Origin of the sequence: Mesorhizobium vachelliae (genome assembly GCF_033977325.1) — a bacterium.
Taxonomy (GTDB): Bacteria; Pseudomonadota; Alphaproteobacteria; order Rhizobiales; family Rhizobiaceae; genus Mesorhizobium; species Mesorhizobium vachelliae.
In genome coordinates, this window is record NZ_JAVIIR010000008.1 from 164889 (window position 1) to 222559 (window position 57671).

49 protein-coding genes (1 of these 49 only partly in view) are annotated in these 57671 nt (G+C 64.1%); 25 read left to right on the plus strand and 24 right to left on the minus strand.

Going from position 1 to position 57671, the window contains the following annotated elements:
* The 7 genes from RFM41_RS18520 to RFM41_RS18550 all read right to left on the minus strand — a co-directional run.
* On the minus strand, positions 1–120 hold the beginning of the coding sequence (locus RFM41_RS18520) for an HdeD family acid-resistance protein (RefSeq protein WP_320244973.1). It extends 468 nt beyond the left edge of the window; the window shows 120 of its 588 coding nt (coding positions 1–120); its start codon is at positions 118–120; the stop codon falls past the left edge of the window.
* A 177-nt stretch (positions 121–297) separates the two neighbouring features.
* The gene (locus RFM41_RS18525) at positions 298–1668 is read right to left on the minus strand and encodes an amidohydrolase (protein ID WP_320244974.1); all 1371 of its coding nucleotides are present in this window, start codon (positions 1666–1668) and stop codon (positions 298–300) included.
* An 81-nt stretch (positions 1669–1749) separates the two neighbouring features.
* On the minus strand, positions 1750–2085 hold the full coding sequence (locus tag RFM41_RS18530; RefSeq protein ID WP_320319285.1) for a transporter family protein: 336 nt from the start codon (positions 2083–2085) through the stop codon (positions 1750–1752).
* Positions 2086–2498: 413 nt separating this feature from the next.
* The gene (locus RFM41_RS18535; RefSeq protein WP_320244975.1) at positions 2499–2870 is read right to left on the minus strand and encodes a VOC family protein; all 372 of its coding nucleotides are present in this window, start codon (positions 2868–2870) and stop codon (positions 2499–2501) included.
* 68 nt (positions 2871–2938) lie between these two features.
* Complete coding sequence (locus RFM41_RS18540) at positions 2939–3145, minus strand: type II toxin-antitoxin system HicB family antitoxin (protein WP_320244976.1); 207 nt, start codon at positions 3143–3145, stop codon at positions 2939–2941.
* A 4-nt stretch (positions 3146–3149) separates the two neighbouring features.
* Positions 3150–3353: a type II toxin-antitoxin system HicA family toxin gene (locus tag RFM41_RS18545; RefSeq protein ID WP_430691475.1), complete on the minus strand. Its 204-nt coding sequence runs from the start codon at positions 3351–3353 to the stop codon at positions 3150–3152.
* A 6-nt stretch (positions 3354–3359) separates the two neighbouring features.
* Positions 3360–7136: a vitamin B12-dependent ribonucleotide reductase gene (locus RFM41_RS18550; protein WP_320244977.1), complete on the minus strand. Its 3777-nt coding sequence runs from the start codon at positions 7134–7136 to the stop codon at positions 3360–3362.
* Between the two features lie 712 nt (positions 7137–7848).
* Here RFM41_RS18550 and gltX point away from each other — a divergent pair.
* Positions 7849–9222, plus strand: a complete 1374-nt coding sequence (gene gltX, locus RFM41_RS18555; protein ID WP_320244978.1) for a glutamate--tRNA ligase — start codon at positions 7849–7851, stop codon at positions 9220–9222.
* Here the strand turns inward: gltX and RFM41_RS18560 are convergent.
* From RFM41_RS18560 to RFM41_RS18570, 3 genes are all read right to left on the minus strand, one after another.
* The gene (locus RFM41_RS18560) at positions 9140–10363 is read right to left on the minus strand and encodes a DUF2865 domain-containing protein (protein WP_320244979.1); all 1224 of its coding nucleotides are present in this window, start codon (positions 10361–10363) and stop codon (positions 9140–9142) included. The genes gltX and RFM41_RS18560 overlap by 83 nt on opposite strands.
* Before the next feature lie 59 nt (positions 10364–10422).
* A complete protein-coding gene (locus RFM41_RS18565) occupies positions 10423–12747 on the minus strand; it encodes an NADP-dependent malic enzyme (RefSeq protein ID WP_320244980.1) in 2325 nt (774 codons plus the stop codon).
* A 163-nt stretch (positions 12748–12910) separates the two neighbouring features.
* Entirely contained in the window at positions 12911–13690 is a 780-nt protein-coding gene (locus tag RFM41_RS18570; RefSeq protein ID WP_320244981.1) for an SDR family oxidoreductase, read from the minus strand.
* Between the two features lie 155 nt (positions 13691–13845).
* Here RFM41_RS18570 and RFM41_RS18575 point away from each other — a divergent pair, with 155 nt between their 5' ends.
* Entirely contained in the window at positions 13846–14643 is a 798-nt protein-coding gene (locus RFM41_RS18575; RefSeq protein WP_320244982.1) for a UDP-2,3-diacylglucosamine diphosphatase, read from the plus strand.
* Positions 14644–14845: 202 nt separating this feature from the next.
* The gene (locus RFM41_RS18580) at positions 14846–16060 is read left to right on the plus strand and encodes an MFS transporter (RefSeq protein WP_320244983.1); all 1215 of its coding nucleotides are present in this window, start codon (positions 14846–14848) and stop codon (positions 16058–16060) included.
* Here the strand turns inward: RFM41_RS18580 and dgcA are convergent.
* Positions 16031–17014, minus strand: a complete 984-nt coding sequence (gene dgcA / locus RFM41_RS18585; protein ID WP_320244984.1) for an N-acetyl-D-Glu racemase DgcA — start codon at positions 17012–17014, stop codon at positions 16031–16033. The genes RFM41_RS18580 and dgcA overlap by 30 nt on opposite strands.
* A gap of 77 nt (positions 17015–17091) precedes the next feature.
* Between dgcA and RFM41_RS18590 the strand changes: the two genes are divergently transcribed.
* The 5 genes from RFM41_RS18590 to RFM41_RS18610 all read left to right on the plus strand — a co-directional run bounded on the left by RFM41_RS18590 (position 17092) and on the right by RFM41_RS18610 (position 22510).
* On the plus strand, positions 17092–18279 hold the full coding sequence (locus tag RFM41_RS18590; RefSeq protein WP_320244985.1) for an ABC transporter permease: 1188 nt from the start codon (positions 17092–17094) through the stop codon (positions 18277–18279).
* Position 18280: 1 nt separating this feature from the next.
* The gene (locus RFM41_RS18595) at positions 18281–19093 is read left to right on the plus strand and encodes an ABC transporter ATP-binding protein (RefSeq protein ID WP_320319286.1); all 813 of its coding nucleotides are present in this window, start codon (positions 18281–18283) and stop codon (positions 19091–19093) included.
* A 14-nt stretch (positions 19094–19107) separates the two neighbouring features.
* Positions 19108–20481 (plus strand): MlaD family protein, encoded by a 1374-nt coding sequence (locus RFM41_RS18600; protein WP_320244987.1) that lies wholly within the window; start codon positions 19108–19110, stop codon positions 20479–20481.
* Between the two features lie 37 nt (positions 20482–20518).
* Complete coding sequence (locus tag RFM41_RS18605; RefSeq protein ID WP_430691476.1) at positions 20519–21172, plus strand: ABC-type transport auxiliary lipoprotein family protein; 654 nt, start codon at positions 20519–20521, stop codon at positions 21170–21172.
* 564 nt (positions 21173–21736) lie between these two features.
* Positions 21737–22510, plus strand: a complete 774-nt coding sequence (locus RFM41_RS18610; protein WP_320244989.1) for a DUF1828 domain-containing protein — start codon at positions 21737–21739, stop codon at positions 22508–22510.
* Between the two features lie 158 nt (positions 22511–22668).
* On the opposite strand, the gene RFM41_RS18615 is transcribed toward RFM41_RS18610, so the two are convergent.
* A complete protein-coding gene (locus RFM41_RS18615; RefSeq protein ID WP_320244990.1) occupies positions 22669–29076 on the minus strand; it encodes a coiled-coil domain-containing protein in 6408 nt (2135 codons plus the stop codon).
* A gap of 301 nt (positions 29077–29377) precedes the next feature.
* On the opposite strand from RFM41_RS18615, the gene RFM41_RS18620 reads away from it, so the two are divergent.
* From RFM41_RS18620 to RFM41_RS18630, 3 genes are all read left to right on the plus strand, one after another.
* Positions 29378–29746 carry an Hpt domain-containing protein gene (locus RFM41_RS18620; RefSeq protein ID WP_320244991.1) on the plus strand — a complete coding sequence of 123 codons (369 nt, stop codon included), beginning with the start codon at positions 29378–29380 and terminating at the stop codon, positions 29744–29746.
* Positions 29747–29845: 99 nt separating this feature from the next.
* Positions 29846–30166 carry a 2Fe-2S iron-sulfur cluster-binding protein gene (locus tag RFM41_RS18625; protein WP_041000712.1) on the plus strand — a complete coding sequence of 107 codons (321 nt, stop codon included), beginning with the start codon at positions 29846–29848 and terminating at the stop codon, positions 30164–30166.
* A gap of 92 nt (positions 30167–30258) precedes the next feature.
* Positions 30259–31290, plus strand: coding sequence for an NAD(P)/FAD-dependent oxidoreductase (locus RFM41_RS18630; protein WP_320244992.1), 1032 nt, complete (start codon positions 30259–30261; stop codon positions 31288–31290).
* Between the two features lie 6 nt (positions 31291–31296).
* On the opposite strand, the gene RFM41_RS18635 is transcribed toward RFM41_RS18630, so the two are convergent.
* Entirely contained in the window at positions 31297–32781 is a 1485-nt protein-coding gene (locus tag RFM41_RS18635; RefSeq protein ID WP_320244993.1) for an MDR family MFS transporter, read from the minus strand.
* Positions 32782–32982: 201 nt separating this feature from the next.
* Positions 32983–33603, minus strand: a complete 621-nt coding sequence (locus RFM41_RS18640; RefSeq protein ID WP_320244994.1) for a DUF922 domain-containing Zn-dependent protease — start codon at positions 33601–33603, stop codon at positions 32983–32985.
* An 84-nt stretch (positions 33604–33687) separates the two neighbouring features.
* Here RFM41_RS18640 and folP point away from each other — a divergent pair, with 84 nt between their 5' ends.
* Genes folP through folK form a run of 3 tightly spaced genes read left to right on the plus strand, consistent with a single transcriptional unit; the run spans position 33688 to position 35400 of the window.
* Positions 33688–34542: a dihydropteroate synthase gene (gene folP, locus RFM41_RS18645; protein ID WP_320244995.1), complete on the plus strand. Its 855-nt coding sequence runs from the start codon at positions 33688–33690 to the stop codon at positions 34540–34542.
* 2 nt (positions 34543–34544) lie between these two features.
* Positions 34545–34904 carry a dihydroneopterin aldolase gene (gene folB / locus RFM41_RS18650; RefSeq protein ID WP_320244996.1) on the plus strand — a complete coding sequence of 120 codons (360 nt, stop codon included), beginning with the start codon at positions 34545–34547 and terminating at the stop codon, positions 34902–34904.
* Complete coding sequence (gene folK, locus RFM41_RS18655) at positions 34888–35400, plus strand: 2-amino-4-hydroxy-6-hydroxymethyldihydropteridine diphosphokinase (RefSeq protein WP_320244997.1); 513 nt, start codon at positions 34888–34890, stop codon at positions 35398–35400. The genes folB and folK overlap by 17 nt, the downstream gene beginning before the upstream one ends.
* Positions 35401–35406: 6 nt before the next feature.
* Here folK and RFM41_RS18660 read toward each other — a convergent pair whose 3' ends face one another.
* From RFM41_RS18660 to RFM41_RS18670, 3 genes are read right to left on the minus strand one after another with little or no spacing between them, the layout of a single operon-like run.
* Entirely contained in the window at positions 35407–35709 is a 303-nt protein-coding gene (locus RFM41_RS18660) for a hypothetical protein (RefSeq protein ID WP_320244998.1), read from the minus strand.
* Positions 35710–35740: 31 nt separating this feature from the next.
* Positions 35741–36289 (minus strand): DUF924 family protein, encoded by a 549-nt coding sequence (locus tag RFM41_RS18665; RefSeq protein ID WP_320244999.1) that lies wholly within the window; start codon positions 36287–36289, stop codon positions 35741–35743.
* Between the two features lie 10 nt (positions 36290–36299).
* Positions 36300–38135: a monovalent cation:proton antiporter-2 (CPA2) family protein gene (locus RFM41_RS18670; RefSeq protein WP_320245000.1), complete on the minus strand. Its 1836-nt coding sequence runs from the start codon at positions 38133–38135 to the stop codon at positions 36300–36302.
* A 364-nt stretch (positions 38136–38499) separates the two neighbouring features.
* Between RFM41_RS18670 and RFM41_RS18675 the strand changes: the two genes are divergently transcribed.
* Entirely contained in the window at positions 38500–38766 is a 267-nt protein-coding gene (locus RFM41_RS18675; RefSeq protein ID WP_040982305.1) for a hypothetical protein, read from the plus strand.
* Between the two features lie 90 nt (positions 38767–38856).
* Here RFM41_RS18675 and RFM41_RS18680 read toward each other — a convergent pair whose 3' ends face one another.
* On the minus strand, positions 38857–39753 hold the full coding sequence (locus RFM41_RS18680) for a LysR substrate-binding domain-containing protein (RefSeq protein WP_320245001.1): 897 nt from the start codon (positions 39751–39753) through the stop codon (positions 38857–38859).
* 258 nt (positions 39754–40011) lie between these two features.
* Between RFM41_RS18680 and RFM41_RS18685 the strand changes: the two genes are divergently transcribed.
* From RFM41_RS18685 to RFM41_RS18715, 7 genes are read left to right on the plus strand one after another with little or no spacing between them, the layout of a single operon-like run.
* Entirely contained in the window at positions 40012–41526 is a 1515-nt protein-coding gene (locus tag RFM41_RS18685) for a leucyl aminopeptidase (protein WP_320245002.1), read from the plus strand.
* 35 nt (positions 41527–41561) lie between these two features.
* Positions 41562–42467: a proline iminopeptidase-family hydrolase gene (locus RFM41_RS18690; protein ID WP_320245003.1), complete on the plus strand. Its 906-nt coding sequence runs from the start codon at positions 41562–41564 to the stop codon at positions 42465–42467.
* Between the two features lie 18 nt (positions 42468–42485).
* Positions 42486–44147, plus strand: coding sequence for an ABC transporter substrate-binding protein (locus RFM41_RS18695; protein WP_320245004.1), 1662 nt, complete (start codon positions 42486–42488; stop codon positions 44145–44147).
* A 60-nt stretch (positions 44148–44207) separates the two neighbouring features.
* The gene (locus tag RFM41_RS18700; protein ID WP_430691480.1) at positions 44208–45203 is read left to right on the plus strand and encodes an ABC transporter permease; all 996 of its coding nucleotides are present in this window, start codon (positions 44208–44210) and stop codon (positions 45201–45203) included.
* Entirely contained in the window at positions 45203–46174 is a 972-nt protein-coding gene (locus RFM41_RS18705; protein ID WP_320245006.1) for an ABC transporter permease, read from the plus strand. Before RFM41_RS18700 ends, RFM41_RS18705 begins: the two co-directional genes overlap by 1 nt.
* Positions 46171–47124, plus strand: coding sequence for an ABC transporter ATP-binding protein (locus RFM41_RS18710; protein ID WP_320245007.1), 954 nt, complete (start codon positions 46171–46173; stop codon positions 47122–47124). Before RFM41_RS18705 ends, RFM41_RS18710 begins: the two co-directional genes overlap by 4 nt.
* Positions 47125–47138: 14 nt before the next feature.
* On the plus strand, positions 47139–48128 hold the full coding sequence (locus RFM41_RS18715) for an ABC transporter ATP-binding protein (protein ID WP_320245479.1): 990 nt from the start codon (positions 47139–47141) through the stop codon (positions 48126–48128).
* A gap of 47 nt (positions 48129–48175) precedes the next feature.
* On the opposite strand, the gene RFM41_RS18720 is transcribed toward RFM41_RS18715, so the two are convergent.
* The 4 genes from RFM41_RS18720 to RFM41_RS18735 all read right to left on the minus strand — a co-directional run bounded on the left by RFM41_RS18720 (position 48176) and on the right by RFM41_RS18735 (position 51939).
* Positions 48176–48730, minus strand: coding sequence for a hypothetical protein (locus tag RFM41_RS18720; protein ID WP_320245008.1), 555 nt, complete (start codon positions 48728–48730; stop codon positions 48176–48178).
* A gap of 99 nt (positions 48731–48829) precedes the next feature.
* Entirely contained in the window at positions 48830–49906 is a 1077-nt protein-coding gene (locus RFM41_RS18725) for a YcjF family protein (protein ID WP_320245009.1), read from the minus strand.
* On the minus strand, positions 49903–51372 hold the full coding sequence (locus RFM41_RS18730; protein WP_320245010.1) for a YcjX family GTP-binding protein: 1470 nt from the start codon (positions 51370–51372) through the stop codon (positions 49903–49905). Before RFM41_RS18730 ends, RFM41_RS18725 begins: the two co-directional genes overlap by 4 nt.
* Positions 51373–51435: 63 nt before the next feature.
* Positions 51436–51939 (minus strand): SixA phosphatase family protein, encoded by a 504-nt coding sequence (locus RFM41_RS18735; RefSeq protein ID WP_320245011.1) that lies wholly within the window; start codon positions 51937–51939, stop codon positions 51436–51438.
* A 250-nt stretch (positions 51940–52189) separates the two neighbouring features.
* Between RFM41_RS18735 and dksA the strand changes: the two genes are divergently transcribed.
* Positions 52190–52606: an RNA polymerase-binding protein DksA gene (gene dksA / locus RFM41_RS18740; RefSeq protein ID WP_040972254.1), complete on the plus strand. Its 417-nt coding sequence runs from the start codon at positions 52190–52192 to the stop codon at positions 52604–52606.
* A 106-nt stretch (positions 52607–52712) separates the two neighbouring features.
* Here dksA and RFM41_RS18745 read toward each other — a convergent pair whose 3' ends face one another.
* Positions 52713–53444, minus strand: a complete 732-nt coding sequence (locus RFM41_RS18745; protein WP_320245012.1) for a flagellar biosynthetic protein FliO — start codon at positions 53442–53444, stop codon at positions 52713–52715.
* Between the two features lie 208 nt (positions 53445–53652).
* Between RFM41_RS18745 and cckA the strand changes: the two genes are divergently transcribed.
* Both cckA and RFM41_RS18755 read left to right on the plus strand, forming a co-directional pair.
* Positions 53653–56238 carry a cell cycle histidine kinase CckA gene (gene cckA, locus RFM41_RS18750; protein WP_320245013.1) on the plus strand — a complete coding sequence of 862 codons (2586 nt, stop codon included), beginning with the start codon at positions 53653–53655 and terminating at the stop codon, positions 56236–56238.
* Between the two features lie 108 nt (positions 56239–56346).
* Complete coding sequence (locus RFM41_RS18755) at positions 56347–57054, plus strand: purine-nucleoside phosphorylase (RefSeq protein ID WP_320245014.1); 708 nt, start codon at positions 56347–56349, stop codon at positions 57052–57054.
* Here the strand turns inward: RFM41_RS18755 and RFM41_RS18760 are convergent.
* Positions 57051–57356: a ribbon-helix-helix domain-containing protein gene (locus RFM41_RS18760; protein WP_320245015.1), complete on the minus strand. Its 306-nt coding sequence runs from the start codon at positions 57354–57356 to the stop codon at positions 57051–57053. The genes RFM41_RS18755 and RFM41_RS18760 overlap by 4 nt on opposite strands.
* Positions 57357–57671: the final 315 nt, after the last annotated feature.

The following is a 57671-nucleotide window of genomic DNA, read 5'->3' on the forward strand; positions in this document are numbered from 1 at the left end:
CAAAATGCCGGCCGCGACAAGAATAGTTCCTTGAAGTAGATAAAAAAGGGAGTGGCGCTTGACGGCCTCTCGAACAGCTTCCCGGAAAACAGCGGCAGCCTCGTCCATCGAAATTGCCATTTCTTGCTCCTGCGTAGTCTCGTTCGAAAATCCCTAACTGGAAAATAAATCCCTCAGAACTGATGCCGAATCGGATCTTCCCCTTAAAAGCATTTCCCCGCAACTCAAAAGGCTGCGGGGAAACAAGCTACGAAGCTTTCGGCTGATTTTGGTGACAGGCTGGTAAATGACCTCTGGTCAATTTGCCGGCTTGCCCAGAAGATCGAGCATGGCAACTGTCGCTATCTTGGTTCCGAATGGAATAGCCTTCAAATCGACGACGAAATTCGGATTGTGCGCCGAATACGGAAACTGCAGCCCTTTCGCCACCGCATCCGCATAGACTTTGGGGTCCGCGACGCCGACGATCATGTAGTCGAAGGGAACATCCTGATAGGGGCCGAGAAGCAGGTGCACGTCTTCCGAGCCTGTTGCAGGCGGGAATTCGGTCACGACGTTCTTGTCGCCGATCACGCCCTTCATCGTCGCTGCCAAGCGCTCGGCAAGCGCCTTGTCGTTGACGAGCGGAGTCGATCCGCCCTTCATGGTGATGACCGGAAGCTGATCCTCAGGCATGCCATAGGTGCGGGCAATGCCGTTGCTGACGGCCTTGATGCCGGCGATCATCTGTTCGCGGACCTGGGGATTGTACCAGCGCAGATTTGCCTTGAGCAGAGCGGTCGCGGGAATGACGTTGTTGTCGGCTCCGGCCTGAACCGACCCCACCGTCAGGACAGCGGTCTCCTGCGGGGTTACCGTGCGGCTGACGATCGCCTGGTATTCGAGAACGGCGAGCGAGGCCATCACCACAGGGTCCTTGGTCATCTGCGGCATCGAGCCGTGACCGCCGACGCCCCTGAACAGGATGTCGATCTGGTCGGTGCCGGCCATCTTGGGACCGGCCGAGCTCATCATCATACCGACCGGGCCAGGCGCGGTGTGGATGCCGATGAAAAAGTCTGGCTTCGGCACCCCGTATTTATCGTACATGCCCGCGTCGATCATCGCCTGCGCGCCGGTGATCGGTTCCTCGGCCGGCTGGCCGACAAGCACCATCGTTCCGCTCCAGGCGTCTTTCATCGCGACCATGGTCTTGGCCATGCCGAGCATCCACGTCACATGGGCGTCGTGGCCGCACATGTGGGCGACAGGAACTTCGGTGCCGTCGTCGCGCAGCACCCTCACCTTGCTGGCGTAGGGCAGTCCCGTCGCCTCCTCGACCGCATTCGCGTCCATGTCGGCGCGATACATGACGGTGGGACCATCGCCGTTCTTCAGGATGCCGACCACGCCGGTGCCGCCGATGCCTGTCTTCACCTCGAAGCCGAGCGCTTCGAGTTCCTTCGCCACGATCGCGGAAGTCCTCTTTTCCATGAAGCCGAGCTCAGGGTTCTGATGGATATCCTTGTACATCTCGATCAGACGGCCGGTATCCGCCTCAATCGCCTTGGAGCTACGCTCGACGGCTTCAGCCAAAGGTGCGGCCGTCGCCATGTGCAATGACATGCCGGCGATCATCGCTGTCGCTGCCGCTGTAAGGAACCACTTGTTCAAAGTCCGCCTTGCCATACGCCTCTCCTGTGGCTTGATGTAAACGGGTAGTGCCGGCTTCAGAAACGGGTGGTGATACTGGCTGTCGTCACCTGGCCGTCAAAACGGTTCTCGACGTCGAATTCCCAATAATGCAGTGCGGCAAAGCGGGACGGTCGGCCGCCGATAGGTGTGCTGTAGGACAGCGCCGGACCAAGGCGCTGTCATCTTCTGGGCGTTCAGGTCGAGGCTGCCACCTTCGAGCGAGGCGGCGGCATGACCTTCATGCATGAGTGCTTGCGTGAAATAGAGGCCGGCGGGCGGGGTCACCCTCGCCCCGAATGCGGTCGAACCCGAAACGTATAGGCCGGGACCGCTCTCGCCAGCGACCGCGTCAACGTTTCCCGTTGCCGGCAGCATGGCGACAGCAAAGAGCCCTTTTTCGGGTCTGATCAAGCCTGCCCCTCGTCACAAACAGCATCGAGCCAAACTGCTGTTGTTCAGGTCTTAGGTCTCAGCTTGGAAGGGGTGGCGCTATCCAGATCGCGCAGGTTTTTCGGTTTATTGACTGCGGTTCCACACGGCCGACCGTTAGGCTAGAAAACGGTCCGGCCGACTGCGCCAGGCGCGCCCGATCGACCTTTTCCCACAAGGGGAGCAGGAGGGGGCGCTCACGCCTCTCCCTTCGCGGTCGTCATCCTCGGGCTTGACCCGAGGATCCATTCCGTGACCTGAGCCGTGGAGTGTGGCGATGCAGAATTCTGCACCGTCGGGGAGCGCCGAGGTAACGGCATGGATTCCAGGGTCTGCGCGCGTCGCTTCGCTCCTTGCTCCGCCCTGGAATGACGAAGCAGGACGGCGTCGTCCCACTATGCCTCGTTGATCATCGCCTCGATGTTGTAGCCGTCAGGATCGAGCACGAAACAGGCGTAGTAATACTCCGCATAGTCCGGGCGCGGCCCAGGCGCGCCATTGTCCGCCGCGCCAGCTTTGAGCGCTGCGTGATGGAACGCATCGACCTCGGCCTTGCTCTTTGCCCGGAAGGCGACATGCAGATGGGTGAGCGGCGGCTTCTCGCCCGTGCTCTGGATTTCGAACAGGCAGCCATTGCCGACGTCGAAGGCCCAGAACACGCCTTCCTTGCCGAAGGCGAGGCTGTAGTCCAAAGGCGCGAAGGCCTTTTCGTAAAAAAGCTTGCTCTTGGCGAGGTCGCTCACTTCGATGGTGATGTGATCGATCATGGAATGTCTTGGAAGATCGCGACCAAGCCAGCGCAGTCATTTGCGATGGAAGGCATGATCGGCGACAGCTATGCCTCCACATACTCCGCCAAACTGACGCCTTTCGGCACGTCCAACCCGTCAGCACGCAAGCCTTCTATATGGAAGCGGATTGCATCGCGGATTTCGGTTTCCACCTCAGCGACCGTAGCGCCGGTCGCGATGCAGCCAGGCAGATCCGGCACATAAGCGGAGAAATTGTCTCCCGCTTTCTCAATGACTACAGCATAACGCATGCCATCACTCCTTCAGGCCGGACTGCTTGAGGATGCTGTTCAATGTCCCTGGTGCAACCTCTTCAGACGGCTTGCCGGCCACGGTGACGCGGCCGGCTTTGATGTTGTGCTTATATTGGCGATGGCTGCCTTTGGTTGCAACCAGATACCAGCCATCGGCTTCCAGCATGCGAATGACTTCGCGGACTGTCAGCCGTGGCGGCGGCATTGGCTCTCAGCTGCAGCCGCTCGTCGAACCACACGTGTCGCACTTCTCGCAGGTGCCGTTCCGCACCATGGTGAAGTTGTGGCACTCGGAGCATTCGTTGCCGGTGTAACCCTGGAGCAGCGACTGCTGGCGCCTTGTCGCGGCGAGCTTCTTCGCTTCTGCCGCCTCGTTGGCCGCGGCGTCGGTGAATAAGGCCTCAGTGCCGCCGGCGGCTTCGGCTTCTTCTTCCACCATATCCTCGGCCAGTTCCCGGGCGCGCTCCTCATAGTCGCGCTTGTAGGCAAGCGCCTCGTCGCTGGCCGGCTTCAGCGCCAGCACGTTGGAGCCGGCGAAGGCGGTGGGCGCTGCGCGGGCAGGGGCTGTGGTCGACGTTGAGCCGCCAAAGCCCTTGGGCTCGCTACCGATGCCCGAAACCAGCTTCACCGGCGAGGCGCCGCGATAGAGGCCCTTGGAGAAGGGCGTCGCCTTGCCTTCGGTGATGCCGCGGCCGAGCGCCGTCTTGTCGAAGTCCGACTGGTCGACATGGGCGAGGTCGTGGCGGCCGAGATAGGAGACGGCGAGCTCGCGGAACACGTAGTCGAGGATCGACGTGGCGTTCTTGATGGCGTCGTTGCCCTGCACCATGCCGGCCGGCTCGAACTTGGTGAAGGTGAAGGCCTCGACATATTCATCGAGCGGCACGCCATATTGCAGGCCAAGCGAGATCGCGATGGCGAAGTTGTTCATCATCGCGCGGAAGGCAGCACCTTCCTTGTGCATGTCGATGAAGATCTCGCCGAGACGGCCATCGTCGAACTCGCCGGTGCGCAGATACACCTTGTGACCGCCGACGACGGCCTTCTGCGTGTAGCCCTTGCGGCGGTTCGGCAGTTTTTCACGATCGCGGTAGAGGCGTTCGATGACGCGCTCGACGATCTTTTCCGTCACCTGGACGGCGCGCTGCGCGGCGGGCGCGGCAATCAGCTGCTCGACCGCCTCGTCCTCATCCTCGTCGTCATCGGCGAGCAGGGAGGCGTTGAGCGGCTGCGACAGCTTCGAGCCGTCGCGATAGAGCGCGTTCGCCTTCAGCGCCAGCTTCCAGGACAGCATGTAGGCGTTCTTGGCGTCCTCGACCGTCGCCTCGTTCGGCATGTTGATGGTCTTGGAGATGGCGCCCGAGATGAAGGGCTGGGCCGCGGCCATCATCAGGATGTGGCTCTGGATCGAGAGCGAGCGCTTGCCGATCTTGCCGCAGGGGCTGGCGCAGTCGAACACCGGCAGGTGCTCGGCCTTGAGGAAGGGCGCGCCTTCGAGCGTCATGGCGCCGCAGACATGGATGTTGGCGGCATCGATGTCCTTCTTCGAGAAGCCGAGCGCCGGCAGCATCTCGAAGGAGAAGTCGCCGAGCTGCTCGTCGGTGAAGCCGAGCGTTTCCTTCACCCAGTCGGTGCCGAGCGTCCACTGGTTGAACACGAACTTGATGTCGAAGGCCGACTTCAGCGCAGCGTTAAGCGCTGCGATCTTCTCGTCGGTGAAGCCCTTGGCCTTCAGCGAGCCGGGGTTGATGCCGGGCGCCTGGTTGAGGTTGCCGTGGCCGACGGCATAGGCCTCGATCTCGGCGATCTGGCTTTCGGAATAGCCCAGCGTGCGCAGCGCTTCCGGCACGGCGCGGTTGATGATCTTGAAGTAGCCGCCGCCGGCGAGCTTCTTGAACTTCACCAGGGCGAAGTCGGGTTCGATGCCGGTGGTATCGCAATCCATGACGAGGCCGATCGTGCCGGTTGGCGCGATCACCGTCGCCTGCGCGTTGCGGTAGCCGTGCTCCTCGCCGAGCTCGATGGCGCGGTCCCAGGCGGCGCGGGCATGCTCGGCCAAAGCCTGCTGCTTGAGGTCGGCGGCGACGAGCGGCACCGGATTGACGGCGAGCTTCTCGTAGCCGTCCTTGTCGCCGTAAGCGGCGCGGCGGTGGTTGCGCATGACGCGCAGCATGTTCTGGGCGTTGCGGTCATAGTCCGGGAAGGCGCCGAGCTCGGCGGCCATCTCGGCCGAGGTCGAGTAGGCGACGCCGGTCATGATCGCGGTAAGTGCTGCACAGATCGCGCGGCCCTCGTCGGAGTCGTAAGGAATGCCCGAAGTCATCAGCAGGCCGCCGATATTGGCGTAGCCGAGGCCGAGCGTGCGGTAGTCGTAGGAGAGCTTGGCGATCTCCTTGGACGGGAACTGCGCCATCATCATCGAGACTTCGAGCACGATGGTCCACAGGCGAACGGTGTGCTCGTAAGCGGCGATGTCGATCGTGCCGTCTTCCCTGCGATAGGGCAAAAGGTTGATCGAGGCGAGGTTGCAGGCCGTGTCGTCGAGGAACATGTATTCCGAGCACGGGTTGGAGGCCCGGATCGCGCCGGCGGAGGCGCAGGTGTGCCAGTCGTTCATCGTCGTGTTGAAGTGCAGACCCGGATCAGCCGACGCCCAGGCGGCGTAGCCGATCTTTTCCCAGAGGTCCTTGGCCTTCAGCGTCTTCAGCACCTTGCCGTCCTTGCGGGCGGTGAGCTGCCAGTCGCCATCGGCCTCGACGGCGCGCAGGAAATTGTCCTTCAGCGACACCGAGTTGTTGGAGTTCTGGCCGGAGACGGTGAGGTAGGCGTCCGAATCCCAGTCGGTGTCGTATGTGTTGAACGCCATCGAGGTGTAGCCCTGGCGGGCGAACTGGATGACGCGGTAGATGTAGTTCTCCGGCACGGCATCCTTCTTGGCCGCCTTGATCTCGCGCTTCAGCGCGGTGTTCAGCGCCGGGTCGAAGCAGTCGTCGCCATCGCCTTCGCAATTGACGCAGGCCTTCATGATGGCTTCGAGGTGCTTCTTGACGATCTTGGAGCCGGTCACCAGCGAGGCGACCTTCTGCTCCTCATTGACCTTCCAGTCGATGAATTGCTCGATGTCGGGATGGTCGGCGTCGACGATGACCATTTTTGCCGCGCGTCGCGTCGTGCCGCCCGACTTGATGGCGCCAGCCGCGCGGTCGCCGATCTTGAGGAAGCTCATCAGGCCGGACGAGCGGCCGCCGCCGGACAGCTTCTCGCCTTCGCCGCGCAGCATCGAGAAGTTCGAGCCGGTGCCGGAACCGTATTTGAACAGGCGCGCCTCACGCACCCACAGGTCCATGATGCCGCCCTCGTTGACAAGGTCGTCCTGCACGCTCTGGATGAAGCAGGCATGCGGCTGCGGATGCTCATAGGCCGACTTCGACTTGGTCAGCTTGCCGGTGAAGGGATCGACATAGAAGTGGCCCTGGCTCGGGCCGTCGATGCCATAGGCCCAGTGCAGGCCGGTGTTGAACCATTGCGGCGAGTTCGGCGCGACGCGCTGGGTGGCCAGCATATAGGCAAGCTCGTCGCGGAAGGCGCGCGCGTCTTCTTCCGACTTGAAGTAGCCGCCTTTCCAGCCCCAATAGGTCCAAGTTCCGGACAGCCGGTCGAAGACCTGGCGGGCATCGGTCTCCGAACCATAGCGCTCCGCCTCGGGCAGCTTGGCGAGCTCGGCCTCGTCGGCAACCGAACGCCACAGGAAGGAGGGGACGTCATTCTCCTCGACCTTCTTCAGCCGCGCCGGCACGCCGGCCTTGCGGAAATACTTCTGGGCCAGGATGTCGGCCGCGACCTGGCTGAACTGCGCCGGCACATCGATGTTGTCGAGGCGGAACACCACCGAGCCGTCGGGATTCTTGATCTCCGACAAGGCCTTGCGGAATTCGATCTCCGCATAGGCTGATTGCTCTGGCTTGGTGAAGCGACGCTCGATGCGCATTGGTCCGGTCCCTTTGTGTCTATATATAGCGCTTTTCCCCAGGGATTTCTGCCCCGTATGGCGAAAAGCGCAGTCCGCCGTTTGCCGGCACCGCAGGCGACGCCGGCATTCTCCTCGTCGCGGGCGCCGCCATGCGGACAGCAAAACGCCTTGCCGGACATTTGCCCGGGCTGCAGGCCGACCCCCGCGGGTCCCTCAAACTGAAACTTTGGTCGATTCCCTCGGAAGAGGGAGGTTCACACTATCTAGGGTCCAGCCTGCCTGCAAACACTAAATATAGTGTTAACAGATCATTTTTTCCAGGCCGACAATTCTCCCTTTCGCCCACCCAAGCCCTAATAATCCCAACGCTTCCGCCGGCCTCGTGAACGGGCGGAAATGTGGGCAAAACGCACAAAATCCGGGAAAAAAGACCGGCCTCTGAACTCTCCGGTCACGCCCGCAACAGGAGCGCATGGCCCATAAAAAGCGACTCGTTCGGACCCGTCAAGGATTCGTTTTTGTAGCTTTTGTGACCCCAACATCTTGTGTGTCACACATGTGGATAACGGGGACATAAGAAGCCCGGGTTTGCAGGCACTTGACGCGGTTTTTCAGGTCGCCGCCAAGCGTGTCGGGCAGCGGCTTTTCATTTTAGCTGGCTTGCACTATCTGTTGCGTTCGCGCGGGGGCGCGCCTTGTCAACACCAAAAGCATCCGCTACGCCCCGCTCATGACAGTTACCGTACGTTTCGCCCCATCGCCGACCGGCCGCATTCATATCGGCAATGCGCGCACCGCGCTGTTCAACTGGCTTTTCGCCATGAACAACAAGGGCCGTTTCATCCAGCGCTTCGACGACACCGATATTGCCCGCTCGAAGCAGGAATATGCCGATTCCATTCTCTACGACCTGCATTGGCTGGGCATCTTCCCGGACGTCACCGAGTACCAGTCGCGCCGCTTCGATATCTATGACGCGGCGGTCGAGCGGCTGAAGGCGGCGCGCGTGCTCTATGCCTGCTACGAGACGCCGGAAGAGCTCGACCTACGCCGCAAGGTGCGCCGCACGCGCGGTCTGCCGCCTGTCTATGGCCGCGAGGCGCTGACGCTGACGCCGGAACAGGTCGCCGAATACCAGTCGGACGGACGCAAGCCGCATTGGCGCTTCCTGCTGCCCAACTTCACCAGCGATCCGCTGCAGCCGGAGCGCACCGAAGTGCATTGGAACGACCTGGTGCGCGGCGAGGAGACGGTCGATCTCGCCTCGCTGTCGGACCCCGTCCTGGTGCGCGAGGACGGCACCTATCTCTACACGCTGCCCTCGGTGGTTGACGATATCGAGATGGGTGTCAGCCACGTCATTCGTGGCGACGACCATGTCACCAACACCGGGGTGCAGATCGCCATCTTCAAGGCGCTGGGCTCCGAGCCGCCGGTCTTCGGCCATCACAATCTGCTCACCACCGTGTCGGGCGAGGGGCTGTCGAAGCGCACGGGCGCGCTGTCGATCGAAAGCCTGCGCGAGGACGGCATCGAGCCGATGGCGGTGGCGTCGCTGGCCGTGCTCGTCGGCACGTCGGAGAATGTCACCGCCGCGCATGACCTCAATGAGCTTGCCGGCCATTTCGACCCGGCGGCGACGTCCAAGTCCGCCTCAAAATTCGACCCGGACGAGCTCTTCGTGCTCAATCGCACGCTGATGCATCACATGCCGTTTGAGGAAGCGCGCGACCGGCTGATCGTGCTTGGCGTTTCCGGCGACAAGGCCGAGCCGTTCTGGCTGGCGGTGCGCGGCAATCTCGACCGCCTGTCGGACGCGGTCGCCTGGTGGCGCATCCTGAACGAAGGTCCGCAAGAGCCGGCCGACTTCTCCGGCGAGGACCGCGATTTTCTCGATCAGGCGTTTGACGTCCTTCCCGAGGAGCCCTGGAACGGCACGGTCTGGAAGGACTGGACCGGCAAGATCAGGGAAGCGACCGGGCGCAAGGGCAAGTCGCTGTTCATGCCGCTCAGGCTCGCGCTTACCGGGCGGACTTCGGGGCCGGAGCTTTCAGATCTATTGCCGCTGATGGGTCGGGAAGGAACGCTGGCCCGACGACCCTGACCCTGCGCTGATCCGGCGGCAGCGCCGAGACCGGCGACACCGGCGCCTTGGCGGTCAGCCGCTTGATCGCGTCCAGGTCGAGCCCGCCTTCGGCATTGGCGAGCGTTTCGGGATCGGCGCCCGGATCCGGCTTCACCGCCGGCACGGGGATGAAGGGCACCATTCTACTCTCCGGCTGCGACTGTTCGGGATTGGGCGGGTTGCCGCCGATGATCGTGAAATTGCCGTTGCCAGCCTGCGGGTTGCAGCCGCAACTCGGCGGGCGTGAGTAATTGGCCTGCTTGTAGAGATAGGCGGTCGGCAGCGCGCTGTAGGGTTGCCCGGTGACCGAGGAGGTCATCGACCCTGAATCGTCGTCCATTCCGCGGGAATAGAAGACCTGCATCTCGGTGCCGGGGCAGCTCGATTCGCAATTCTTCTGGTCGCGCTCGAAATCGCCGACGGAAGCGGCGTTGGACATCGGGAAGAAATAGCCGTCGCAGGTGCGCACGCACATCGTGTGGAACTCGCCGCCCGGACTTGGCAGGTCCATGCCGTCCGGCTGGTTAATGACGCGGCGGATGTTGCGCACGCTCGGATCGTCAAGCGGCACCTCCGCGGTGTCCGGGCCGTCGGCAGCCTCTGGCGTTTCCAATTGCTGGTCCTGGCGGCCGAAAAGCTGCTCGAACAGATTGCCGGCGCCATTGTCGCGGGAAGCCTCCTGAAGCGGCGCATGGCTGGGCGGAGTCTCGTCGCCGCGGCAGTTATTGGCATCGAGCGCCGCGAGGATGCGGCCGCGGTCGCGCCGCGTGCCGCCGGCGGCCAGCCGCTCGCGCTTGGCCTGCAACGTGTCGAGATTGGCGTTCATGCGCGCTATCGAGGCATTGATCGCGGCGCATTGGCTGACATTGCGCGAAAACAGCGTGAAGCCGCAACCGGCGTCGCTTGCCCGGCCGCGGGCCTTGGCAAGCTGTTCGCGCTGCCTGTCGATCGCGTCGTCATATTTGCGCACGATGCCCGGTCCGCCGCCGCCACCGCGCGTCGCGGCGAGTTCGGCTTCGAGCTGCCGGCATATGCGAGAGGCCGCCTGGGATTCGGTGACAGCTGAACCTGCAAGCGCAGCAAGCAGCGCCGCAAGATGCATCAGCCTCAACCCCTTCATCCGCCTGGAATCCCGATTGCCTTGGCCGGAAGGCTACCGCGTTCGTGGTTAACTGTTCCCTAGTTCAGGTCGACAAGCGCCTGTGCCTTGTGCGCGGCCTCGACCACGGCAAGCGCGGTCATGTTGACGACGCCGCGCGAGGTCACCGACGGCGTCAATATGTGCGCGGGCTTGTCGGTGCCGAGCAGGATCGGTCCGACATGCAGCGCATCCATCATGGTGCCCAGCGCCGTCAGCGTGATGTTGGCCGAATCGAGGTTCGGGAACACCAGAAGATTGGCTTCGCCCTTCAACCTGGAATGCGGATAGACGCGCTGGCGCAGATGTTCCGAAAGCGCTGTATCGGCATGCATCTCGCCGTCGCATTCAAGATCGGGCGCGATGCGCGCCAGGATCGCCGCGGCCTGCCGCATCTTGAATGCGGTCGGCGCGTCACGCGAGCCGAAATCCGAGAACGAGAGCAAGGCGGCCTTGGGTTCCATGCCGAAACGCCTGATCTCCTCCGCCGCCAGAACGGTCATCTCGGCGATCTCCTCGGCCGTCGGATCGATGGAGACATAGGTGTCGGTGAGAAAGATGATGCCTCGCTGCGAAATCAGCATGGAGAGCGTCGACAGATCGCGGTCCTTGACGCCGGCGCGCGGCCCGATGATCAGCGAGACATTGCGCAGATGCCGCTCGAAGCGGCCTTCGAGCCCGCATATCATGGCATCCGCATCGCCACGCCTCAGCGCGAGCGCCGCGATTACCGTATTGTTGGTGCGCACCATGGTGCGGGCGGCTTCCGTCGTCACGCCGCGCCGGCCGGCGAGCTCGATCAAAAGGTCGACATAGTGGCGGTAGCGCGGATCGTCTTCCGGATTGATCAAGGCGAAATCGACGCCCGGCCGGATGCGCAGGCCATAGCGCTTCAGGCGGACCTCCACCACATGCGGGCGGCCGATCAGGGTCGGTTCGGCGATGCCTTCCTCCAGCACCACCTGCGCGGCGCGCAGCACGCGCTCGTCCTCGCCGTCGGCATAGATGACGCGCTTGGCGCTCGATGTCTTGGCCGAGGAGAACACCGGCTTCATCACCAGGCCGGAGCGGAAGACGAAGCGGTTCAGCTTGTCGATATAGGCGGCGAAGTCGGCGATCGGTCGCGTCGCGACGCCGGTGTCGCAGGCAGCCTTCGCCACCGCCGGCGCGATGCGCAGGATCAGGCGCGGATCGAAGGGCGAGGGGATCAGGAAATCGGGACCGAACATCGGCGTCTCGCCGGAATAGGCGCGCGCCGCGACATCCGACGGCTCCTCGCGGGCAAGGGCGGCGATCGCCCGCACGGCCGCCATCTTCATTTCCTCATTGATGGCGCTGGCGACGCAGTCGAGCGCGCCGCGAAAGATGTAAGGAAAGCACAGCACGTTGTTGACTTGATTGGGAAAATCCGAGCGGCCGGTGCAGATCATGGCGTCCGGCCGGGCGGCACGCGCCACTTCCGGCATGATCTCGGGATTGGGATTGGCCAAAGCCAGGATCAGCGGTTTCGGCGCCATGTGCTGCAGGAGCTCCGGCTTCAGCACGCCCGCGGCGGACAGGCCGAGGAAGACGTCGGCGCCCGGAATGACATCTGCAAGCGTGCGCGCCTCGGTGTCCTTGACGTAGGGGTCCTTCCAGCGGTCCATTTCCTCGATGCGGCCCTTATGCGCGACCCCGAAACGGTCTGTGACCCAGATGTTCTCCACCCTGGCGCCGAGCGAGACCAAAAGATTGAGGCAGGCAAGTGCGGCCGCGCCCGCGCCGGAGGTGACGATCTTGATGTCGGAAATCGTCTTGCCGGCCAGTTCCAGTCCGTTGAGCACCGCGGCGGCGACGATGATCGCGGTGCCATGCTGGTCGTCGTGGAAGACCGGAATGCCCATGCGGGCCTTGAGCCGCTCCTCGACCTCGAAACATTCCGGCGCCTTGATGTCCTCGAGGTTGATGCCGCCGAAGGTCGGCTCGAGCGCGGCAATGGTCTCGACCATGCGCTCGATCTCCGGCGCGTCGATCTCGATGTCGAAGACGTCGATGCCTGCGAATTTCTTGAACAGCACCGCCTTGCCTTCCATCACCGGCTTGGAGGCGAGCGGGCCGATATTGCCGAGCCCAAGCACGGCGGAGCCGTTGGAGACGACCCCGACGAGATTGGCGCGGGCGGTGTAGTCGGCGGCGGTCGCCGGATCATCGCGGATCTCGAGGCAGGGCGCGGCCACGCCCGGCGAATAGGCAAGGGCCAGGTCGCGCTGGTTGCCGAGCGGCTTCGTCGCCTGGATCTCGAGCTTTCCCGGTTTCGGATGCTTGTGGAAAAAGAGGGCGGCCTCATCGAGGTCCGACTTGGCCGTTTTCTTGTTCTCGCCGTCCATTCCGGCCCTCCCTCTGTTCCTGATCTGGAGCCTTTTAGCATGCGCCGGAGAATTTTCGCGACGGCAAATAGCGAGCTCCGGCCTTCACAATGCCGGAGCGAAAATAACCGATCGATTCCAGATGGTTGGCTGGAGAGCCTCAGACGCGTTGGAGCGGTGACGGTCAGAACGCGCTGACGTAGAGGCCACCGTCGACCGGGATGTTCTGGCCGGTGAGATAGCCGGCATGGACCGAACAGAGGAAGGCGCAGATCTGGCCGAATTCCTCCGGCGTGCCGAGGCGTTTTGCCGGCACGTCGGCGCTGATGCGGGCCTTGCGCGCTGCGGCCGCGGCAGGGTCTTCCGGAGTGCCGGCCTCGTGTGGACCGCGCAGACGGTCGGTATCGAGCTTGCCGGGCAGCAGGCTGTTGATGGTGACGTTGTGGTCGATGACCGTGCGCGCTACGCCCGCGAGGAAGGACGTCAGGCCGGCGCGCGCGCCGGACGACAGGTCGAGGCCGGGGATCGGTACATAGACCGACAGCGAGGTGATGTTGACGATGCGGCCGAAGCCGCGCTTGGCCATGCCGTCGATCACCGCCTGGATCAGCTCGATCGGCGTGACCATGTTCTGCGTCACGCCCTCAAGGATCTTGGCGCGGTCGAGCTCGCGGAAATCGCGCAGCGGTGGACCTCCATTGTTGTTGACCAGGATGTCGGGGTCCGGGCAGGCGGCGAGTATCGCTTTCTGCACCTCGGGCTTCGACACATCGCCGGCGACTTCGATCACCTTGACGCTGAATTTTTCGCGGATTTCGGCGGCGGTCTTGGCCAGAAGCCCGGCGTTGCGGCCGTTGACGACGAGGTCGACGCCGGCTTCGGCCAGCGCCATCGCGCAACCTTTTCCAAGTCCCTTGCTCGAGGCGCAAACGATGGCCTTCTTGCCGCGAATGCCGAGATCCATGGTGATTTTCTCCTGATGCTTTGGTCGCGCAAGCTAGCGCCTGGGCTGGACCAACCGCAACCGTCATACGGTTGTTGCATGAATCGGGGCATAGGCACGCGAAAGCAAAGGGTAAAATCGTGATGTCGGACCCAGAGCCCCGCACTTTTCGCGCAATGTTCATTTCCGATGTGCATCTCGGCTCGAAAGCGGCCAAGGCCGATTTCCTGATCGATTTCCTGCGTTATCACGACGCCGAAATCATCTATCTGGTCGGCGATATCGTCGATGGCTGGCGGCTGCGGCGCAGCTGGCACTGGCCGCAGAGCCACAACGACGTGGTGCAGAAGCTGCTGCGCAAGGCGCGCAAGGGCGCTTCGATCACCTATATCGCCGGCAATCACGACGAGTTCGCGCGCCAGTTCCAGGGCGTGCATTTCGGCGGCATCGTCGTCGCCGACCGCGCGATCCACGAGACCGCGGACGGCCGGCGCCTGCTGGTCATCCATGGCGACCAGTTCGACACGGTGGTGCACAATCAGCGCTGGCTCGCCTATCTCGGCGACTATGCCTATGACACGGCGATGCTGATCAACCGGGTGGTGACGAAGCTGCGTCACCTGCTCGGCCTGCCTTACTGGTCGTTCTCGTCCTGGGCCAAGGTCAAGGTGAAGAAGGCGGTGAACTTCATCGGCTCGTTCCAGACGGTGCTTTCGGAAGAAGCGCGGCGCTCGCATGTCGATGGTGTGATCTGCGGCCACATCCACCATGCCGCGATCGAAAGCTATGGCGATGTGCAGTACATCAACACCGGCGACTGGGTGGAAAGCTGCACAGCGGTGGTCGAACACTTCGACGGCCGCATGGAGATACTGACCTGGGCGCATGTTCTGCCCGAATCTTCGGCCGGCAAGGACGTGTTGGTGCCGGTCGACATCATCGACCTCAAGGGCAGGGCTGCTCAGGCGGCCTGAACGCCGCCACCCGTCCCGGTTCAGCCTGCCGCCTTCGTTGCGCTGACACAGAGAGAGCGCGCGCCGCGCTCGCTCCCAAGCGGCGCGTCTTCAACAGCTTTGCTCTTGTTCGATTGGTCCAGACAGTTCCGCCGCGCTTTGCCGCATGTTAGGGATCGAGACGCGTTGCAGGCTGTCGATTGCAGCGTAATTGGATCGATTCATGTCGCTGCCGCCCCTGTCGCCCGAGCAACTCGTCAAGCCCAGCCATTTCGAACTGCGCATGAGCCTGATCTTCGCAACCTTGTTCGTCTCGCAGGGCACGCATCTGCCTTATTTTCCGCTCTGGCTGCAGGCGAAAGGTTTTCATGCCGAGCAGATCGCGGTCATCCTGGCTGCGCCGATGTTCCTGCGCGTGATGACGACGCCGATGCTGACGGCGCTTGCCGACCGGGCGAAGGACCGCGCCAATGTCTACATCGTTCTGGTCGCGGCCTCGATGGTTGTCTCTGCCGGCTATTTCCTGCCGGCCACCTATGTGATCGTGCTTGCCGTATCGCTTTTGCTGACGATCGTCTGGACGCCGCATTCGCCGATGGCCGATTCGCTGGCGCTGTCGGGCGTGCGCCGCTTCGGCTCGAACTACACGGCGATGCGCAAATGGGGCTCGATCTCCTATCTCGGCGCCAATGTCGCGGGTGGCTTCATCCTGGCGGCCGCGGGTCCGCAGGCAGTCCCGGCGATCATCGTCATTTCGCTCGGCGCGGCGCTGGTCGCGGCAGTGGCGGCGCCGCGCATGGGACGGCCTCGCAAGGCCTCGCCGCTGTCGGCCACCGAGATCCAGCATAAGGCGCCGAGCCTCTTCAACGCCTATTTCCTCTATTTCACGCTCGGCGTCGGCATCATCACCGCAAGCCACGCCTTTCTGTACGGCTTTGTGTCGATCTACTGGAAATCGATCGGCATCGGCGATTCCGTCGTCGGCCTGCTGTGGGCCTGGGGCGTGGTCTCCGAAGTTTGCATGTTCCTGTTTTTCAATCGTATTTTTGCTTCGGTCTCGGTCGTCAGGGTGATGGTGATCGCCGGTATCGGCTCGATCGTGCGCTGGGTCGCCTTTCCGCTCGTGTGGCCGCTTGGTCTTGGCGTCGCCGGCTTCTTCCTTGTCCAGTCGCTGCATTCGGTTTCGGTCGCCATGGTGTTGATCGGCCTGCAGAAGATGATCGGCGAGACGGTTTCCGAAGAGCGCACGGGTGCGGCGCAGGGCATCGCCTATTTCTTCAACGGCTTCTTCATGGCGGCAGTGACGCTCGTGTCCGGCCCGCTCTACGACCGCCTGGGCGTCGACGGTTTCTGGGCGATGATCCCGATCGCGATCATCGGCGTGGTGCTGATAGGCCTCGCTTCCCGCTCAGCCCCAAAGCAACCTGTCAGGCGGTGAGACGAGCGACCCCTGGTAGACGAGGCCAGGCTCGCGATCACGCGCAAGCAGCAGCGGACCGTCGAGGTCGACGAAGTCGGCATCCTGGGCCAGGAGCACCGCCGGCGCCATGGCGAGCGAGGTGCCGACCATACAGCCAACCATGATGCCGAAGCCGAGATCGCGCGCGCGGTCGCGCAATTTCAACGCCTCGGTCAGGCCGCCGGATTTGTCGAGCTTGATGTTGACGGCGTCGTAGAGGCCGACCAGCGCGCCGAGGTCCTTCGCCGCATGCACGCTTTCGTCGGCGCAGACCGGCACCGGATGCGCGATCCGGCGCAGGATGTCGTCCTTGCCCGCCGGTAGCGGCTGCTCGACGAGCGCGATGCCATGCTGCGCGGCGAAGGCAAGGTTCGCCTCTACATTTTCGTCCGTCCAGCCCTCATTGGCATCGAGGATGATGCGGCTTTGGGGAGCGGCCTCGGTCACCGCGCGAATCCTCGCCATGTCGTTGTCGCCGCCGATCTTGACCTTGAGCAAAGGCCGCGTGGCATTGGCGCGCGCCTGCGCCGCCATGGTCTCCGGCTCGGCGAGCGACAGCGTGTAGGCGGTTTCCAGCGGCCTGGTCGGAAGAACGCCGATCGCCTCCGCCACCGGCGTGCCGGTCAGCTTGGCTTCCAGGTCCCAAAGGGCGCAGTCGATGGCGTTTCTCGCGGCGCCGGCGGGCATGGCGGCGAGCAGGGCGATCCGGTCGATGCCGGCGATCACCGGTTCGCGCATGGCTTCGATGGCCGCGCGCACCCCTTCCATGGTCTCGCCGTAGCGCTTGTAGGGCACGCATTCGCCGCGCCCGGAACGTCCTCCGTCAGCGATCGTTACGGTGATGACTTCGGCCTCGGTTTTGGATCCGCGTGAGATGGTGAAGGTGCCGGCGATCGGGAATCGCTCCATTTCGACCGAAATGACACGCGCCATAATTTTCTTCTCCGGCTGTGCGACACCAGTCTGCCGGCAAATCGACACGCCAGTCCCGTCACGCTAAACAGGACGCCATGTTGACCATCCGCAGACGCGACGCAAGCGGCGAGGCCGCCAAGGACGCCGAGCACCGGCCGCGCGTTGCGGTAGGCGAGGAAGGCGGCGTGCTCGGCTGCGCCTTTTCAGGCGTGTGGACGACGCGCACTGTCGCGGCGGTCGATGCCGACATGCGCAAGATCGAGCAGAGAAGCGGCGCCAAACAGCTGATGCTCGACCTTTCCCACATCGAAAAGATGGACACGGCCGGCGCCTGGCTGATCGATCGGCTGGCCAGCGCCTTCGAGAAGAAAGGCGTGGAGGTCCATTTGCAGGGTCAGAGCGAGATCGCCTCTATCCTGCTCGGCGCCGTCGGCGACGCGGTGCGGCGCGAGCCCGAATCGGGACCGGCCGGTCCGCCCAACATCATCCTGCGTGCCTTGGAGCTGGTTGGCCGGCGTGTCTATGAGATGCGCGACGACTTCCTCGCCTCGATGAATATCCTCGGCGCCACGATCCGCGGCGCGCAGATGAAGCTCGGGCGCGGTCACGCGGTCAATCCAGCCGCGATCTTCAACCAGATCGATCGCATGGGCGTTGGCGCCATACCGGTGGTGGTGCTGATGTCGGCCATCGTCGGCGCCATCGTCGCCCAGCAGGGGGCCTATCAGCTCAGCTATTTCGGCGCCAACATCTTCGTCGTCGACCTGGTCGGCGTGCTCATCCTGCGCGAGCTCGGCGTGCTGATGACGGCGATCATGCTCGCGGGACGTTCGGGCAGCGCCATCACTGCCGAGATCGGCTCGATGAAGATGCGCGAGGAGGTCGACGCGCTGAAGGTGATCGGCCTCAATCCGATCGGCGTGCTGGTCTTTCCTCGGCTCGTCGCGCTGGTGATCGGGCTGCCTTGCCTCACCATCATCGCCAATTTTGCAGCCCTTGCCGGCGGTATCGTCGCCGCCTGGCTTTATTCCGACATTCCGCCGGCCGCGTTCATCGACAGGCTGCGCGTCGCCATCGACCTCAGCACCATCTTTGCCGGCTTGATCAAGGCGCCGTTCATGGCCCTGATCATCGGCATCATCGCATCGGTCGAAGGCATGAAGGTCGGCGGCAGCGCCGAATCGCTCGGCCTGCACGTCACCGCGTCGGTGGTGAAGTCGATCTTCATCGTCATCATCCTCGACGGGCTTTTCGCCATGTTCTACGCAGCGATCGGGTTCTGAGATGGCAAATGGCAACGGCGCCATGGCAGCGCAGGCCACGAACGACGACGAAATCGTGCTTTCGGTGCGTGACGTCACCGTCGCCATCGAACACAAGGTGATCCTCGACAAGCTTTCGCTCAACATCAAGCGCGGGGAAATCCTCGGCTTCGTCGGCGCTTCGGGCGCCGGCAAATCCGTGCTGTTGCGAACAATATTGGGGCTGATGCCGAAGCAATCGGGGACGATCAGCCTGTTCGGTGTCGACGTCGACAAGGCAAGCGACGCCGATCGGCTGCGCATCGACATGCGGCTCGGCGTCCTTTTCCAGCATGGCGCGCTGTTTTCGGCGCTGACGGTGCTGGAGAACGTGCAGGTGCCGATGCGCGAATATCTCGACTTGCCGAAGGCGCTGATGGACGAACTTGCCATGCTCAAGATCGAGCTGGTCGGATTGCCAGCCGACGCCGCACAGAAATTTCCCTCCGAGTTGTCCGGCGGCATGATCAAGCGCGCGGCGCTCGCCCGCGCGCTCGCGCTCGACCCCGACATCGTCTTTCTCGACGAGCCGACTTCCGGGCTCGATCCGATCAGTGCCGCCGAATTCGACGAACTGGTCGTCAAGCTGCGCGACACGATGGACCTGACCGTCTACATGGTCACGCACGATCTCGACACGCTGTTCACCGCTTGCGACCACGTCGCGGTGCTCGGCAAGAAGAGGGTGCTGGTGGAAGGCACGATCGACGACATGCTGAAGAGCGAGGAGCCGTGGGTGAAATCCTATTTCCGCGGAAAACGCGCCCGGCAACTTGATCTTGCGGCGCGCGCATAGCCATAAGTGGAGCGATGGAAACAAGAGCCAACTACGTAATTGTCGGCATCTTCACGCTGGGTGCGATCCTGGCGGCCTTCGCCTTCGTTTATTGGACCGCGGCGATCGGCGACAGAGGCGAAACGACAATGCTGCGCGTGCGCATTCCAGGTTCCGCTTCAGGCCTGGGCCGCGGCAGCTTCGTGCTGTTCAACGGTGTCAAGGTCGGTGACGTCAAACGGGTTTACATCGACGTCGACAATCCGACGGTGGCCATCGCCGACACCGAGATCGACCGCATGACGCCGATCACCAAGTCGACACAGGCCGATATCGGCCTGGCCGGGTTGACCGGCCAAGCCAATATCGAGCTCCGGGGCGCCGACCCCAAGGAAGCGAAGCTGCTCGACGAGGCGGAGAAAGAGGGCAGGATCCCCGAGATAACCGCCAATCCGTCGGCGGTCACCAATCTCCTGCAGACGGCGCAGAACATTTTCACGCGCGCCGACAAGGTGCTGAGCGAGCTCGAAGGCTTCACCAGGGACGTTCGCGGCCCGCTGACGCAGACGGTCAAGAATGTCGAGACCTTCTCGGACGCGCTGGCCAAGAATTCCGACGGCATCGACAAGTTCCTGACGGCGGTGAGCTCGCTTTCGGATCAGCTGAAGAATGTCTCGGGCCGGCTCGACAGCACGTTGAAGGCCGCCGAAGGCCTGCTCAATTCCGTCGACAAGGACCAGATCAAGAGCATCGTGGCCAATGTCGACACGGTGACGGCGAACCTGAAGGAGACCTCGAAGCAGTTCGATACGGTCATCGGCAACGTCAACACGGCGGTCGGCTCGATCAACGATTTCGCCAAGCAGACGCAGGGGACGCTGGCCAAGGTCAACGGCGTGCTCGACGGCATCGATCCGGCCGACGTCAAGGCTGCTTTGGCCAACATCCAGAAGGCCAGCGCCAACGCCGACAAGGCGGCCTCGGACATCGCCCAGGTCACCAACAAGATCGCCAACCGCTCCGACGACATCGACCAGACCATCAAGGACGCCCGGCAGCTTGCGCAACGGCTCAACGACGCCTCGGTGCGCGTGGACGGCATCCTGGCCAAGGTCGACAACCTCCTCGGCTCCGGTGAGGCCAACGGCGTGATGGCCGATGCCAGGGCGACGCTGAAATCCTTCAAGCAGGTGGCCGATACGCTGAACTCCCGCCTCGGCACCATCGTCGACAACCTATCGCGCTTCTCCGGCCAGGGCCTGCAGAATGTCCAGGCGCTGGTGCAGGACAGCCGGCGCTCGATCAACCGCATCGAGGAGGCGGTGACCGATCTCAGCCGCAACCCGCAGCGCATCCTGTCGGGCGGCGACGGCGAGGTCAGACAGTTCGATGGAAGGGCACGGCGTTGACTTCGGCCGCCGCGACCGCCAAAAAAATGAACCGCGAATGCGGGTTGATCGTAAGATCCGGGGACAACGGGGATCACGTGTGAAGTCGGTCAGGGTGGTAGCGGGGAGTTTCAGATCGTCCGCGGCAGCGTTGCTGGTGCTTGCGCTTGCCGGCTGCGCGGCCCTGGGTGGCAAGCCGGCGCCGCTCGACACGTTCGAATTGTCCGCGCCGTCGGTCGACGTGCGTGCCCACAGCCGCCGCCAGATCCTGATCGCACAGCCCTCGGCGCTCAAGGCGCTGGATAGCCAGAACATCGTCATCAGGCCATCCGACCGGTCGATCCAGTTCCTCAAGGGCGCGCAATGGGCCGACCGGCTGCCGCTGATCGTGCAGGCGAGGCTGGCCGAAACCTTCCAGCGCTCCGGCAGCTTTGCCGGCGTCGGCAAGCCGGGCGAGGGGCTGGCGATCGACTACCAGATCATCGTCGAGGTGCGGTCCTTCGAGGTGCGCGTCGATGGCGGCGAGCATGCCGATGTCAATCTGTTCGTGCGCATCCTCAACGACCGCAACGGCGAGGTGCGCGCCTCGAAGAGCTTCACCGCCAGCGCGCCGGTCTCCGGCAGCGGCAATGCCGCCTATGTCAGCGCGCTGGACAGCGCCTTCGGGCAGGCGGCCAAGGATATCGTCCGCTGGACGGATTCGACGATCTGATAGCGGTTGCCAGGCCGCTGGGAAACCAAAGCATGAGTGATTCCTTAGCCATTTTGCGCTAAGAGGATCGCCCATGAATCTTAGGGGGATCATAGCGGCGGATAAGTCCGCCGTAGACACGGGGGATTGGAAGCGAGGCGAGATACCTCGCCCCAAATGGCCGTCACGTCGAGCAAAAGCAAAGGCGTATAAATATGGCCAGCAATACCAGTGGCGCATTATCTCATTTGTGGCGGACGGCCACGATTGCCGCGTTTTGTTGCTCTTCAACGAATCAAAGCGAATATTCCGCGCCAGCCTTGGCGTGGTCAGAGGCGGCGAAACTCTCGTGATCTGCGATTACGAATACCACGCCAGTGAACCTGGTTGGCATTGCCATGCCCGTTGCGCGGACTTGACCCACCTTAATCCGGGCCACAATCGCTTTGGTGGAGTTCGTCTACCCAAGGCAAACGCGTATCATAGGCGAGTCGAATTCAGGCACTTAAGGCAGCCACTTTCTGCACAGACCGCCTTTAATTGCGCAATATCGATCTTCAGAATCGACAAGGCCGAGGGAATGGTATGAAAGCCGAACTCTGCCAAGCGTTTTGCAACGACATCACTGTAACGGAAGTGCCTGCTGGCCTTGCCGTATCCACGGCATTTTTGCGCGACGACGGCGACCGCGTTGCGTTCTACGTCACAAGGACAGAGGACGGCGCTTTCAAGCTTGAGGACGACGGCGCGACAATCCAACAGCTCGAGGCTGCCGGCGTCGATTTTGACACCGATACGCGCCGACGCGGCTTGGAACAGCTCTTGTCTTCGGTTCATGCTCACTTCGATCCTGATGACGGGACGATAAAGACCGCCTCGTTTCCTGAGACAGAGCTGCCTGCTAGGGCGTTGGCCTTCGTCGGCGTCATGATCCGAATGAACGACTTCCTTTTGCTCACGCAAGAGAAGGTCGCGTCGACCTTCAAGGAAGATGCGGCTGAACGCATAAAGTCAGCAATCGGTGACCGTGCCAAAGTCAGGGAGAATGAGAAGGTCAACTCGCGTTTGAGCGAAGTCACACCCGACATGGTCTTGGAGGCGGCTGGCCGCCCGCCGGTTGCGGTTTTTTTTGGGAACACTCCAACACGAGTAAATGACGCTATCTTTCTTCACTTCGCAGCCCTGCATGAGGTGAAGCAAGATCTATCCGTCGTCGCTCTTTTGGAAGACGATCACGCCGTATCCAACGATCTTCGCCGTAGGGCAAGCAACCGTCTCGCGACCGTTCCAGTTTACAAAGACGATGAGGACGCGGCCATTGCGCGGATTACGCGCGAAGCATTAGGCAAGGCGGCATGAGCGATACCAAGGCGAAAAGCTTTTCAACGAAACGCTGAAACGAATGTTGAAGACGCCCGCGCTTTCTCATGTATTTTAGGAAAATAATTCCTATTCTCAGTGGATAAAGACAAAAAGGCGGGCTGAAGCCCGCCTTTTTTATCAGACTTTTCGACCGCTCAGTGCAACCGGCCGCTAGCATGGGCCAGCATGGTGTAGACCTTGCCGGTGTCGGACGTCAGATAGGTCTGCGCCATGATGTTGTCGCGGTCGTTGCGCGAGACATCCTTGAGCAGCTTCTCGAAATCCTCGCAGTAGCGGTCGACCGCGGCGCGGAATTCCGCCTCGGCCTGATACTTGCGGCGGATCTCGTCGAAAGTCTGCTGGCCCTTGAGCGTATAGAGGCGGCGCGTGAACACGTCGCGCTCGCCGCGCCGGTAACGGTTCCAGAGCTCGATCGAGGCGTCATGGTCGATGGCGCGGGCGATGTCGACGGAGAGCGAGTTGAGCGACTCCATGACATGCAGCGGCGAACGCTGGGCAGGCGTCGCGCGCGGCGCCTCTACCGGCGCTGCCGGCCGCAGCTCTTCCTCGCGGGAGGCATTGGTGAGCAGGTCGCGCACCCAGCCGCCCTGCGGCGTCTTGCCGTTCTCGCGGCGCGGCGCTTCGGCGGGACGTTCGAGGTCGAGCGTGCCGCGCAACGTGGTCTCGGCAAGCGGCGCCTGCGGCGCGCGAGGCGTTGGTTGCGGCTGCGGCTGCGGTTGCGGAGCCGGGCGGCGCAGCGGCGGCTCGGCGGCGCGGGCCGGTGCCTGCGGAGCAGGGCGCAGACCGCGCGGCTCGCCCTGTTCGCTTGAACCGCTGCGGCCGGATTTCGCAACGATATCCGACAGTTCCTTGAGCGCGTTGATCTGCTCTGCGACGGCGCGACGGATGGCGGAGGTCGATTCCTTGGCCTCCTCCGGCATCTCGATGACACCCTTCTTCAGCTCGGCCCGGGTCAGATCGAGCTCGCTCTTGATGGAGCCCGCGGTGCGGCGCATCTCCTCGGTCGCGTCGGCGAAGCGGCGCGTCGCCGAATCGACGACCTCGGCGATGGCGGTGCGGATCTTTTCCGCCGACTCCATCGTGCGGCCTTCCGCGGTCTGCATCGTCTGGCCGACGAGATTCTCGAAGGAACGCATCACCTTCTCGAGGTCTTCCGACTTCTTGACCAAGCCGACGGCGAGGTCTTCCAGCGAGGACTGACGCTCCAGCGTGTGCTCGAGATTGCTCTGCGCCGAGCTGAGCAGGTTCGAGGCGCTGGAGAGCAGGCGGCTGTGCTCGTCGAACTTGGTCGCGATCGAGGCCACCTCGCGCAGCGTCGCCGAGGACAGGTCGGTGAGCCGCGTCGTGTTGGAATCGACCAGGCGCGCCGAGCTGGCGAAGGTCTGGGCGGCCTTCTCCGTGGTCGTGGCGAAGCTCTGCGTGCTGCCCGAGAGCCGCTCCTCGACCTGGCCGAGGTTGACGGCCGCCTGCTCGATGAGCTGGCCGAGCTGCGCGCTGGAGGTCGTCATGCGGCCGATGAGGTCGGCCACGCTGTCGGCAAGCGACGAGCGGGCGCCTTCGACGGCCGACAGCGTCTCGGCTGTGCGGCTGGCGAGAGCGTTGACGAGGTTCGTGTTCTCGCTGCGCAGCTTCTCGGCCGCCCGTTCGGTGACCTCTTCCATGCTGCGCTGCAGCTCGGAGCCGCCCTGGGCGAAGCGCTCGACCAGCGGCTTGGCCGTCTCGTCGAGGATTTTCGCCATCTCGGCCGAACGCGCCGCGAGCATGGTGTTGAGCTCGCGGGTGTTGGCGCCGATCGTGCGCGCGGCCTCGTTGGTGCTCTGGCCGATATGCTGGCCGACCGCCGTGAAGGTCTCGGCGATGACGTTGGCGCGCGAGATCAGCTGCGCCTCGGCGCTGGAGACCTGCTCGTTGAGCTTCTGGCCCATGGTCTCGGCGCTGTAGGCGAGGCGGTTCTCCACGCTCGCGACCTGGTCCTCGACGCGGGCGGCCGCGGCAGAGGCGCTTGCGGCAAGCCGCTCGTCGGCGCCGGCCAGCGCCTGCTCGATCTCGCGGGCATGGACGGCAAGCTCCTGGCCGGTCTGGCGGGCGCGGTCGGCGACACGCTGCTCGGTGGCGGCGAAGGCGCCGACGATGGTGTCGGCATGCTCGCCGATGGTCGAGCTGGTCGAAGCGATGCGCGACACCAGGCGGTTGTCGGCGTCGTCGAAGATGCGGCCGATTTCGCCGGCACGGGCGGAAAGCGCTTCCGAACCTTCGGCAATGCGCGCCATCAGCTGCTGGTCGGCGCCGTCGAAGATGCGGCCGAGATCGGCGGCGCGAGCGGCCAGCGCTTCGGCCGATTCGGAGATGCGCATCGAGAGCCGCTCGTCGGCGCCCTCGAAGTTGCGCAGGATGTCGCCGGCGCGTGCGGCCAGCGACTGCGCCGTCTCGACGGCGCGGGCAACCAGCTTCTGGTCGGCCGCGTCGAAGGTGTTGGCGATCTCGCCGGCGCGCGTCGTCAGCTTGTCGGCTGTTTCCTCGGCGCGGGCCATGAGCGCGTTGGACGCATCGTCGGCGCGCGCCATCAGCATGTTGGACGTGTCCTGGGCGCGTTCGTGCAGACGGCGGTCGGCCGCCTCGAAGGCCTGGGCAATGTCCTCGGCCCTGGCAAGCAGCGCGGCGGAAGTCTGCTCGGCCCGTTCGGCGATCTTGCGGTCGGCGTCGCTGAAGGCTGCACCGGCCTGCTCATGCAGGGTGCTGGTGACCTCCATGACCCTGTCGCGCAACGCGCCCGCCACGAAGACCGCGGTCTTCTCCAGCACGCCGCGGACATTGTCGACGCCGGTCGATAGCGCACGCTCCATGGTGCCGGCGCGCTCCTCGATGATACCGGTCTGCCGACTGAAGGCCTGCTCGATCTTCTCGACGTCGGCAGCAATCGCCGCCGAGATGTCGCTGCTCCTGGCGGCGATCTGGTCGATATGCCCGGAAACCGAACGATCGACGTCCTTGCGCGCATCGGCGAGCTTGGCGAGATCGTCCTCCAGAGCCTTGGCGAGCATGTCGCGGCCTTCGGACAGCTTGCCGACATGGCCGGCGATGACGTCGTCGATCCCGGATCGGCTTTCGGTCAGCTTCTGAAGGTCCGCTTCAAGGGCGCGCCTCAGGATATCGCGGCCCTCGGCGAGCTTTTCGACCTGGCCGGCCACCAGCCCGTCAATGCTGGCGCGGCTTTCGGCGAGCTTGGCGAGATCGGCTTCAAGGGCGCGGGTGAGCACGTCGCGGCCCTCGGCAAGCTTTTCGACCTGACCGGCGACGAGTCCGTCGATCCCGGCACGGCTTTCGGCCAGCTTGGCGAGGTCGGCTTCAAGAGCGCGCGTGAGGATGTCGCGGCCTTCGGCGAGCTTTTCCACCTGGCCGGAGACGAGACCATCGATCGAGGCGCGGCTCTCGGCCAGCTTGGCAAGGTCGGCTTCCAACGCGCGCTTGAGGATGTCGCGGCCCTCCGCAAGCTTCTCGACCTGGCCGGACACCAGGCCGTCGATGCCGGCGCGGCTCTCGGCGAGCTTGGCGAGATCGTCCTCGAGCGCCTTGGACAGTGTCGCGCGGTTTTGCGACAGCTGGTCGGCATGGGTCTGCATGAGGCCGCTGGCATTGGCCATGTCGGCATCGAGCGCGCGCGAAAGCTCGGCGCGGTGATCGGTGATCTTCTGCGAATGATCAACGATCGCGCCTTGGATGGTGTTGAGGTCGGCTTCCAGCGCACGCTTTAGGATGTCGCGGCCCTCGGCGAGCTTTTCGACCTGACCGGCGACCAGCCCGTCGATGCTGGAGCGGCTCTCCGCCAGCTTGGCGAGATCGTCCTCCAGCGACTTCGACAACACGGAACGGTCCTGAACGAGCCTGTTCTGATGGTCGGCGATGGCGCCGCTTACAGTCTGGAGGTCATCCTGCAGGGACTTCGACAAGGTCGAGCGATCCTGCGCGAGCCTGTTCTGGTGATCGGCGATGGCGCCGCTGACGGCCTGCAGGTCGGCTTCGAGCGCTTTCGACAGGTGGGCGCGGTCTTCCAGCACCCTGTCCGAATGTCCCGCAATGGCACCCTTGATGGTGTTGAGGTCGGCTTCCAGCGCGCGCTTGAGGATGTCGCGGCCCTCGGCAAGCTTCTCGACCTGGCCGGCGACCAGTCCGTCGATCGAGGCGCGGCTGTCGGCGAGCTTGGCGAGGTCGGCTTCCAGCGTCTGCGATAGCAGGCTGCGGTCCTCGGCGAGCTTGCCGGCGTGGCTGTCGATCAGGCCGCGAATGCCGCCCAGATCGCTTTCAAGCGCGCGGCTGAGTTCGCCACGGTCCTCGGCGAGCTTGGTCGAATGGGTCTCGATCAGGTTCCTGATGCCGACGATGTCGTTCTCGAGCGCCTTGGCAAGCACGGCGCGGCCCTCGGCGATCTTCTCGACCTGCCCGGCAACCAGGCCGTCGATCGAGGCGCGGCTGTCCTGCAGCTTGCCGAGATCGGCTTCCAGGGCGCGCGCCAGGATGTTGCGGCCCTCGGCCAGCTTCCCGACATGGCCGGCGACCATTTCGTCAATCATCGTACGGGCTTGGACGAGTCTGCCGGAGTCTTCGTTCAAGGCCTGGGACAGGCGGTTACGGCCTTCCTCGATCTGCTCCAGATGGCTGCCCAGCGAGGCGTCGATTGCGGCGCGGGATTCGTTGACCTTGCGCAGGTCCTCTTCCAGCGCGCGCGAGATCAGGCCACGGCCTTCGGCAAGCTTCTGCACCTGGTTGGTGACGGCGGCATCGATCGCGGCGCGGCCTTCGGCGAATTTCGCCAGGTCTTCCTGCATGGCGGTGGCCATGCGTTCGCGGCTGTCGGAAAGGGCCCGGCTGTGGTTCTCGACGGCTTCCTCGATGCCGGCACGGGCACTGGCCAGCCGCTGGATGTCGGAATCGAAGGAACGCGACACCACGTGGCGGGCCGCTTCCATGCGGCCGGCGAAGTCGGTGGCGCGGGCTTCGAGCATCGAGGAGGTCGACGAGATGATGTCGGCCATATCGGCGCCGATCTGGGTCTTGCCCTGATCGATCATCGCCGACAGCGTGTCCTTGCTCTCGGCGAAGGCGTGGGCGATTTCCTTCGCACGCTCCACCATCGTCTCGTTGATCTGACGGGCGCGGGCTTCGAGGGCGGCGTTGAGCTTCTGCGTGCCGGTGTCGAGCGCCTCGGCGCGAGTCTGGAACTCGCTGATCAGCGCCTGGCCGCGTTCGGCCAGCGTGCGCTCGATGCCGCTGAGGCTCGCTTCGAATTCCGAATTCAGCGTGCGCGCCGCGCCGCCGAGCAGCGAGACCATGCCATTGGTGCGGTCATCGAGCAGGTCGGTCAGCGAGCGGGTGAGGCCGTCCGTGGTGTCGGTCAGCTTGGCGATACGGGTGTCGAGGAGGCTGGCGAAAGCCTCGCCGGAGGTCGAAAGACGGTCGGTGATGCTGTCCAGGCGCGATTCGACGGAATCGAAGATCGACGTCGAGCTTTCATTGATGCGATCGATCAGCGTGTCGCCGGAATTGTTGATCGTCATCGACAGCTTGGTCGAGGCGTTGAGGATCGAGTCGCGGATGATATCGCTGGCCGAGCCGATCTCGTCGCGCAGCGTCTCGTGAGCGCTGGCAATGGAAGCGCGCACGCGCTCGGCGTGGGTGACGACCGCCTCGCGCTCGCTGCCCAGGCCGTCGACCAGCGAACGGATGCGGGCCTCGTTCTCGGAATAGGAGCGTTCGATCTGGCTGACTTCGCCGTGGACGAGCGTTTCGAGCTCGACGGCGCGGGCCAGGGTGCGCTCTATGCCTTCGCCCATGGCCGCCACCTCGCGGCGAACGGCCTGGCCGATCATCATGACGCGGTCCTGGGCGAGGTTTTCGGGCTCCGCCAGGCGGAAGGCGACCTCGGTCATGGATTGCGCGGCGATGCGCATTTCCTGCGCGCGCCGGATCATGGCGGCGAACGCCCAGAACAGGATGACCGGGACGATCGCGGCAACCGCCAGGCCGATCAGCTCGGGGCGGGCGAAGAACTGGTCGAAGGTGCGGATCTTCCAGATACCGGAACCGAACAAGAGGTTGGCCAGGCCGCCGGCGCCGGCGATCCAGGCCAGCGAGATAAAGGCGATCACCCAGTAGACGGTGCTTGAGGCACGCCGGTTGAGGCTGTGCAGCAGCGTCTTGTAATCCTTCTGGCGGTCGTCATTGGCGGGCGTGAAGCCGGCGGGAGGCGTAAAGCCTGCCGGCTGTCCGTTGCGCGGCTCGACCGGGCGCAGCTCGGCCGGCTTGGCCGCGGGCGCCTTGGGAGGCTGGGGGGCGGGCTGAGGGTTGTTTGCCGGCTCCGCTCTCTGGCTACGGCCCTCGCGCGCCAGCTCGTCGGCGGCCGCCGAGATCTGCGCTTCGAGGTCTTCCATCGACGCCGCCATATCGAGGCCGCCTTCGTCGCCGTTAAGGTCAAGGTCAAGCGCCTTTTCCAATTCCGCGGCTACGTCGCTGTCGAGAGACTTGGTCGTCGTTGGTTTCTTAGCCATGCCTTCGCTACCCTGTACTAGCTGCCGCGGGACTTATGATTTTGGCCTGATTCTGGCCCGATTCTGGCTTGTCTATCCCGAGCAGGAGGCTGAAAAGTGGACCTTCGTATCGTAATGACACACAGGGGTAAAGAAAACATGCATTCCGGGCGATACGTAAAACTTTAAATATAAGGTTAACGGAAGCGTGATCCGGCTGCCTCCGTGACAACATTTTTCCCCTGCAACCGTTAACCCGTTGGCGACCGGAGTCGCCTATTTTTATGGGCCCGTCTGCCCGCTTGATGGAGTTGCAGTGCGTATGCGTGGCGAAACTGGTATTGCGTTTTCCATGCCGGGGGGTGATGCCTCCGGAACGGCCGGAGCCCGACCTGTGGATCTCGGTCATCTGGCACGTCAGACAATGGGCGACCGCGACCTCGAACGGGAGGTGTTGGCGCTGTTCGTGCATCAGTCGCTCACCGTCCGCGATCAGCTCGCCGATGCGGACGCAAGGCAGAGAGTGCTTCTGGCGCATGGCCTGAAGGGCTCGGCGCGCGGCATCGGCGCCTTTGCGGTCGCCGAATGCGCGGCGATCATCGAAAAGCAGCCGGAAGATGTGCGGGCGCTCAAGCGGCTCGGCGCGCTGATCGAGGAAGTGCGCGATTTCATCGCCGGCATCAGCCGCTAGCATTAACTTTTTGAAAAACGTCATTTCGTGGCGCTTTCGCGCCGCAGTTGACTTGTCCGGCGGAGTGATTATCTCGGCTGCGACTCCTCAGGTGACTTAATGACCAAGCTGACTTACATCGCCCATGACGGGACCCGATTTGACGTGGACGCCGAAAACGGCTCGACGGTGATGGAAAATGCGATCCGCAACGCGGTGCCCGGCATCGAGGCCGAATGCGGCGGCGCCTGCGCTTGCGCGACCTGCCATGTCTATGTCGACGAGGCATGGACGGCCGAGGTCGGCGAGCCGGAGGCGATGGAAGAGGACATGCTGGACTTCGCTTATGACGTCCGGCCGAATTCGCGCCTGTCCTGCCAGATCAAGGTGCGCGATGCGCTGGACGGGCTGGTGGTGCGCGTGCCCGAACGCCAGGGCTAAAAAGCCGACTTCCAATATTCTTTCGCGCTGGCTCCTTGGCAGCGGGCGATAGCTCATGCAGTCTCGCACCGTTTGCCAACGGGGCGCCGCGCATGACCGATACCATCAAGACAGACGTTCTCATTGTCGGGGCAGGGCCGGTTGGCCTGTTCGCCGTGTTCGAGCTCGGCCTCCTCGACATGAAATGCCACCTCATCGACATTCTCGACCGCCCCGGCGGGCAATGCGCGGAACTCTATCCGGAAAAGCCGATCTACGACATTCCGGGCTGGCCCACGATCTCGGCCCAGGGTCTTGTCGACAAGCTGATGGAGCAGATCCATCCGTTCAAGCCGGAGTTCACCTTCAACCGCATGGTCTCGAGCCTGGAAAAGCTGGAGGACGGCAGCTTCCGGGTCGCCACGGACGAAGGCGAAGTGTTCGAGGCCAAGGTGGTGGTGATCGCCGCCGGCGGCGGCTCGTTCCAGCCCAAGCGTCCGCCCATTCCCGGCATCGAGGCGTATGAAGGCAAGAGCGTCTTCTATTCCGTCCGGCGCATGGAGGAATTTCGCGGGCACGACCTCGTCATCGTCGGCGGCGGCGATTCGGCGCTCGACTGGACGCTCAACCTGCAGTCGATCGCCAAAAGTGTGACGCTGGTCCATCGCCGCCCGGAATTCCGGGCGGCGCCCGACAGCGTCAACAAGATGTATGCCATGCAGGAGCTGAAGCAGCTGCAATTCCTCGTCGGCCAGGTCAGCGGCCTCGCCGGGGCCGGCGGCCAGCTTGCATCGGCGACCATCAAGGGCGGGCCGGATGGCGACGTCGAGGTGCCGTGCACCCGCATGCTGCCGTTCTTCGGCCTCACCATGAAGCTCGGGCCGATCGCCGAATGGGGCCTCAACCTGCATGAGAACCTCATCCCGGTGGACACCGAGAAGTTCCAGACGTCGATCCCAGGCATCTTTGCGGTGGGTGACATCAACTGGTATCCCGGCAAGCTCAAGCTGATCCTGTCAGGCTTCCATGAGGTCGCGCTGATGGCGCAGGCCGCCAAGCGCATCGTCAGCCCCGGCGAGCGCATCGTCTTCCAGTACACGACCTCGTCGACCAGTCTGCAGAAGAAGCTCGGCGTCCACGACTGAAGAAAGTTATTCCGCGAGCACGGGGGCCGCGTGCTCTTCGTGGCCGCGCAGTTCCTTTTCGGGCATCAGGGCCAGCGTGATCAGCGTCAGCACAAGCGTGATGCCGGCGGTGAGGAAGATCATCACGAACGGCGTCGCCGATGTCAGCTGGATGCGCGTCTGCGATCCTTCGGCGGCCAAGGGCAGGCCATAGCCTAGCGCAACGGCGCCGAGCATGGCGACGCCCAGCGCCCCGCCAAGCGTGCGCAGGAAGGTCAGCACGCCCGTCGCGACGCCGAGATGGGCGCGGTCGACCGCGTTCTGGACCGAGACTGTGGCGACCGGAAAGGTCGTGCCGCTGCCCAGGCCGATCAGCGTGGTCAGGATTTCGACTTCGAGCAGCGAGGCGTGTCCCGCAATGGCACTGAGCAGGCCTATGCAGACGATCGCCAGGCTGATGCCGATCATGGCGATGCGCTTGTAGTGGACAAAGCGCGTGATCATGCGGCCACTGAAGGCGGCGCCGGCAACCGTGCCGAGCAGGAGGCCGAGCATCGCCGTGCCGGATTCGCTCACCGAAAGCCCGACGATCGATTGCAGATAGACCGGCAGGTAGACCGATGCGCCGATGTTGGCGGCCTGCAGCAGGAACATCGACAGTGTGCCGGCGAGCACGATGGGGTTGCCCAGCACTTCGAGCGAGACCAAAGGCTCGGCCGCCCTCAGCAGCCTCAGCGCGAAGAAGAACCAGAACACGGCCGAGCAGGCCACCAGCCCGAGGATCTCCGGTGAGAACCACGGATAGGCGCTGCCGCCCCAGCTGAGCGCCAGAAGCAGCAGCGCGGTGGCGATGACCAGCAGCACCGCCCCCAACCCGTCGATGCGGTGATGCTTGGCTGCGATCGGCAGCTTCTTCAGCGGATTGTTGACGATGGCCATGGCCAGGAAGCCGATCGGCAGGTTGATCCAGAAGATCAACGACCAGTGCAGGTGTTCGGCAAAGACGCCGCCGAGCAGCGGACCGGCAATGCTGGCCACCGCCCAGGTGCCGGAGATCCAGGCCGCGTAGCGGGCGCGCTCGCGCGGCGGCACGAGATCGCCGATCACCGTCTGGGCCAGCGCGAAGAGACCGCCGCCGCCGGCGCCCTGGATGGCGCGGCCGACGACCAGCACCAGCATGTTGGGAGCGAGCGCGCTGACCAGCGATCCGAGCAGAAAGATAAGGATGCCGGTGTGGATGACCGGCCGGCGTCCATAGACATCGGAAATCTTCCCGTAGAGCGGCGCCACCGCCGTCGCGGTCAAAAGATAGCCGGTGACAATCCATGGCAGATATTCGGCATGGCCGAGAGCGCGCGCGATCGTCGGCAGGGCGGGGGCAACGATGGTCTGGTCAAGCGCCGCCAGCAGCATCGACAACAGCACGCCGCCGATGATGGTATTCTTCTCGCTCTCGCTTATCACCGGCGCGGCTTTCGGCGCCATCGCCTGTTTCTCGACGGTCTGGTCCATGCGTCATTCTTTCAAAGGCTGATGCTTGGCGCGCCAAGACGGCCCCGGCCGATCGCGCCTGTCATTTCTCATCGTGGATTGCGGCTCGAATGTTTCGAACCAGCTATATGTCGTGCGATATAGGTCGATTTCGACCGCCCTTCGAAAGTTTTCCCGGTCTGGCACCATGCTTGGGCGAAATTGGCCTCGGGCCCTTCCGGGTCAAGGCGGTGGCAACTGGCCGGCTTCGACGCGCTGCATCCGGTAGCGCATCAGGCGAAGGATACGGCTTTCGAAATTGACGCTCTCGACGCGGTCGAAGCGCACCTGATCCTGATCATGCCTGGCGAGCTCTGCGGCCTGGATCGCTGCTGCCTTGGCCTTTGCCTCTTCGCATGTCTTTTGCGGAGGGACGGCTTTCAGCGCGTCCTCGAGCAGGCGCGCATGGTTCTTGGCGATCTCGACATGGCGCTCCTCATGCCGCTTGATGTCGGCCGAGAGCGTGTCCCAGAACAGCCTGACATCGGGATCGGCTTTGCGCGGACGCCGCCATTCGGGGAGGATCACCTTGACCTTCACGGTGACGGCCGCGTCGGCGATGCGGCAGGCCCCGGCGCTCTGCGCGTAGCTGATGCGGGTCGTGAAGGCCATCTGCGTGGCGCCCGGGTGCCGCGAGCCGGTGCTCTTCACCTCGGGACCGTTTCTCGAGAGCTGGTTCTGGATGTCGTCGAGCGTGCGGCCGCCGACGCTGAAATAGCTGTAGGTCTTCACCAGATTGGCCGCGCCCGCCGGCATGGCGGTGAGCGAGAGCATCAAGGCGCAGAGCAGGGATCGGTTCATCATATTGCCTCTTCACGCACCTTGCTTTAGGGCCGTCGCCAGCGCAACGAAATTGATTTCGCGCGGATCACGCATGGTTGATGGACAATGACGACAAGGCGATGGCAGCTGGCGCATGGGCGCTATCTCGACCTCGGTCCGAAGGCGGTCGTCGTCGGCATCCTCAATGTGACGCCCGACAGCTTTTCCGACGGCGGCCTGTTCATCGCGCCTGAAAAGGCGCTGGAGCAGGCGCGCCGCATGGTGAAGGAGGGCGCGGCCGTCATCGATGTCGGCGGGGAATCGACCCGGCCGGGTTTTGCCCCGATCTCGGCCGAGGAAGAGCAGGCGCGCGTGCTGCCCGTGATCGCGGCGCTCGCCGCTTCGGGCGAAGCGCTGATCTCGGTCGACACCTATCGCGAGGAGACGGCGCGGCTTGGGGTCGCCGCCGGCGCGCATATCGTGAACGACGTCTGGGGGCTGCAGCGCGAACCCGGTATCGCGCGCGTCGCCGCGGAGACCGGCGCCGGGCTCGTCATCATGCATACCGGGCGCGAACGGCAGAAGCTGCCCGACGTGATCGAGGACCAGTTCCTGTTCCTGCGCAAATCGCTGGAGATAGCGCGTGCCGGCAAGGTCGCCGACAGCCAGATCGTGCTCGATGCCGGCTTCGGCTTCGCCAAGGAAACGGCGGAGGAAAACCTCGACCTGATGGCGCGGTTTTCCGAGCTTCAGGCGCTCGGCTATCCGCTGATGGCGGGGACCTCGCGCAAGCGCTTCATCGGCAACGCCACCGGGCGCGAGCCCGCCGAACGGGCCGCCGGCACGGCGGCCACCAGCGTCATCCTGCGCTTGAAAGGAGCCGACCTGTTTCGCGTCCACGATGTCGCAATCAACGTGGATGCGCTGGCGGTGACCGATGCTATGCTTCAACGCGAAACCGAGCTTCCTCCCGGACACTGATCATGTACGTCATCCGTATGAAGAACTGCGCCTTCTTCGCCCGCCACGGCGTGCTGGACGAGGAGGAGACGCTTGGCCAGCGTTTCTATGTCGACGCCGAGCTGACCGTCGAGCCCAGCCGCCCGCTGACGGAGGATTCCATCGAGGATACCGTCAATTACGGCGTCGCCTTCTCGGTCATCGAGGAGATCGTGACCGGACATCGCCGCTTCCTCATCGAGGCGCTGGCACTGGAGGTAGCGAAAGCGCTGGCTGCCAGGTTTTCTCAGATCAGGAAAGCCGCGATCACCGTGCGCAAACCGAACGCCCCGGTGCCGGGCGTGCTCGATCATGTCGAGGTGACCGTTGTCTGGCCGGAATAGCGCCGTCTACCTCAGCCTCGGCGGCAATCTGGGCGACCCGGCTAGGTCCATGGGCGCGGCATTGCGCATGCTGGACGGCGACGACGCGACGCGCGTCACCGCCGTCTCCTCGCTCTACCGCACGCCGCCCTGGGGCAAGCTCGACCAGCCCGATTTCCTCAACGCCGCCGCGGCGATCGAGACGGCGCTCTCGCCTCGCGCGCTGCTCGAGCTTTGCCTCGATGTCGAGAGGCGGTTGAAGCGCGTGCGCGAGGAGCGCTGGGGGCCGCGCCTGATCGACATAGACATATTGGTCTTCGGCGACCGGGTGATCCACGAGACCGGGCTCGAAGTGCCGCATCCGCGCATGCTGGAGCGCGCCTTCGTGCTGGCGCCCCTGGCCGAGATCGCGCCCGCGCTTTCGGTCGGCGGCAGGAGCGTGTCGGAACGGCTCAAAGCCGTCGATATTTCCGGCATCGAGAGGCTGCCCTCGGGCCACGAATGGTGGTTGGCTTAACGTCGTCTAATTCTCGACAACGAAAGTGCCGTCGGCGTCCTGGTAGACGAACAATTCGACAGCGTCGTACTTTTGGCGGTCAATCGATATCGCGAGGAAATCATGCTCGCTCAAATGCAAGATGACCTCTTGCTTAGTCGATGTAACGCGCTCGATTCTTGCCGCTGTATCGCTCATGCGCAGCGATACCTCCGAATGGACAGCGAGCCCGGTGCCGTCGGTGAAAAGAACGCTGATCCCAAACCCCGGTTCGTTCCTTTCGACAGATCGGATTGACTTGCCAATCATTCGCGCTTCGAAGCTTTTCACAACATGCTTCCCAATCTGTGGTTAGCCGGCATCAACCGGAAAAACCGCCGCCGTCCAAGAACGCCTGTTCCTCGGCGGTCGTCGCGCGGCCAAGCATGCGGTTACGATGCGGGAAGCGTCCGAAGCGCCGGATGATCTCCAGATGCTCCTCGGCGTATTTCAGATACTCGGGCGCTCTGGCGGCCGTCACCTCGACTGACCGTTGCTGGTCCGCCAGCAATTCGGAATGCTCGAAGGGCAAATAGAGAAAGACGCGAACCAGCTCGTCCAGTTCCAGGTCCTGGCCCGCGGCGATTGCCCTGTCGGCGAAGTGTCTGGCGAGCGGATCGGTGGCGTACATGTGGCCGCTGCCGCGGAAGCAGTTGCGCGGGAATTGGTCGAGCAGGATCATCAGCGCCAGCGAGCCTTCGGCATGCGCGTTCCAGTCGTCGCATTCGCGCCGCGCGGCTGCGTAATGCAAGTCCAGAAAGCGGTTGCGGAAATCCGCGTCGAAGGCGTCGTTCTTCTCGAACCAGGCATCTTCGCCGGCAGCGCGCCAGAATTTGGTGACCGAAAGCGCTCGCGGATCGAGCTCTGCCATGCCTTGCCCCTCAGTTCTTCGTTTCTGCCTGGTTCAGCACGACGGCGGTTTCCTGGTTCAGCGCCCGGCCGGCGCGGCGCGGTTGCGTCAGCGGCGTCGGGATCGGTGTGCCGATATTGCCCTTCAGGAAACGCTGGCCGGCGCGCACGCCTTCGGCCAATTGCGTCTCGAAGCGCGCTTCGTCGCGGCGCCGCACGTCCTCGATGACCTCGGCGACCTCTTCCGGATCGACGCCCAGCGCCTCGAGCGCTGAGCCGCCGAAGACCAGCGCCGATTCGAAGGTTTCACGCAATTGGTAGTCGACGCCAGCGCGCACGAGCTGCAGCGCGGTGCCGCGGTCGAAGGCGCGCGCCAGAATGGTGACCAACGGGAATTCGGCCTTGATCAGCTGGGCGATGCGCACGGCGGCGTCCGGCTTGTCGACGCAGATCAGCACCGCGCGGGCGCGCCCGGCGCCGGCCGCATGCAGGATGTCCAGCCTCGTGCCGTCGCCGTAATAGACCTTGAAGCCGAAATCGGCCGCCGCCTGGATCATCTCCACCTCGTTGTCGATGATCGAGACGTCCAGCCCGCGCAGCAGAAGCGGCTGGCTGGCGATCTGGCCGAAGCGGCCGAAGCCGATGATCAGCACGCTGCCGGTGAGGCCCTCGGCGATGTCGACGCCGTCGAGCGACTGCTCGTCGCGCGGGGTGAGGTAGCGCAGCGCCACGATCGCAAGCGGCGTCAGCACCATCGAGATGATGACGATGGCGGTCAGCGTGGCGTTGGCCTGGCCGTCGATGATGCCGACCGCGGCGGCGGACGAATAGAGCACGAAGGCGAACTCGCCGCCCTGCGCCATGAAGACGGCGCGTTCGAGCGCCTCGCGGTGGCCGCTCTTCAGGATACGCGCGACGACGTAGATGCCGACGGCTTTCATGACCATGTAGGCGACGACATAGACGGCGACGAGCCGCCAGTTCCGGGCGACGACGCCAAGGTCGAGCGACATGCCGACGGCGAGGAAGAACAGGCCGAGCAGGATGCCGCGGAACGGCTCGACATCGGCTTCGAGCTGATGGCGAAAGGTCGATTCCGATAGGAGCACGCCGGCGAGGAAGGCGCCCATCGCCATCGACAGGCCGGAGAGCTGCATGGCGAGCGCAGATCCCAGCACCACAAGCAGGGCGGCGGCGGTCATGACTTCGCGAGCGCGGGCGTCCGCCAGGATGCGGAAAAGCGGATTGAGCAGGTAACGGCCGGCCACGACCAGCCCGACGATCGCGGCGATGCCTATGCCGACTTCGGTCAGCCGCTCCGAAAAACTGGTCTCGGCGCCGCCCGGCGCGAGGAACGCCACCAGCGCAAGCAGCGGCACGATCGTCAGGTCTTCGAGCAGCAGGATGGAGACGATGCGTTGGCCTTTCGGCGTGGCGATCTCGCCGCGCTCCTCCAGCAACTGCATGACGATCGCCGTCGAGGTCAGGACGAAGCCGGCGCCGGCGACGAAGGACTGCGCGATCGGAAAGCCGCCGGCCAGTCCGACGAGAGTGAGCAGGACGGCGCAGACGCCGACCTGCAGCGCGCCAAGTCCAAAGATCTCGCGGCGCAGTCCCCAGAGCCGTGACGGCTGCATCTCCAGGCCGATGATGAACAGGAACATGACGACGCCGAGCTCGGCGACGTGGAGGATCGCTTCCGATTCGGAAAAGATGCGCAGGCCGAACGGGCCGATGACCACGCCGGCTGCGAGATAGCCGAGGATCGAGCCGAGCCCCATGCGCTTGAAGATCGGCACGGCGACGACGCCCGCGGCGAGCAGCGCCACCACCTGCACCAGATCGCTGCTCGAGGCTTCAACCGCCATGCCTGTCATCCCGTTGGTCTAAGGCGCGTCGCCTGAAACAGATTCAGGCGATGCGCCTTAGGTCTTTGCTTGATGCATGTCGCCCAGAACCGCTGCACACTTCTGGGCGACATGCATCAGAAGCACTCCTTGCATGCCCCGGGAGCGGGAGGCAAGGGCGCGGGGACTGGTCGAAAGGGCAGGATGCGCGCCCCAGGATACGAAGTGGCAGGCTGCGCGGCAAACGCCTGTTGCAGCTCCGTTACAGAAGTTTACGCGGCCGGGTTGTTGCGTGCGGCCACAATCAGAGGTTATGGCACGCTCGGCTTCGGCCATTGGAAGGCAGCCGCGATGGGCGGCTGCCTTTTTTGAGGAGATGATTGACATGAAGAAGTTTTTGCTCGTTGCCGTGGGTGTTGCGGCGCTGGCCGGTTCGGCTTGCTCCAAGGGGCCGGAATGTACGCAGGAAATCGCCGCCAAGAAGGCGCAGGACATGGCTGCCGCCCTCCAGGAAGCCATCACCAAGGATCCGAGCAAGGCGGCCGATCTGACCGCCAAGGTGCAGGCCGTGACGACGAAATATCAGGGCGCGACGACGCTCGACGAAGCCTGCAAGGCCTATGACGAGCTGACCGCCACCATCAAGGGTTGAGCGCAGCCGTCGACAGATGCGAAGGCGGTGGCCGGACGGCCGCCGCCTTTTTCGTTGCGTGGCGCTCGGTCGGCACCTTTCCGAGATGCGCTACGCGATACCCATCGTCCGCTTGTGGTCGGCAATCTCGGCGAGCAGCCAGTCCTGGAACAGGCCGGTGCCCGGCTTGTTTCCGATGCTGCGGCGTTGGTGCAGATAGATTCCGGCGGGATAGGTGTGGCGGGCGCTGAAGGGGGCGACAAGCCTGCCTTGCTGCAGAAGGTCCTGCGCCATCATGGTGTCGGCCAGAGCGATCCCCGCGCCGTTTATCACCTCGCGCATGATCAAGGTGCAGTCATCGAGCGTCGTGCTGGATTTCGGCGTGGTCTCCAGAACGCCTTCCTGTTCCAGCCAGCGCCGCCAACGCATGCTCTCGCATTCGTGGATCAGGTGATGATTGACCAGATCTGCCGGCGTCCTGAGCGGCACCGGTCCTTCGAGCAGCGAGGGCGCGCAGACCGGGGTCAGGACCAGCGGGATCAGCAGCGTCAAGGCCGGACCGGCCTTGTAGACGAACTCGTCGACAATGGCCAAATCGAAGTTGGCCCGCTTGCCCGACGTCGAGATCTCCAGGTCCACGGATGGATGCAGCTTGCGGAAATTAGGCAAGCGGTCGGCCAGCCAAAGGTTCAGGACGGCAGGCACGCAGAGCACCCTGACACGCTGGGTCCTGCCGTGCCCATGGACGAAGCTGACATCGTCGGTGGCGCGCCAGATGGCCTCGAATGCCTCGGAGAGGGAGCGCGCGTAGTATGAGCCCCTGATGGTCGGGGTGATCTGGCGAAAGCCACGCTCGAACAGGTCCTGGCCAAGGTTCCTCTCAAGCGCGCGGATGTGGCGGCTGACGGCCGAAGGCGTCAAATGCAGCTCTTCCGCCGCGTCCTTGATGCTGCCGAGGCGCGCGGCGGCCTCGAAGGCGCGCATGCCGTTGAGTGAGGGTAGGGCCATTGGCCGATCATGAATTGTCAGTTGAGTTTTTGTCAATCGACTTGGGCAAAATTGGCGTTTGATCGCCCGGCCGGTTCGGGGCTACCCAAATGGCAAGAGCGACTAAGTCGCCGTCAGAAAACAATTATTTGGGTACTCCGATACCATTCCCCAACGGCGCGAACCGGCCTCACCGGTCTTCACCGGTGGCAGGGAAGGTTTTGCGCGTAACGCAGCCGACTTGGCAGGAGCCGCCCCGCAAATGGGAGAACGAGCTTTATGCCTCAGTCGCCGGTGCCGGTCTTTGAAGCGGCGGACGAGATTTCTGCGGAAACCTCCGTGGTCGTGGTCCTGCAAACCGCTCAAAACGGTTTTGGTCCCCGTGCAGCGGCGCTCGATGCTGAAATGGACGGGATCTTGTCCCGCGCATGCTCCGACCCGGCCGCCCTTGAGGAGTCCGGCGCCTGCGTCGACGTCATCGCTCCCAAGGCCGTATCGGCCCGGCGCGTGGTGGTGCTGGCCTTGGGCAAGGCCGAGGCTGTGACCACGCTTTCTCTGGCGCGCGCCGGCGGTCTGCTTGCCGCGCATCTGGAAGGCAAGGGCGAATGCGCGGCTACCCTCGTGCTGGACCAACTCGTTGGTGTCGAGCTTCCGGCTGCGGAAGTCTTGGCGCGGGTCGCGCTCGGCATGCGGCTGCGGCGCTATCGGTTCGACATGCGCAACCGGCGTCAGGGGGCAGGCGCCGACCGCACCTTGCGAGTGCAATTGATCGGCGCGGCCGGTCCGGAACTGAAGGCGGCGCTGGCTCGGGTCAACGCCATCGCCGACGGTGTCGAATATGCGCGCACGCTGGTCAACCTGCCGCCGAACCATCTCCACCCCGACAATTTCCATGACCACCTGGAGCCGCTGCGCGAGGCCGGCATCGATGTCGAGATCCTCGACGCGGCGCGGCTGAAGGAGCTCGGCATGAATGCGGTCCTGGCCGTCGGCTCCGGCTCGGCGCGACCGCCGCGCGTCGCCGTCCTGCGCTATCGCGGCAAGGGCGCTCCCGCGCAGCCGCTGGCCTTCGTCGGCAAGGGCGTCTGCTTCGACACCGGCGGCCTGTGCATCAAGCGCGGCGAGCAGATGTTCGACATGAAGGCCGATATGGGCGGCGCGGCCGCCGTGGTCGGCCTGTTGATTGCGCTCGCACGGCAAGGCAGCCCGGTGCATGCCGTCGGCGTGCTCGGCATTGCAGAGAACATGCCGTCCGGCACCGCTCTCAAGCCACGCGACATCATCACGACGGCGTCAGGGCAGACCGTGGAAGTGTTCGACACGGATGCGGAAGGCCGGCTCATCCTGGCCGACTGCCTCTACTATGCCGCTTCGCGTTTCAATCCGTCGGTGATCGTCGATCTGGCCACGCTGACCTATTCGGTGATGCGGGGCCTCGGCTCAGTCTTTGCCGGCCTTTTCAGCACCGACGACACCATCGCCTCGCGCATGATCGCGGCCGGGGAAAAGGTCGGCGAGAGGTTCTGGCAGCTGCCGCTCGACCGGGCCTATGACGAGGGGCTGCAATCGCCCTTCGCCGACATCCGCCATCACGCCAAGGATATGGAAGACGGCGACGCGCCCTATGCGGCTGCCTTCCTGCGCAATTTCACCGAGGACCGCCCGTGGGTGCATCTCGACATTGCCGGCAAGGAACTGGCCGACAAGGACCGGCCGCTGGGCCGGGAAGGCGCCACAGCCTTTGGCGTGCAGATGCTGGAAGAGTGGGTGCAATCCGGCCGGGCGGCGAACTAGGCAACGAGATGTCTTCAACCAAGCAGGGAACCGCAATGCCGTCCAAGATCGTCAGCAAGGAAGGTCGGGCCGGCTTCGGCGCCTATGAAACCTGGTATCGGATCAGCGGCGAGCTCGATGCCGGCAAGGCTCCGGTGGTGATCCTGCATGGCGGGCCGGGCGCCGCGCATAATTACGTCGATGCCTACAAGCTCCTTGCCCGGGACGGCCGCGCGGTCATCCACTACGACCAGTTGGGCTGCGGCAATTCCACCTTGCTGCCGGAAAAGGGCGCCGATTTCTGGACGCCCCAACTCTTCATCGACGAGCTGGAAAACCTCATCGACCATCTCGGCATCCGCGGCGGCTTCCATGTGCTGGGGCAGAGCTGGGGCGGCATGCTGGGCGCCGAATATGGCGTGACCCGGCCGAAAGGCCTGAAGTCGCTGACTATCGCCAACTCGCCGGCTTCGATGAAGCTTTGGGTCGAGGAGGCCAACCGGCTGCGCACCGATCTGCCCAAGGACGTGCAGGAGACGCTGACGAAGCACGAACAGGCCGGCACGACGGACGATCCGGCCTACCAGGAAGCGACGATGCGGTTCTACGAACGGCATGTCTGCCGGGTCGTGCCGTTCCCGCCCGAGGTGACGGAAACCTTCGCCCAGATCGTGCGCAATCCGACCGTCTACAACGTGATGAACGGCCCGAACGAATTCCATGTCATTGGGACGCTGAAGAGCTGGAGCGTCATCGACCGACTGCCGGCGATCGATGTCCCCACACTTCTCATCTCCGGCCGTTACGATGAGGCCACGCCGGCGACCGTGCAGCCCTTCAAGGACGGCATCAAGGGATCGCGTTGGCAGATATTCGAGCATTCCAGCCACATGCCCCATGTCGAGGAGCAGGACCTGTGCATGCGGGTGGTGGGAGACTTCCTGGACCACAACGACAACTGAGAAAAGGGGAATGACGACATGAAGAAACTGCTTTTGGCGGCGTCGGCCGCGGCATTGCTGGCCGGCTCGTGGCTCGCTCCGGCGCAGGCCGAATATCTCAAGGAGCACCGTGGCGGCACCATTCGCCTTCTTGCCCGCTCGGCGGCCGGAACGCTCGATCCGCACATCAACTACACCGACCAGGGCTGGCAGATGTACCAGCCGATCTATGACGGCCTGGTCGCCTTCCGAAAGGCCGAAGGCGTCGACGGCTTTTCCGTCGTTCCCGATCTGGCCGAGGCGCTGCCCACGGTCAGCAATGACGGCAAGACCTTCACCTTCAAGCTGCGCAAAGGCATCAAGTTCTCCAACGGGCAGGACCTCGGCGTGAAGGACGTCGTCGCCTCGTTCCAGCGCATCTTCAAGGTTTCCGGCCCGACCTCGGGCACCTTCTATGCCGGCATCGTCGGCGCCGACAAATGCCTGGCCGACACCAAGAGCTGCACGCTGGAAGGCGGCGTCGTGGCCGACGAGGCGGCTGGCACGATTACCCTCAACCTCACCAAGCCGGACGCCGAGATCCTCTACAAGCTTGCCTTGCCGCATGCCGTGATCCTGCCGGCGGACACGCCGACGGAGGATATGGGCTCCAAGCCGATCCCCAGCACCGGCGCCTACATGATCTCGGCCTTCGATCCCAACAAGGGCATGACGGTTTCCCGCAACCCCAATTTCAAGCAGTGGAGCGAGGAAGCCCAGCCGGACGGCTATCCGGATGTCGTGCAGTATGATTTCGGCCTGTCGGAAGAGGCGGCCGTGACGGCCATCCAGAACGGCGAAGCGGACTGGATGTTCGACGCGCTGCCCAGCGACCGTCTCGGCGAACTCGGCAGCAAGTCCATGGACCAGCTGCATATCTCGCCGCTTTCGGCCTGGTGGTACGCGCCGCTCAACACCCGCATGGCTCCATTCGACAATGAAAAGGCCCGTCAGGCCGTCGCTTACGCAGTCGACCGCAACACGCTGGTCAAGCTGTTCGGCGGCAAGGTGCTGGCTTCGCCGGTCTGCCAGGTTCTGCCGCCGGACTTCCCCGGACATGAGGACTATTGCCCCTTCACCAAGAACCCTGGCGCCAAATGGTCGGCTCCGGACGTCGACAAGGCAAAGCAGCTCGTCGAGGAATCGGGCACCAAGGGCCAGAAGGTGACGATCATCGTCGAGGACACCGCGATCTCGCGGTCGATCGGCGTCTATCTGCAGAGCGTGCTGACCAACATCGGCTATGTCGCCGACGTCAAGCCGATCTCGTCCAACCTTCAGTTCACCTATATCCAGAACACCAACAACAAAGTGCAGATGTCCGTCACGCAGTGGTACAAGGACTACCCGGCGGCGTCGGACTTCCTGAACATCCTGTTCAGCTGCGCGTCCTATCGCGAAGGCTCGGACGCTTCGATCAACATTTCCGGCTTCTGCGACAAAGATATCGACGCCCAGATGCAGAAGGCGCTGGACCTCGGCGTGACCGACCAGAAGGCGGCCGACAAAATGTGGGCGGCAATCGACAAGCAGGTCACGGACAAGGCGCCGGCGGTCGGTCTCTTCACGCCGAAGCGGCTTGATTTCGTCAGCAAGCGCATCGGCAATTTCAAGTTCAACCCGCAGTTCAACTGGATTATCACCCAGTCCTGGGTGCAGTAAGGGGCCTGGATGCAGTAACGAACCGCGAAGGACATAAACGTGTCCAGCCAAGTCGCAGCCATGCCGCGCAAGACGCGAGGGCCTTGGGCCGTCGCGTTTGCGAAGCTGGCAACGGACAGGGCCGCCATGGCGTCCCTGACCGTGTTCCTCATCATCGTTCTCGCCTGTTTCAGCGCGCCGCTCTACGCGAAATGGGCGGGCACGGATCCGTTCGCCTCGACGCTCGACGCCGTCATCCAGATCGACGGCGCCGACGTTCCGGTGATGGAACAGTCGACCGAAGGACTGGGGCTTGGCTACACGCCGATCGGTCCGACCTGGCGGCTCGGCAATTATTTCCTCGGCGCCGACAGCCAGGGACGGGACGTCATGGCAAGGTTGCTTTATGGCGGCCTTAACTCGCTTTTGATCTCGGGTGCTGCCACCATCTTCACGCTGATCTTCGGCACGATGGCGGGACTGATCGCCGGCTATTTCGGCGGCATCACCGACACGGTGCTGTCGCGCTTCCTTGACGTGCTCTGGGCATTTCCGATCTATCTCCTGGCGATCTCGCTTTCCATCGTCACCATCGCGCAGGGCATAGCGATCGGGCCGATCGAGATCCAGTCGGGCAGCCTATGGCTGCCGATTATCATCATAGGCATCGTCTATATACCCTATGTCGCGCGCCCGATCCGCGGGCAGGTCCTGGCGTTGCGGCACAGCGAATTCGTGCTCGCCGCGATCAATCTCGGCGTGCCGGGCTGGCGCATCCTGTTGCGCGACATCCTGCCCAACATCACCACCACGCTCATCGTCTTCGTGCCACTGATGATGGCGCTGAACATGCTGACGGAATCAGCGCTTTCATTCCTGTCGATCGGCGTGCAGCCGCCGGCTGCAAGCTGGGGCACCATCATCCAGGACGGGCAGGCGCTGCTCTACACGCGGCCGCTGGTGGCGCTGGTGCCGGGGCTGGCGATCGCCGTTTCCGTCATGGCACTCAATGTCTTCGGCGACGGTCTGCGCGATGCGCTCGACCCGCGCTCGAAAGTCCGGCTGGGGCGCGACTGATGATCTACGCGATCCTGCGCCGTTTCGGTCAGATGCTGTTCGTGATGTTCGGCATCTCGGTCATCGTCTTCCTGATCTTCTTCGCCACGCCCGGCGCCGACCCCGCCGCACGCATCGCCGGCCGCAACGCGTCGCCTGAAGTGCTGGCGGCGGTGCGCCACAGCTTCGGCTTCGACCAGCCGCTCTATGTGCAATACACGCGCATGATGGAGAAGATCTTCGTCACCGGCGACCTGACCTCCTTCGTCAATCGGGGCTGGAAGGTGGTGCCGGCCGTCATGGATTCGATTCCCGTCACGCTCTCGCTGGTGTTCGGGGCCGCGGTGCTATGGGTGGTCGTCTCGATCATCATCGGCATCGTCGCCGCGGCCACCCGCGACAGCTGGCTGGACAAGCTTCTGATGGCGCTGGGCCTGCTCGGCATTTCCATGCCGGTCTACTGGCTGGGCGAGGTGATGAACCTGATCACCCAGAGCCGTTATCACGACAGCTGGGCGTTCTCCTGGGTGCCGCCGCTCGGCTACAAGAACTTTTCGGACGATCCGAAAGGCTGGTTCCTGACGCTGATTATCCCGTGGATCACGCTGGCCATCCTCTATATCGGCATCTACGGGCGGGTGTTGCGCGCGGCCATCATCGAATCCATGCAGGAGGATTACATCCGCACCGCCCGCGCCAAGGGCCTGTCGGAGACCCGCATCCTGTTCCGCCACGCGCTGCGCACCTCGCTGATCGCCTTCGTCACGCTGTTCGGCCTCGACTTCGGCGCGCTGGTGGGCGGCTCGGCCTTGCTGACCGAAGTCGTGTTCGGCCTGCACGGCATCGGCAAGCTCACCTATGACGCATTGCAGAACCTCGATTTGCCGATGATCATGGCGACGGTCATGTATGCGTCCATGTTCGTGGTCGTCGCCAATGCCGTGGTCGATTTCGTCTACATCCTTCTCGATCCGCGCCTGAGGACATCATGATACTGTCGGTGCGCGATCTCAAAGTGTCCTTCCGAACCCATGACGGGCCGGTGCGGGCCATCGACGGCGTTTCCTTCGACCTCGAGGAGAGCGAGATCCTTGGCGTCGTCGGCGAATCCGGCTCGGGCAAGACGGTGTCGCTGCTCGCCGTGATGGGGCTCATCACCGATCCGAACGCCACCATCGAAGGCTCGATCCGCTACAAGGGCCGCGAGCTGGTGGGCCTGTCGCCGCGCGAGCTGAGGCGCCTGCGCGGCAACGAGATCGCGATGATCTTCCAGGATCCGATGACGGCGCTGACGCCGGTCTACACGATCGGCTGGCAGATCGCCGAGCAGATCCGGGCGCATCGCGGCGTCAGCAAGGCCAAGGCGATGGAGCGCGTCGAGCAGCTCTTGGCGGAGGTAAATTTCCCCAATCCGCATGAGGCGATGTCGCGCTATCCGCACCAGCTTTCAGGCGGCATGCGGCAGCGGGCGGTGATCGCGATGGCCTTGTCCTGCGATCCGGCGCTGCTGGTGGCCGACGAGCCGACCACCGCGCTCGACGTCACCGTGCAGGCCGGCATCCTTGATCTCGTGCGCAAATTGCGGGCGAAGCATAAGTCGGCCGTGGTCTTCATCACGCATGACATGGGTGTCGTCTCCGAGCTCGCCGACCGCGTCATGGTCATGTATGCCGGCCGCGTGGTGGAGCGCGGCACCCGCACTGAGCTGTTTTCCGATCCGCGGCATCCCTATACGCGCGCGCTGCTCGGCTCGATCCCGCCGCTCACCGGCCAGAAGCCGCGCCGTCTGCCGGCCATTCCCGGCTCGCCGCCGTCCTTACTGCGGCTGCCGCAAGGCTGCGCCTTCGGTCCGCGCTGTCCCGTCCGCTACGAGCCTTGCGAGGCCGGCAAGCCAGGACTCGGCAGCGGCGCGCATGCCGCCGCATGTTTTCGGGTGGCATAGGCATGAGCGAAGCAATGATTGACGCCGACCGACCGATCCTCGAGACGCGCTCGCTGGCCAAGCGCTTTTCGATCGGCACCTGCTTTTCCGCCGAGGGCAGGCGGACCGTGCATGCGGTCGACAACGTCTCGCTGACCGTGCGGCGCGGCGAGACGGTCGGCCTGGTCGGCGAATCCGGATGCGGCAAGTCCACGCTGGCGCGCTGCCTGGTCCGGCTCTACGACATCACCGACGGCAAGCTTCTGTTCGAAGGCGACGACATCACCGCGAAGTCGTTGTCCGAGCTCAGGCCGCTGCGGCGGCGCCTGCAAATGGTCTTCCAGGATCCCTCGGCCTCGCTCAATCCGCGCCGGCGTGTCGGCGACCTCGTGGCCGAGCCGTTGCGCATCCACGGCAAGCTTTCATCCAAGGAGGTCACCGCGCGCGTGGCGGAGCTGTTCGATCTGGTGGGGCTGCTGCCGGACCACGTGATGCGCTATCCGCATGAATTCTCCGGCGGCCAGCGCCAGCGCGTCGGCATCGCGCGGGCGATCGCGTTGAACCCCGACCTTGTCGTGCTGGACGAGCCCGTCTCGGCGCTGGACGTGTCGGTTCAGGCGCAGATCGTCAACCTGCTGGCCGACCTGCAGGAGAAGCTGAAGCTCACCTATATCTTCATCGCCCACGACCTCTCGGTGGTGCGTCAGGTCTCGACACGCATCGCGGTGATGTATCTCGGCTCGATCGTCGAGGAAGGACCGGCGGAAGACGTGTTCGCGACGCCCGCCCATCCTTACAGCCAGGCGCTGATCTCGGCCGTTCCGGTCGTCGAGACGACGCCCACGGGCGCGCGCAAGCGCATCATCCTCACCGGCGACGTGCCGAGCCCGCTGAAGCCTCCGTCCGGATGCCGTTTCCACCCGCGATGCCCGATCGCGGTTGATCGCTGCCGCTCGGAACGGCCGGAACTGAAGGAATACAGTCCAGGCCGCAAAGTGGCTTGCCACTTCCCGACTTTGACTTGAGCCGTCTATTTTCGTGAGTGTAGGCGCGGTTGCCGGGACCGCGCCGGTCAGTTCTTGGCGATGGCGCCGACCTCGACCGAGTCGATCCGCTTCAGGCTCATGCCGATCACCGGCACCAGCTGATTGTTGACGCGCACGGCCACCGTCACGGTCATCGAATTGCCGTCGGGGACGCGCGCCTGCATGACGCCGTTCAGCTGCTTGCGGTTGATGGTGAAGACGACCTTCTGGGCATCGACGACATTGCCGCCGACAATGTCCATTCCGCTTTCGGTGGAGCCGCCCATGAAGGTGCCCCTGTAACCGTCGCGACCCTTACGCTCGACGCTGGCCGACATCTTTTGCGTGAACACACCGACCCTGCAGCCACCGTCAAGCGTCATGCCGAGCTTGCTGGCCGGCGTCGAGCCGTTGAAATCGCAGGTGAATTTGGTACCCTTGTACTTGCCGGCGATGATCTCGCCAGGGCCGACCCATCTGCCTTCGACCGAATGGAAGAACTGCTTGTCCGGTTCCGCGCCGAAGGCCTTTTCGACCAATCCGAGCGGCGCGGCAATCGCAACCGTCGCAGGCAGCACGCAGGACAAGATCACGCTTCTCATGGACGACACCCGGCACGACAGAGTCTATTCTTGGGACCAGGCTGACCATGGAGAAGATTGGTTAACGCTTCGTCACTACCGGCGGCATTCGCGTTTACCCTATTCGTCTGCCTGACCGTCCTTTTTTGCCGCAAAAGAGGTCAGCGCCGAGAGGAAATCGCCCAGGCCAGGGCGCTTGACGGCGATGAACGGCAGGGGGCGGGCGGTTTCCATCGCGGCGATGCCGATGCGCGCCGTCATCATACCGTTGACCACGCCCTCGCCGAGTTTTGCCGAGAGCTTCGCGGCAAGCCCATGGCCGACGATCTGCTGCACGAAGCTGTCGCCGACCGCGATCGAGCCGGTCACCGCCAGATGCGCGAGCACACCGCGCGCCAGCCGGAAGAAACCGAGCGTGCCTGGGCGGCCGCCATAGAGCTCGGAGAGCCGCCGGATCAGGCGCCCGGCTTCGAACACGACATAGGCGATGTCGACCAGCGCGCGGGGGCTGACCGCCGTGATCAGGGATACGCGCTTCGCCGCCTCGAGGACCATGATCTTGGCGCGGGCATCGAGGGGCGACAGGATCTCGGTCTCGGCCAGCCGCACCAGATTGGCGCCGTCGATGATCTCGCCGCGCAATTCGGCGAGCGAACGGCGGCCGGCCGCCGTCTCGGGCTTGGCGGCGACGAAAGCCGAGAGCTCGCCGACCAAGGCGCGCGCGGCCTTGGGATCGTCACGCGCGACCGCATCCAGCGCCCGCTTCTGCATCTTCTCGACTTCGGCCAGGCGGGCGATGGCGAGGAATTCGCGGATGAGGATGACGATCAGCGAAAGCAGCGCGATCGCTGCAAGGCCGGCCGCCAGCCAGCCGAGCCATTCGGCGCGTGCGAACAGGTCGCGGATGAGCTGATCGGCCCACAGGCCGACCGCCAGCGAGACGAGCGCGCCAAGAGCGCCGAAGAACAGCCGCGCCAGCAGCGAACGCTTTCGCCGCGCCGGCGGCGGAACCGCGGCCTCGATGTCCGGTTCGTCGAAGACGTCGACTTCCGAGGGGATCACGACTGCCACATCCGACCTCGCGGCGCGTGGCCTGCGCGCCGGCTGCTCCTCGGCGACGCGGTTTTGCTGTTGTTGCGGCGGCGCCTCGGTCTCAGGCTCGATGCGGAAGGCCGCCGGTTTGCGGGGCGCGGTCATGCCAGATGGTCTCCGATCAGGAACTGCAGCGCGCGGTCGAGCCGGATATGCGGCAGGGACAGCGTGACGCCTTCGGCGGTGCGTTCGAGCTTCGGCGGACGGAAACGCACGAAGCGGATCGCCGGTTCGGCGCTGTCGGGCGCTCCGGACATGTCGAACACCGCATCGACCTTTTCCGGCAAATCGCCCGGGAATATGGCGGTTTCGGTCTTTCCGTCGAATGTCTCGCCGTTGATCTTCTCGCCCTTCAGCGGCGTGCCGATGATGACCGGCAGCGTCTCGCGGCCCTGCTTCACCGTGCCCTCGCGGGTCGAGCGAACCGCGGCCATGGCGACGACATCGACGGCGGCGCCGCTGAAATTCGCCCGCGCGACGGCGCGGTCGGTCAGCCGGCGCACGATCGCCTGCAGCCGGTCGTGGCTTTCATGGTGCAGATGGTCGGCCTTGGTCGCGGCGACCAGGATGCGGTCGATGCGGCGCGAGAAGAAGTCGGTCAGGAAATTGCCCCGTCCGGGCCGGAAGCAGGACAGGATCTCGGTGACCGCGCGCTCCAGATCGGCCATGGCGGCCGGGCCGGCATTGAGCGCCTGCATGGCGTCGATTAGCACGATCTGCCGGTCGAGGCGGGCGATGTGCTCGCGAAAGAACGGTTTGACGACATGCGTCTTATAGGCCTCGTAGCGGCGCTCCATCATCGCCTGCAGCGATCCGGAGCGCGGCCGGCCTTGCGACAGCGTCATCAGCGGCGCGAAGGTGAGGGCCGGAGAGCCTTCCAGATCGCCCGGCATCAGGAAACGGCCGGGCGGCAGCGTCGACAGCGCGCGTTCGTCGAGCTTGCAGGCCTTGAGGTAGGCGGCAAAGCTCTCGGCCAGATGGCGCGCCGTCATCTCGTCTGCATCGGCATCGGGGCTGATGGTGGAAGCCAGCTCGCGCCATGCCTGCGACAGGTCGGAGCGGACGGGCAGGGCGGCCAGCTCGACCGCCTCGCGCGAAAAATCGGCGAAGGACTTGCCGAGCAGCGGCAGGTCGAGCAGCCATTCGCCGGGGTAGTCGACGATGTCGATGGATAGTTTTCCGGCTGAGAACAGCCGGTTCCAGCCGGAAGCCGACTCATATTCGACGGTGAGCCGAAGCTCGGAGATGGCGCGGGTCGAGTCCGGCCAGACGCGGTCGTTCACCAAAGCCGCGACATGGTCTTCATACTGAAAACGCGGAACTGCATCGTCCGGCTGCTCCTCGAGGAAGGCGCGGGCGATGCGGCCGGATTTCTGCGCTTCGAACAGCGGGAGGCGTCCGCCATGGATGAGGTTGTGGACGAGGGCGGAGATGAAGACGGTCTTGCCGGCGCGGGAGAGCCCGGTGACGCCAAGACGCAACGACGGAGAGAAGAGCCCGGCGGCGCGGCCCGACAGCGTGTCGAGCGCAATCCTTGCCTCGTCGGTGAAATTCGTCAGCGATGATGCCAAATCAGGTCTCGGGTTGCGCGCCAGCGTCCGATATAGGCTTTGGGCCGCGGGTTTGAAATGGCCTCAAAGGGCGGCGGGCGTGAGAAAGGCTTCGAGATAGCCGCTGCCCTGCGCCGCTTCGGCAAGGTTGCCGGGAAAGCGCACCACCGCGAGGCCGGAGGTCGGAAAACCGTGGTTCATCATGCCGCGCGCCGCCTCATCGCCGTCGCCCGACACCGCCACAGCCAAGTCCTCGGTCATGGGGTTGTGGCCGATCACCAGAAGCTGATCGGCGCCGCCATTTTTCCGGATGATGTCGAGGTAGCCGGCCGCATCCTCGCTGTAGAGGGTGTCGAAGAACAGGACCCGGCCGGTGTCGATGCGCCCCGCCAGGCCTTCCAGCGTCTGCCTTGCGCGCTTGGCGTTGGAGCAAAGCGTGACGTCCGGCACATAGTTGCGGGCCCGCATGGCCTCGCCGATCGCTTCGGCATCGGCCATGCCCGATTCGTCGAGCGGGCGGTCGAAATCGCGCACGCCGGGCAGCGCCCAGCCGGCCTTGGCATGCCGCAACAGATAAAGCCTGCTCAACCGGACCCCCATGGCACCGCCTTCGTAGCAAAGCGCGATTAGTCACCAGAACGATGTCATGCACAATGGTTGGGGCCAGCAACTGCAACGAATCATGTGCGAATTCGTTGTCTGCGGTTGAAACAACGTCGTCGAGAGGAGCCGCCGATGCGAGACTAACAATTGCGTGAAACTCTGTCCGATAACGCTTGTGCAGGCTGTTGTCCCCTAATATATAGGCGCCAAATTTTGGGGTTGTTGGGTGAGTCGAATGAACGACATCGTTACCGCCGATTACGTACCCTCCGAAGACGAGCCGTTCATGAACGAACGGCAAAAATCGTACTTCCGCCAAAAGCTTATCACCTGGAAGAACGACATACTGCGCGAAGCGCGCGAGACCCTCGAAATCCTGCAGCAGGAAAACGCCAACCACCCCGACCTGGCCGATCGCGCCTCTTCCGAAACCGACCGCGCCATCGAATTGCGCGCCCGCGACCGCCAACGCAAGCTCATCTCGAAAATCGACTCTGCGCTCCAGCGCATCGACGAAGGCACCTACGGCTATTGCGAGGAAACCGGGGAGCCGATCGCGCTGAAGCGACTTGACGCGCGCCCGATCGCGACGCTGTCGATCGAGGCGCAGGAGCGCCACGAGCGCCGCGAGAAGGTCTATCGCGACGACTGACGCGAACCGAATAGGCAAGAAAACGTAGAGAATGGCCGGATTTCCGGCCATTTTGTTTTTAGCGCCAAAGTGTTTCACGGAGACCGTGAAACGTGTTGCCGTTAGGTCAGCGCTTATGGCTGCCCAATTCGCCAAGCAGCTTGGTCATCTCGTCATCGAGGGAAGGCTTGGGCGCTGGTTTGCTTGCCGCCGGCTGGGAGTGCGTCTCGTCGAGAGAGGTCTCGAGTTCGTGCATCAGCGTATCGTCGATGGAATCGTTCGAGGGCGGCGGCGTGTATCTGGTGCTGCCGTTGGCCGTCCCGTAGCCCGGCAGCGGCATGACCTTGGCCGTCGGTTGGCTTGGCGCCGCCGGCTTGGGCGCGGGAGCGGGCGCCGGCGCGCGCGGGCGTGTGGCAGCTGCCGGCTGGGCGGCAGGCGGCGATGGTTGCCTGACGGGGGCAGGTGCGGGAGCCGGCGCCGGTTGTGGGGCGCGGGGACGGGGAGCTGTGGCTGACGCCTGCTGCTGCGTGCTGTCGCCGGTCAGAGCAGGTCGGCGAGGTGCTGCCAGCCGGATATCGCGCTCGACCACGACATCGGTCGGGCCGCCGATCAGGATCAGGTGCTCGATGTCATCGCGGCGTACCAGCACCAGCCTGCGATGGCTGTCGACGGCGGTGGCATCCATGACCGCAAGGCGCGTCTTGCGGTTCCTGCCGCCGGCCACGAAGGTGCCGAAGGTCAGGTTGCGCACCACCTTGATAACGAGCAGGACGACGACAAGCAAAATCAGCGCCGCGAACGTCCACAGGATTGCAGCGACATAACCCGGACCCGCCACGTTATCCAGCCACTGCAGCATCGGTGCACCCAATTGCCTCTTCGAGTGAGGCGACACTAGACCGCCACGGCGGCCCGCCGCAAGTTCACATCACCTATCGTGAACAGTTTGAAACATGAATCGTTGATTTTATCGGACATTTGCCGCCGAGGCCTTTTCCGTTACAGGAGAATGTGATTCAACCGGCCGTCCGCGCCCATCGGACACCGGAATCACGAGCAGGGGGAACATGGCCAAGGAAGCGCGCGGCGATTTCTATCCGGTACCGATCGTCGACCAGAACACGCGTCCGGGCGCCGTCGCCAGGCTCATCGTATTCATCGTCGTGCTGACCGGCGCCGCGATCGTCTTCGGACTTTTCCGCGAGCGTCTCGGCGATCCTTTCCTGCTCGGCATGCTCGGCGTGCTCGCCATGATCGGCGTCGGCTTCCTGTTCGCGACAGCGATCGGCTTCGTGCAGATCGCGCCGCGCTCGACCGGCGACGAATTGTCGAAGGCCTTCGTCGACTCGATGTCGCAGGGCCTGCTGGTCACCGACACCAAGGGCCGCGTCGTCTACGCCAACCGCGCCTATGCCGATATGACGGGTGCTGCCTCGGCCGCCGATCTCAAGACGGTCGAAGGGCTGCTGTCGGATGTTCCCGAAGCCTCGATGACGATCTACCGGCTGGCATCGGGCCTGCGCGACGGCCAGGCCGGCGATGGCGAGTTCCGGCTGGCGCAGTCGATCAAGCCGGGCGCCGAGCCCGGCGCGCGCTGGTACCGGGCCCGCGCCCGCGCCTTCAGCATGCCCGGGCAAAGGCTGCCGATGCTGGCCTGGCAGCTCGCCGACATTTCGCAGGAACGGGCGGAGCAGGAGCGTTTCTTCCTCGACCTGCAGAAAGCCATCGACCATCTCGACCATGCGCCGGCCGGGTTCTTCTCGGCCGATCAGGAAGGCCGTGTCACCTATATCAACGCCACGCTCGCCGAGTGGCTGGGCATCGACCTTGCCTCCTTCACGCCGGGCGCCATCACGCTGCCGGAAATCATCGCCGGCGACGGCATGGCGCTGGTGCGTTCGGTCAAGGCCGATCCGGGCACGACCCGCAACGCCGTCATCGACCTCGACCTCACCACCATGAGCGGCCAGGCGCTGCCCGTGCGCTTCATGCACCGGGTTTCGGCAAGCCGCGAAGGCGTGAACGGCCCGACCCGCACGATCGTGCTCAACCGTACCCAGGGCGAGGACGCTTCGGCCGAACTCAGAGCGTCGGAGGTTCGCTTCACCCGCTTCTTCAACTCAACGCCGATGGCCATTGCCGGCGTCGATGCGAGCGGACGCATCCTGCGCACCAATGCGCCGTTCCTGCAGCTGTTTTCATCCGTGGTCGATCGCGACGCCGTCGACCGGCGGGTGCGGTTCGAGACCATCGTCCACGAACGCGACCGGCCGGCCTTCGCCGCCGCCTTCGAGAAGGCCCGGCAGCGGCAGGCCAATATCGAGCCGATCGACTCCGTGCTGCCTGGCAACGAGGAGCGCCACATCCGCTTCTACGTCAACGCCGTGGCCGACAGCGCGGGTAGTGAGGGCGCCGAGGAATCGGCCATCGTCTACGCGGTCGAGACCACCGAGCAGAAGGCGCTCGAGGGGCAGATGGCGCAAAGCCAGAAGATGCAGGCGGTCGGGCAACTCGCCGGCGGTATCGCGCATGACTTCAACAACGTGCTGACCGCCATCATCATGGCGTCCGACCTTCTCTTGACCAATCACCGGCCGTCGGACCCGTCCTTCCCCGACATCATGAACATCAAGCAGAACGCCAACCGGGCGGCCTCGCTCGTGCGGCAATTGCTGGCCTTCTCGCGCAAGCAGACGCTGCGGCCGGAAGTGCTCAACCTGACCGATGTCCTGGCCGATCTCCGGATGCTGCTTGCCCGGCTGGTCGGCAACGATATCAAGCTCAAGATCGATCACGGCCGCGACCTGTGGCCGGTCAAGGTCGATATCGGCCAGTTCGAGCAGGTGGTGGTCAATCTCGCGGTCAATGCGCGCGACGCCATGCCAAGCGGCGGCGACCTTACCGTGCGCACCCGCAACGTCACGGCGGAAGAGTGCAAATCCTTCGCCTATCGCGAATTGACGCCGGCCGATTATGTGCTCGTCGACGTCGAGGACACCGGCAGCGGCATCGCGCCCGACGTGCTGAAGAAGATCTTCGAGCCGTTCTTCACGACCAAGGAAGTGGGCAAGGGCACCGGCCTCGGGCTGTCGATGGTCTACGGCATAATCAAGCAGACGGGCGGCTTCATCTTCTGCGATTCCGAAGTCGGCAAGGGCACGGTGTTCCGTATCTTCCTGCCGCGCCACATCGCCGAGGTGAAGAAGCAGGCCGAGCCCAGCGAGGCGCCGGCCGCCGCCGCGACGGCGCCGGCCAGGCCGGCCGACACGGCCAAGGATCTCTCCGGCTCGGCCACCGTGCTCCTGGTCGAGGACGAGGACGCCGTGCGCATGGGCGGCGTCAGGGCGCTGACCTCGCGCGGCTACACCGTGCACGAGGCATCGTCGGGCGTCGAGGCGCTGGAGGTGTTCGAGGCGCTCGGCGGCAAGGTCGATATCGTCGTGTCCGACGTGGTGATGCCGGAGATGGACGGGCCGACATTGCTCGGCGAGCTGCGCAAGCGTCAGCCGGACATCAAGTTCGTGTTCGTTTCGGGCTATGCCGAGGACGCCTTCGCGAAGAATCTGCCGGCCGACGCGCATTTCGGCTTCCTGCCGAAACCGTTCTCGCTCAAGCAATTGGCGACGATCGTCAAGGACGTTCTGGAATCCTAGATCGTTTCAGCGTTTCCCTGGACCTGCTCTAAATAAGCGATCGCTTGCGGATTGCGGCCACCCTGTCATGATGGCGACCGGATGGGTCTATCATGGGGGTGATAGCGCGTGACGCCGCATATCGAGGCGGACCGGGGGGATTATGCCGAAACCGTGCTGTTGCCGGGCGATCCCGAGCGTGCCCAATGGATGGCGGAAACCTTTCTCGAGGCGCCGCGCCGCGTCAACCGCCGAAGGGGCGCGCTGGGCTTCACCGGCCGGTTCCGCGGCAAGCCCATCAGCATCCAGGCGACCGGCATCGGTGTTTCGTCCTTCCTGATCTACGCCCACGAACTGCTCGATTATCATGGCGCCAAAACGCTGATACGCACCGGCACCTGCGGCGGCTTGTCGGAAGAAGTGCCCCTGCGCGGCGTCGTGATCTCCAGCGAGGTGCGGGCGGAGGGCGCAATCAGCGGGCAGGTGTTCGGGCTATACCAGCCCGCGGGACCGGACCCGGCGCTGCATGCGCTGGCGCTGCGACGCGCGGCCGAACTCGGCATCGCCAGCGTCGCTGGACTGACGATCTGCAGCGATGTGTTCCACCATCCCGGCGGCCGCGCCCGGTTCGACGAGCCGATGGCGCTCGGAGCGCTGGCCGTCGATATGGAGACCAGCGCGCTCTATCGCATCGCGGCGCAATTCGGCGCACGAGCGCTGTCGCTGCTCACCGTTGTCGATCATATCGCCACCGGTGAGATGACCGAGTATTCGGAGCGCCAGGCTTTGTTCACCGACATGACCCGGCTGGCGCTTGAAGTCGCCGCAGAGAGCTAGGCGGCTTCGCGCTTCAACGCGGCCCGCTCCTCGGCGTTGGGCCGGTGGCCCCGCAGATAGAGCGCGCAGGTCGTGCGCAGCATGGAAGCGAAGTTCGGGATCTGACCATTGATCTCGATCGCCTCGTCGTAAAGCTTCGAGATGAATTTCGGGGTCGTCAGTCCCTGGCTGTCGGCGATCTCGTCAAGCAGACCCCAGAACGTCGCCTCGAGCTGGATGCTGGTCGAATGGCCGTCAATGCGGATCGACCTGTTGATCTGCCGATAGCCTTCCGGGTCTTGCCCGGCGAAGACTCTGCACATCGGTACCTCCCGTTTGTTATTTGTCTTGGGCGCCGATTGAGCTGGCTGGCGCCTCTTTGAACACTGCCTGCGTCGGTCATCTTCGATCCGATAGCCGGCAACGGCAATCGGACTTTCGTCCTTAAAGCGCGTCGACCGAAACCGTTTCGGCGCAACGCGCTCTAAGCTTTTGTTTGCTGCATGCCGTTCCCCAAACCGCGGCACACTTTTGGGCGGCATGCAGCTAAAACTGTAGCGACACTAGCCGTTTTCCAGCCCCACGCGTGGTAATCGGCTGCCACCACCATTTTTCGCAGGCGCGCATAATCAGCTTCG

Excerpts from the sequence above, each read along its gene's own strand:
- RFM41_RS18525 (WP_320244974.1), bottom strand. The coding sequence starts at position 1,668 with ATGGCAAGGCGGACTTTGAACAAGTGGTTCCTTACAGCGGCAGCGACA.
- RFM41_RS18535 (WP_320244975.1), bottom strand. The coding sequence starts at position 2,870 with ATGATCGATCACATCACCATCGAAGTGAGCGACCTCGCCAAGAGCAAG.
- RFM41_RS18540 (WP_320244976.1), bottom strand. The coding sequence starts at position 3,145 with ATGCGTTATGCTGTAGTCATTGAGAAAGCGGGAGACAATTTCTCCGCT.
- RFM41_RS18545 (WP_430691475.1), bottom strand. The coding sequence starts at position 3,353 with ATGCCGCCGCCACGGCTGACAGTCCGCGAAGTCATTCGCATGCTGGAA.
- RFM41_RS18550 (WP_320244977.1), bottom strand. The coding sequence starts at position 7,136 with ATGCGCATCGAGCGTCGCTTCACCAAGCCAGAGCAATCAGCCTATGCG.
- gltX (WP_320244978.1), top strand. The coding sequence starts at position 7,849 with ATGACAGTTACCGTACGTTTCGCCCCATCGCCGACCGGCCGCATTCAT.
- RFM41_RS18560 (WP_320244979.1), bottom strand. The coding sequence starts at position 10,363 with ATGAAGGGGTTGAGGCTGATGCATCTTGCGGCGCTGCTTGCTGCGCTT.
- RFM41_RS18565 (WP_320244980.1), bottom strand. The coding sequence starts at position 12,747 with ATGGACGGCGAGAACAAGAAAACGGCCAAGTCGGACCTCGATGAGGCC.
- RFM41_RS18570 (WP_320244981.1), bottom strand. The coding sequence starts at position 13,690 with ATGGATCTCGGCATTCGCGGCAAGAAGGCCATCGTTTGCGCCTCGAGC.
- RFM41_RS18575 (WP_320244982.1), top strand. The coding sequence starts at position 13,846 with ATGTTCATTTCCGATGTGCATCTCGGCTCGAAAGCGGCCAAGGCCGAT.
- RFM41_RS18580 (WP_320244983.1), top strand. The coding sequence starts at position 14,846 with ATGTCGCTGCCGCCCCTGTCGCCCGAGCAACTCGTCAAGCCCAGCCAT.
- dgcA (WP_320244984.1), bottom strand. The coding sequence starts at position 17,014 with ATGGCGCGTGTCATTTCGGTCGAAATGGAGCGATTCCCGATCGCCGGC.
- RFM41_RS18590 (WP_320244985.1), top strand. The coding sequence starts at position 17,092 with ATGTTGACCATCCGCAGACGCGACGCAAGCGGCGAGGCCGCCAAGGAC.
- RFM41_RS18595 (WP_320319286.1), top strand. The coding sequence starts at position 18,281 with ATGGCAAATGGCAACGGCGCCATGGCAGCGCAGGCCACGAACGACGAC.
- RFM41_RS18600 (WP_320244987.1), top strand. The coding sequence starts at position 19,108 with ATGGAAACAAGAGCCAACTACGTAATTGTCGGCATCTTCACGCTGGGT.
- RFM41_RS18605 (WP_430691476.1), top strand. The coding sequence starts at position 20,519 with ATGCGGGTTGATCGTAAGATCCGGGGACAACGGGGATCACGTGTGAAG.
- RFM41_RS18610 (WP_320244989.1), top strand. The coding sequence starts at position 21,737 with ATGAAAGCCGAACTCTGCCAAGCGTTTTGCAACGACATCACTGTAACG.
- RFM41_RS18615 (WP_320244990.1), bottom strand. The coding sequence starts at position 29,076 with ATGGCTAAGAAACCAACGACGACCAAGTCTCTCGACAGCGACGTAGCC.
- RFM41_RS18620 (WP_320244991.1), top strand. The coding sequence starts at position 29,378 with ATGCGTGGCGAAACTGGTATTGCGTTTTCCATGCCGGGGGGTGATGCC.
- RFM41_RS18625 (WP_041000712.1), top strand. The coding sequence starts at position 29,846 with ATGACCAAGCTGACTTACATCGCCCATGACGGGACCCGATTTGACGTG.
- RFM41_RS18630 (WP_320244992.1), top strand. The coding sequence starts at position 30,259 with ATGACCGATACCATCAAGACAGACGTTCTCATTGTCGGGGCAGGGCCG.
- RFM41_RS18635 (WP_320244993.1), bottom strand. The coding sequence starts at position 32,781 with ATGGACCAGACCGTCGAGAAACAGGCGATGGCGCCGAAAGCCGCGCCG.
- RFM41_RS18640 (WP_320244994.1), bottom strand. The coding sequence starts at position 33,603 with ATGATGAACCGATCCCTGCTCTGCGCCTTGATGCTCTCGCTCACCGCC.
- folP (WP_320244995.1), top strand. The coding sequence starts at position 33,688 with ATGACGACAAGGCGATGGCAGCTGGCGCATGGGCGCTATCTCGACCTC.
- folB (WP_320244996.1), top strand. The coding sequence starts at position 34,545 with ATGTACGTCATCCGTATGAAGAACTGCGCCTTCTTCGCCCGCCACGGC.
- RFM41_RS18665 (WP_320244999.1), bottom strand. The coding sequence starts at position 36,289 with ATGGCAGAGCTCGATCCGCGAGCGCTTTCGGTCACCAAATTCTGGCGC.
- RFM41_RS18670 (WP_320245000.1), bottom strand. The coding sequence starts at position 38,135 with ATGGCGGTTGAAGCCTCGAGCAGCGATCTGGTGCAGGTGGTGGCGCTG.
- RFM41_RS18675 (WP_040982305.1), top strand. The coding sequence starts at position 38,500 with ATGAAGAAGTTTTTGCTCGTTGCCGTGGGTGTTGCGGCGCTGGCCGGT.
- RFM41_RS18680 (WP_320245001.1), bottom strand. The coding sequence starts at position 39,753 with ATGGCCCTACCCTCACTCAACGGCATGCGCGCCTTCGAGGCCGCCGCG.
- RFM41_RS18685 (WP_320245002.1), top strand. The coding sequence starts at position 40,012 with ATGCCTCAGTCGCCGGTGCCGGTCTTTGAAGCGGCGGACGAGATTTCT.
- RFM41_RS18690 (WP_320245003.1), top strand. The coding sequence starts at position 41,562 with ATGCCGTCCAAGATCGTCAGCAAGGAAGGTCGGGCCGGCTTCGGCGCC.
- RFM41_RS18695 (WP_320245004.1), top strand. The coding sequence starts at position 42,486 with ATGAAGAAACTGCTTTTGGCGGCGTCGGCCGCGGCATTGCTGGCCGGC.
- RFM41_RS18700 (WP_430691480.1), top strand. The coding sequence starts at position 44,208 with ATGCCGCGCAAGACGCGAGGGCCTTGGGCCGTCGCGTTTGCGAAGCTG.
- RFM41_RS18705 (WP_320245006.1), top strand. The coding sequence starts at position 45,203 with ATGATCTACGCGATCCTGCGCCGTTTCGGTCAGATGCTGTTCGTGATG.
- RFM41_RS18710 (WP_320245007.1), top strand. The coding sequence starts at position 46,171 with ATGATACTGTCGGTGCGCGATCTCAAAGTGTCCTTCCGAACCCATGAC.
- RFM41_RS18715 (WP_320245479.1), top strand. The coding sequence starts at position 47,139 with ATGATTGACGCCGACCGACCGATCCTCGAGACGCGCTCGCTGGCCAAG.
- RFM41_RS18720 (WP_320245008.1), bottom strand. The coding sequence starts at position 48,730 with ATGAGAAGCGTGATCTTGTCCTGCGTGCTGCCTGCGACGGTTGCGATT.
- RFM41_RS18725 (WP_320245009.1), bottom strand. The coding sequence starts at position 49,906 with ATGACCGCGCCCCGCAAACCGGCGGCCTTCCGCATCGAGCCTGAGACC.
- dksA (WP_040972254.1), top strand. The coding sequence starts at position 52,190 with ATGAACGACATCGTTACCGCCGATTACGTACCCTCCGAAGACGAGCCG.
- RFM41_RS18745 (WP_320245012.1), bottom strand. The coding sequence starts at position 53,444 with ATGCTGCAGTGGCTGGATAACGTGGCGGGTCCGGGTTATGTCGCTGCA.
- cckA (WP_320245013.1), top strand. The coding sequence starts at position 53,653 with ATGGCCAAGGAAGCGCGCGGCGATTTCTATCCGGTACCGATCGTCGAC.
- RFM41_RS18760 (WP_320245015.1), bottom strand. The coding sequence starts at position 57,356 with ATGTGCAGAGTCTTCGCCGGGCAAGACCCGGAAGGCTATCGGCAGATC.